The following is a 57,671-nucleotide window of genomic DNA, read 5'->3' on the forward strand; positions in this document are numbered from 1 at the left end:
GCGCGAGCCTGATGAGTCATCACAACCCAGACAACTCATAGAAACCACTCCATGTCCCCAACCGTGAGCAAGATCATCAATCGTGGGGCGACCCGTAACCTGCTGTCATACTCACATATGACCGTTCACCGGCCTGAACACCACGGGGGAATGAAAGACCGTGTCCAACGGCAGCATCTCGGTCACACCCGAGGAATTGAGAGCGGCAGCGGGGGCCGCCGATGCCATCAGCCAGGATCTGCAGAAGCCTGTAGCGATGGCGAAGCGCGATATCGAGGCGGCCGGTACCGCGCTGAAGACCTGGCCCATCGGCCCGGATATGGAGCGAGTCGCTCACGACTGGGGTATGGCGCTAGATGAGCTGAGCAAGCGAATAGGCGGCGGTGCTCCCAAAAGCGCGGCGTCCCGCCTACGGCGCACCGCCGACGGCCACGAGTACAACGAGGACTTCACTGCCCAGACGTTCCGGGTGCGGTGACCGATGCCCGAAAATTTCAACGAACTCCTCAAGCAGGATTTCTCCGATCTGGAAGCCGCCGTTGACTCCTGGCGAAAGTTGGCGAAGGCGCTGGAGGAAGCCCAGGCTCGGCACCGACACAAGGTGACCGGACCCCTGCATGCGAGCAACTGGCACGGAACGGACGCCAGTTACGCCTTCCTCCAGATGGAGGCGAACGAGACCCAACTTGGCACCGCGCAGTCCGACGTCACCTCCATCGCCACCGTCCTGGCCACCGTTCACACGAAGATGCGGGAGGCTCAGGAGGACTTGCGCCGCTGTGTGCGCACCGCGGAACTCGACGGGTACGCCGTCGACGACCACGGCAATGTGACAGACCGCAGTACCTCCTGCCCCACCGGCAACGCGGACACCGAGGCGCAGGAAGAACATCAGCTGCGCATCGCCAAACTGGAGGGCTACCAGAACGACATCCAGTACTGCCTCGACGCAGCCGGTACCGCTTCCTGGGAGGGCATGCAACTCCTTCAGCAAATCGACGCGTTCAACCTCGACAAGGACTACGGCGCGTCGAAGGCCGAAGAAGGCGCCCGGAAGGCCGCGGAATTCGCCCACCTCGATGAGGACGCCATCCCCTCGAAGAAGGACCCGAAGGAGAACGCCAAGTGGTGGTCGGGGCTATCCGAGCAGGAGCGGCAGGAGTACCTCGACGCCTACCCCGAGAAGATCGGTTGGCTCGACGGCATCCCCAGCACCGACCGTGACGAGGCGAACCGCAAGGTGGTGGACCTCCAGCTCGCGGAGTACGAGATGAAGAAGCAGAACGGCGAACTGGGCATCCGCGACCAACGGCAGTACGAGGGATTGCAGAAACTGAAGGACTCGCTCGGCAAATCCGACGGCAGTAATGACGAGAACAAAAGGCTGTATGTGCTGGGGATCGACACGAAGGCCCGCGACGGGCGGGCTGTGGTGTCCCAAGGAAATCCGGACACCGCGCGCAACGTTGCCGTACAAGTTCCCGGCACCGACAATGACTTGACCAACGTCGACGATCAAATCGATCGCGTGGACCGGCTCCAGCAGGCAGCTCAGGACAAGGGCGGCGGCGAGAGCACCGCGGTGGTCTCGTGGCTTGGGTACGACGCCCCTGAGGTCGACGGCAGCATGGCTACGACCGGCCGCGCCGATGCCGCCGCCGGCGACCTAAGGAGCTTCACCCACGGTTTGCGTGAATCGCACACCGGCGAGCGCGCCCACATGACCGTGCTCGGGCACAGCTACGGCTCAACCGTGGTAGGCGACGCGGCGGCCCACAGCAACGGCATCGACGCCGACGACGTCGTCGTGGTCGGCAGCCCGGGTATGACGGTGGATCATGCCAAGGACCTGCAGATGGACCCGAACCACGTCTGGGCCGGCTGGGCGCCGGACGACATCGTCTCCACCGTCGCATCGAACAAAACGCTGGGAGAAAATCCCGCAGAGCAGGACTTCGGGGGCAAGATTTTCAACGTGGACACCGAAGGCCACGGCGGCTATTGGGACAAGGGCAGCGAAAGCCTGGCCAACCAGGGACGCATTATCGCCGGAATGCCTCCCCGCCCAGGGGAGTACCGCGTGCCTCCGCAGTACAACCCGCCCGGAGAGAGTGGGCCCAAGTGGTGACCGGCCAAAGCCGGCGTGCCGGCCGTTTCAGCATTCTCACACTCGTCGCCCTGCTCGCATCTGGAGGATGCATGACCGGCTCTGGGAAGAACGATCCGCTGCCCGTCAAGAGCGAGGACGGAGCCGAACGCTCGGCCCGTGAACTGATCGACTCACTGGCCGGCCAGTACCGGTTGCAGGTCGACGACGATACCGTGCACAAGGAGTTCCGCGACTGCTTCGGCAAGAACCACGAACGTGCCAATGATGGGCGTTTCGACCTAACCTACTCCGTGCGTGTTCAGCTTCCTGGGGCGGAGCATGGAAAGGCTCTTCAACCCATGCGCAAGAAGCTCGAAGCGGAGGGGTACAAGATCCTCGGCTACCGCGCGGAGCCCTCGCAAGCGCTCATGGACGCACGGGGCGGAAGCGACAACTTCTTTATCTCCGTGGACTCTTACGGACGACGCGACGCACTCGTCTTCTCGGTGAACACCCCCTGCTTCCTTCCCCCCGGCGTCAAGCAGGAACAGGTGTCGGCCCCTGCGCCCGATGCCGGCCCCGTCACACCGAAAGACCCACGCCTTGCACTGATGACGCCCACCGGGCCCGATTCCCCTGACAACCCCTTCGGCTGACCGCATCCAGGCAGCCTGCCCCAACGGGGGCGGCGCGGTGGGGGATTCGAGGCGGGCGATGCCCCGAGCTCACACTTTGCCCCTCTGGCCAACGCGTCCGGTCAGAGGGGTACGTGACGCAAACGACGCCGGGTTGCCGTCAGCCGCCCCGGTGCAGGTTACTGAACCGCACTCGACCGCACCCACAGCCGTGACGTACTCCGCCCAGACGGCCTTACCTGGGCCGCCCCGCAGGGTCACGCCCAACTGGCCCCGAGGTACGCCACGATCAGTAGCCCGTGCTCACACTCCGCAAGCGGTCGGCGCGGCGTGGAGGTGAAGCGCATCGCGAACTCGCCCACCCCGGCGTGGGTTTCGCGGATTCGGGAAGATACCCCGGAAGAGCGGACTGTGCTGTTCATGGGCCCAACCCTCCCGTCACGGACATACCTTTGACGAGGAGTGATGCGCTGACCACGGTGCGTTGTACGTACCGGGAGGCGCGGGTACGCGGCGGCAGTCAGCCCCGGGAAGGCAACGGACATGGACAACGGCGGCCGGCAGACGGACGACGAAGAACAGGCGGAGCACGAGCCCGAGTCGGGCATCCTGCGGGTATTCGGACGCCAGCTCAAGCGCCTGCGGGAATGGGCGGGCATGGAACGCACCGAATTCGGCGCGCGGATGGGTTACTCCCCCTCCACCATCGCCTCTTACGAGCAGGGACGGCGCATCCCGCCACCCGAGTTCATCGACGAGGCGGAAGAGGTACTGGACGCCCGCGGCGTCCTCGTGGAAATGAAGGAGGAGGTGGCACGGGCCCGCTATCCGGCGTTCTTCCGGGATGCGGCGCGGTTGGAGAGCCAAGCGGTCGAGTTGCATGTGTACGCGACGCAGGCCGTGCCCGGGCTTTTGCAGACGGAGTAGTACGCACGGGCGGTATTCGGGATGATGCGGCCGCCCCTGGACGCGGGCATCCTCGAACAGCGTGTGGCGGGACGCCTGGCCCGGCAGGAGATCTTCGTCTGTCGCCCGGCGCCTCTGTTCAGCTTCGTGATCGACGAGTCTGTGCTGCTGCGCCCCATCGGTGGACGGGAGGTGCTCCGCGGCCAGTTGGAGCAGATCCTGCTCGTCGGCCAGAAGAGCACTGTCGAGATCCAAGTCATGCCGCTAAGCCGAGAAGAGAACTCGGGGTTGGCCGGCCCGTTCACTTTGATCGAGACCAAGGAGGGGCACAGGATCGCGTACGTGGAGGTGCAGAACGTGAGCCGCCTCCGCACAGACCGACGTTCGGTCCGGGCTCTTGAGAACAAGTACGGGATCCTTCGCGCTCAGGCCCTCACGCCCAGCGAATCACTGACCTACATCGAGAAGGTGCTGAAAGCGACATGAACGTCGACACCACCGTGCAAGACTCATACGAGTTGTCATGGTTCAAGAGCAGCTACAGCAGCGAAGAAGGCGGTGAATGCATCGAGGTCGCTACGGACACCACCACCGTACGCATTCGCGACTCGAAGGACGTGACGCGGTCGGCGCTGGCCGTACGCCCCGCCGCCTGGGCTGCGTTCGTCAACTTCGCCATAGCGGAAACGACTTGAGCAAAGCTGCGGCGCTTTACTGAACGCGCCGCTCTCGCATACGCATTGGGGTCCGCGGCCCGAAGGCCGCGGACCCCAATCCATTTCCGCTACTCCTCGCTTGCGCTACCTCTGAGCCTTAGTGGCCGGGCGGCTGCGTGGGCGGGCCCTGCGGGTAGGAGCCAGGCGCACCAGGCTGCTGCTGGTACGGCATCTGCTGGTTCGGCATGTAGCCGCTGGACCCACCGGGACCGCCGAAGCCACCCGGGCCACCGGGAGGCGGACCGTTACGACGGTTCTTCTTGGCCACCAGCACCACGACGAGGACGATGGCCAGGATGACCAGCACGACGACGGCGATGAGAATCAGGAAGGGCGCACTCAGGCCCTTGTGGCTCGCGATCTTCACGCCGCCGCCGGTGTCGCCGGCCGCGCTGCTGGGGTCGGAAGACGGGCCAGAGGAGCCGCCGCTCAACGCGGGGAACGGGCCGTCCTTGGAGCCGGCGGGAACGTCCTTGGTCAGGGCGCTGAGCGGGTTGATCGAGCCGTAGCCGTAGTGCTGGTCCGGCAGCGAGATGCCCTGCTGGTCGGCCGGGAGGCTGGCCGTCTTGATGAGGCGGTTCGCGATCTGACCAGCAGTCAGATCAGGGAACTTGGCTCGGAGAAGGGCGGCGGCGCCGGAGACGTAGGCGGTGGAGTCAGACGTACCGTCGGCCAGGCGGTATTTGCCGTGGATGTCCACAATGGAACTCGCGGACCTGATGTTCACACCCGGGGCAGTCAACTTGAGGTGAGATCCGAAGTTTGACTTCTTCCAGATCTCTCCGTTGTTGTCCACTGCCCCCACTGCAAGAACGCCTGGCGCCCCTGCTGGGACTGCGGGAGTACCGATGCCATCGTTACCTGAAGCTGCAACTAGAAGCACGTCATGCTTACGCGCATAGTCAACAGCCTGTTGTTCTTCCGGAGAAATGCTCACTTCACCAGTGCCGAACGACATGTTCACCACTTTGGCGCCTTGATCGACGGCATACCTCAGCGCCTGGGCGAGATGCATGTCTTGCACGGCGCCAGACTGGTCATGGCTTGTGCCAGGAACGGCTACGGGCAAGATTTTTGCGTCGGGTGCAAGCCCCTTGACGCCGTCGGCTCCACCCGCACCGTGTCCATGACCAGCGATGATGGATGCCATCGCCGTGCCGTGGTCCGCACCGTTGCCAGTTCCCTGGTCCGCGGAACCACTGCCGGTGATGAAGTTCTTACCCGGCAGGACATTGCCCGTGAGGTCCGCGTGGCTTCCGTCCACCGGGCTGTCAAGAACAGCGACGGTAACACCCTTGCCCGTTGAAACCTTCCAGATCGACTCAGCGTCGAACTTTTGCAACGGCCACTGTTCGTTTCTAATTTGGTCTGCCGAAGCAATCGGCGCGGTGCCAAAGAGCAGCGCCCCCGCCACTACCGCGCCGCCCACCGCACGCAGCGTCCGCGTGAAGCTCATGCCATTACACCTTCCTCACAGAACTGGGGCCCGCAGCCCGAGAGCTGCGGGCCCCAAGCATGTCTGCCGATTGCTTGCCCGGCCGTTCCTACTCGATGACCCGGGGAGCCACATTACGCTCCGGCGTCCAGGTCTCCTCGTCCTCCACAAGGTAGTCGGGGCGGTTCCCGTTCTGGCCCTCGCCCTTCCCCTTGCCACCGTGGGCACCATGGGCGCCGCCCATCATGCCCGTCGGACGACGTCCGCCACTGCCGGAGTTGGTCCCGGCCGCAGCGCCACCGCGGCTACGGTGCAGGCCCGAACCTCCCTGAGCTCCGCCACCGCTGGCCTTGCCGCCGGTCGAGCCGACGATCCCGCCCTTCAGCCGTGCCTGAGCGCCGCCGGCGCCGCCAGCCGCACCTCCGCCACGGCCACCCGCGCCCTTTCCACCTCCGGCGTGCGCACCGCCCATGCCTCCCGGCATGCCCGGACGACCGGCGCGGGCTCCGGTGGCTCCCGGTGTCCCGGTGCCGCCGGGGCCGCCCTTCACGCCGCCGGGACCGCCCTTCGCACCACCCGGACCCCCAGGGCCACTGGGACCACCCTTCACGCCACCCGTGCCGCCGGGCCCGCTCTTCACGCCACCCATGCCGCGGGGAATGGCGCCACCGGGCAGACCGCCGCCGGGAATGCCCGGCATACCGCCGGGGCCACCGCCACTGGGCATGTGGATGTTTCCACCGCCAGGGCCACCGCCCATGCCAGGGCCGGGGCCACCTGCGTTGGGGATCTTGACGCCGGTGCCGCCGAGGCCGTCCAGACCGGTCTTCACATCGGGCGTGTGGGGCTTCATCGAACCCAGCCCACCACTAATGCCCTGCTGGTCCGGCATCTTGGGCGTCTCGGGCATCTTGGGAGCGGACTTCATACCCCGAGTGGGGATCTTGAGGCCACCGCCTCCTCCGCCACCACCGCCACCTAGCCCGCCACCTGTGGGCATGGGCATGGGCATACCGCCCAGGTCCTTCTGGTCGGAGTGTTCGTTGTGCCTGTCGTCGTACCCACCCTGCCCTGGTACGGCCCCCGGCTTCTGCAACCCCGTAGCCCGCGCCCGATAAGACGTGCCCAGGGTCTCCATCGCCACCGCGGCCTCAAGGCGCTTCTTCTGGTGGCCCGACAGGTTGTCCTTGTTCGCGTCGAGGATGCCGCCGGTGCTGGCGCCGGACTTCAGCGCGTTGTTCAGATCGTCGTCGTCGATCTGGTCCGACCAGGGCATCTCGCCCCAGACGTCATCGCCCCAGTTCCAACCGTCGTCGACCGGAACGACCTTGTCGATGGCCTTCTGGAGGTCGTCGGCCGTCGCGCCCATGATCTTCGCCGTGTGAACGGCGAACGGCGCGCCGTTCTGGAAGTTTTCGACGATGTCCTGGGCCTTCTTCTGGAAGCGGTTGGCCGCTTCGCCGTGCCAGGACTGCATCACCTTGTTCACCGCGTCGGTGAACCGCTTCTGGATTCCGCCCTGGCCGTCCTCGCCGACCAGGTCGTCGTGCAGGCCCTGCCAGTTGTTCGCCACGTCCCGGACCGTCTGGACGCTGGCACCGTCCAGCATCTTCTTCAGTCCATTGAGATCGTTCAGATTGAACTTGGTGTAGAACCTGGTGTCCACGTACCGATCCGTGGGCACGCCGCCCGTGTCTCCGCTCACCCCTCGGCCCCCTTCTCCTTCACCTAACCGTCAACGCCGTCACCGCAGTTATCAATGGTGAATCTTGTTGCGCTGCTCGGCGTCGTCGTAGGCTTCCTTCGTCTTCTTGGACTTCTGACCGAACTCGTCGATCAGATCCGTGATCTTCTTGACGATCTGTTCCTGGATGTACTGCTGCATTTCGGTGTGCGCCTTGTGCAGGTCGTTCTGCTCACCGAACGAGTTCCCCAGGGCCTTGGGCGGCAGATACGTCTGGTTCTTGGCCCTGTTGTTCGGACCGCCCATGTCCTTCAGGATCTGGTTGAGCTCCTTGACCAGTTGATCGAGGGCGTCCAGATCAACGCCGTATTCCTCTTTAGCCATGCTCGGCCTCCCCGTGTGATGTCAGTCCGGTCTTGCGGCGCCAGTCGCGTAGGGCGACCGAGGAGCCCACGACCGCGGCGACGGCAAGAAGTCCGCCGCCGACGATGAAGATGGCGATGCGGGCGCGCCGCTGCTCGGTGGTTTCTCCGAGGGTGGCGACGGCCGGCAGGATATTGGAACCGTCGGCCACACCCTTGAACTTGTCGGGGGTGGGCGCGCCGGTGGGCCGGGTGTCGTCGTTCAGGGCGGCCATCGGATTGATCACGCCCCAGCCGATGTTGTTGTCCCGGCCCCTGCGGACCCGGTCGGCGGTCTGCTCCAGGTGCCAGATGATCTGCTGCGGCCCCCACTTCTCGTTGTCGCTCTTGTGCTTGGCCATCAGGAGCACGGCGGCGCCGGTGGCATACGGAGCGGAGAAGCTGGTGCCTTGGTCGACGCAGTTGCCGCCGAGCGGGACGGTGGAGACCATGTCGACGCCGGGAGCGGCGATGCCGACGAAGGAACCGGGCTGGGAGAAGGGCGCGCGCTCGTTGTTGCGGTCGGAGGCCGCAACGGCCATGACGTTGTCGAACTCCTCGCTGAACGCGGCGGGGTAGATGTTCTTCTCCGCACCGCTGGCGCCGCTGTTGCCGGCCGAGGCGACGATCAGGATGCCGGCGTCCTGGGCCTTCTTGACCGCGGCCTTGAGCTTGGGCAGCAGGGACTCGCTGGCCGCCGTTCCCTGCGAGATGTTGATGATGTCGACCTTGGCCGCCACCGCGTCGTCGATGGCCGTGGCGAGGGTGTCGGCGGTGCCCGCCTGCTCGTCGCTGGTCTGCTGGAACGGGAGGACCTTGGCCTCGGGGGCCAGGCCGTAGAAGCCGGAGCCCACGCGGGGGCGGGCGGCGATGATGCCGGCGACCTTGGTGCCGTGCCCGACCTTGTCCTGGGTCGCCTTGCCGTCCTTGACGTAGGTCTTGCCGGGACCCTCGATGGCGTCCTGGAGCTGCTTGTTGCCCGCGTCGATGCCGGTGTCGATGACGGCGACCCGGATGCCCCCGCCCTTGTTGCCGCCCGCCCACATCTGACTGTTGATCAGGCGCTGCAGGGACCAGGGGGTCTCTTTGATGTCGCTGGTGCCGAACTTGCACTCGCCGCTCTGCAGCGGGACGTTCCCGTCGTCCGCGACTGCCGGCGGGGCGGCGACGCACGAGAGGCCGGCGACGCAGGCCGCGGTGACCAGTGCGCCCGTCGCGCGGCGGCGGTGCCCGGCTCGTAGACCAATGGCGCGAGATCCCACGGGTTGTCTGCTCTCCCTAGGTGGGTGGGGATGGGACGGGGCGAGGGGTGGTGGGAACGAACAGGGGTGCGGGGACGGGTAGTTGGGGGTAGGGACGGCCGAAGGGCGAGCGCACTGGTGCAGCGCGCTCGCCCTCTTTGACCACTGTGCGAGCCGTTGGGGGCTGCTCAGCCATGTGCCGTCCGTGCTGTGCGTCCTCGCGCGGGGCGAGGGTCAGCCGCCCCAGATGCTGGCGTTCTTGCTCTCGGTGCTCTGGTAGTTCTGCGCGGCGGTGTCGAGAGCCTTGGCGATGGCCTCCAGCGTCTGCTGGAGGTGCGCGGCGCGCTGGTCCCACTCGCGCTGGCGGGCCTGGTAGCCCTCCTGCGCGGCACCTTCCCAGCTCGACGCGATCCGCTTGACGCCCGACTCAAGGTCGTCGAGCTGCTGGCGGATGTTGTTCGCGGTGTTGCGCACGTCGGAACTTGCCTGGCTGATCGTCTGGAAATTGACGAGGATCTGGCCGGACATGGGGTCTCCTCAGGAGTTGTTGCTGACTAGTCGATTCACTTCAGCCGTGGCGAGGCCGCACACCGGCACTGACCGGTGGGCCTGGACCACGGCGGGCGGGCGAGTGCGCCGGGGTCAGCGGCGCGGCCCCATCATCCGAACGGGGAAGCCTGGGCGGTGACGTGCGAAATCGACTGAGCCTGCTCTTCTTCGGAGGAGCTGTAGTTGCCCGTGGTCTGGTCGATCGCTTCCTTGATCTCGGCCAGAAGCTGGTTGATGCGGTTGGCGTCCTCGTTCACCTGCGACTGAAGCTGGTGGTAGGAGGAGGCCGCCTGGCCCTTCCAGCCCGAGGTGATGGTGTCGACGACCTGCTGCAGACGCTGGATCTCGCCCTTGATCGCCTGGTTCACCGAGTCGATTTTGCCGCTGAACGCGACCATCTCCTCGTGAGTGGTTGTGAACTGACCAGCCATGGTCAACGTCCCCCATGAGACTCGTACGTCGGCCGCGCGGCGCCGGCGAGGGCAGTGCGCGGGTGGCATCTCCTGCTGACGCCCCCTGCCACATTACCTACTCCACACGCCTGTTCCCAACAGGGGTACGGCCGTTGTGACGGGATCACAACAATGTCAACTGGGCGTCGAGAAAACGCCGTTCAGGGGAAACGGACAGATGGGGTTGTTTCCGGCAAGCGGTAGTGAAGGTTCCGGGGAGAGGTGGAGGCGAGATGGAGCGGTTCCGGAGGAGACGCGGAATCGCCGACTCCCCTGTGAGGCAAGGGATTTGAGTACGTCACCGCGAGGATCGGGAGCCCCGTGACGGGTGAGGCCGCGCCCGGCTCCGCGAACGGGAACCGGGCGCGGCCTCAGAGCGCGCCGGAGTGGCCGAGGATGGCCGCTCGGTGAGGTCGTGGGGTCAGGACGCCTGCGGCTGCTTGGCGCTGTTGACGTCCAGGGACGGGCCGGCGGAGAGCAGCTTGGACCACGCCTCCGGGAGGAGCGGCGGGTGCGCGTCCTTGTAGCCGAGGTGGATCTGCGCCTGGTCCTGCTCCTGCTTGTCGCTACCGGCCTTGTTGGCGGAGTCGTTGTTGCGCGGGACCGAGTAGCGCAGGCCGGTGTCGGTGACCAGGAAGAGGCTGCCGGAGGTCGCCTTGGGGGTGGCCACCTGCTGGTAGAGCAGGCCGCTGCCGGGGGTGACGTACGCGGAGGCACCGGGGGCGATCTTGGCCGGGTAGTCCTTGCCGACCCAAGTGCTCATGTCCGGGATGCCGTTGGGGAAGCCCAGCTTGTCGACGCCCGGGTACTTGCTGTTGGTCCCCTTGTAGACGCTGCACGAGACGCCGTCCTGGGTGGGGGCGGTCATCCCGCCGGTCTGGGAGCCGTGCGCGAAGTCGTTGGCCGCGGTGACCGTCTCCTTGGGCCACGGGTTGTCCAGGTCCGTACCCAGGATCTTGCCGTAGAAGGTGACCGCGTGGCCGGTGGAGTCCGTCTTGGGGCTCACGCTGCCGGTGGCGGCGACCACCGGCTGGAGCGCCTTGCCCGCGGAGCCGGTCACCTTCTCGCCGTTGGGGCCCTGCTCCAGGAGGTTGGCCACGAAGTTGGTGACCTGCTGGACGCCGTCCTTGAGGACCACGTACTTCACGCCGTCGCCGACCTGGACGATCGAGCCGACCTTCCGCGCCTCCGCGGGGATCGCCGAGTTGGAGACCGGCTCACCGGCGCCGTCCACCTTCGGCATGCTGATCGGGTACGGGCTCTTGATGAGCGTGTTCATGAACTCCGCCGAGACCTTCTGCGGTTCGGCCTGGGAACCGAAGATGATCCGGCGCAGCCCGCGGTCGGCCTCGGTGTCGACGTGCTTGACGTTCGCCTTGGCCTCCATGATGGCCTGCGTCTCGTCGGCGATCATCTGGAACGCGAAGCCGTTCTGGTCGACCAGCCACTTCACGCCGTCCGGGTCCTCGACGTACAGCGCCTGGTGGAGGTCCAGCTTGCCCTTCTTGGGGTTGCCGATCTTGTCCAGGTCCTTGCCGGCGAGGACGAACACCGCCTGCTGCGACTTGTTGTTGGTGCCGCTGCCGGGGCGGTCGCACACCGCCCATGTCTTGGGCTTGTCCACGTCGTCCGCGGTGGGCAGTCGGTCCGGGGCGTAGGGAATGCCGATCGCCGCGCCGCGCGGCACCTTTCCGCTGTCCAGTTCCTCTTCCTTGACCTTGACGACCTGAAACTTGCTCGGGTCGACAAGGAGCCTGGCGGAGGCCAGATTCAGAACGGGATGCAGCAGATTCTGCTTTTTGTTGCCGTCCTCGCTCGGCAGCACGACATAGCGCGTGGTGGATTTATCCCCGACGAGGACATTTCCGCCCACCTGATCCCAACCCTGGGGTGCGACGGGGCTGATAATCCCCCACGCGCCGAACCCCACGAGCATCACGACCCCCATCACCACGCTGGGCAACACAGCCTTCAGGGGCTTGGGCGCGCTCTCGATCGAGCCGTTCGGCAGCGGCTTCAGGAATGCCGCATTCGTGCGCTTTCGCGCGAACGAATATGCATTCAGCTCGTCCCGACGTGATGCCATTGTCGCTTTCTCTCCCCGCCTGTTGGATCCACATCGACCGCCCCCGGCACTCACGCCGTAGCGCCCTCTACTATGCCGTGTATCGATCGAGCCGTACCGTACGGGTGTCACCTTCCGACGCACCAGTCCGAGCGGCGGCCGATACGCATTAGGCACCACCACCAGTAGAGGAGCAGGCCGGGGGATGTCCAGCGCCACCAGGGCTCGACGCCGCAACGGGCGGCAACAGCAGCAACAGCCTTCCGCTGCACCGCAGTACGCGGAAAACGAGGGCCAAAACGGTACAGCTCCGGGCAGCGGGGAGGGCGACGGTCGGGGCGCGTCCGGACCGGTGTCGCCCCGACTGCGCCAGCAGGCCGGAACCATCGGCGGCGTCCGCGTCCAACAGTTGGCCATCATCGAACTCGCCGCCGCACTGGTGCTGGTGGGCCTCGCGGCGCACAATCCGGTCGTCCTGAGCGTGGCCGCGGTGGTGGCGGTCATCCTGGTCATCTTCGCGCTCGGCCGGCGCCGCCGGATCCCGCTCCCCGAGTGGATCATCACCGTGCGCGCGATGAACCGCCGCGGCAAGCAGACGGGCCAGAACCTCACCGCCACCCAGGGCGTGGACCCCGCCTTCGCCCCGGTGGTGGAGTGCGATCCGGCGCTGCGCACCTACGAATACACCGACAACGAGCAGCGCGCGGTGGGCTTCGTCGGCGACGGAACGTTCCTGACCGCGCTCGTCCAGGTCGACGCCCGCGACGAACCGCTGCGCCCGCAACGCGGCAGCCACATGGTGCCGTTGGAGCTGCTGCACACCGCGCTGGACGTCGAGGACATCCACCTGGAGTCGGTGCAGTTCGTCCAGTACACCCAGCCCGCCCCGGCGCCGCACCTGCCCGAACAGGCCGTCGCCGCGCGCTCCTACGCGCCGCTCCAGGCCCAGTCCCAGACCCCCGCCGTCCAACTCACCTGGATCGCCCTGAAGTTGGACCCGGAGCTGTGCGCGGAGGCGATCGAGGCCCGCGGCGGCGGCATGGGCGGCGCCCAGCGCTCCCTGCTCCGCGCCGCCGACCAGCTCGTCAGCCGGCTCACCGCGCGCGGCGTGCGCGCCAAGGTGCTCGACGAGCGCGAGGTGGTGGCCGCGGTCGGCACCGCGGTGTGCGTCAGCCCGCGGGCCGCGAACGGCGCGATGGGCCGGGACGGCCGGGCCGCCCGCCGCACCCAGGAGACCACCCGCGCGCTGCGCTGCGACGACCGCTGGCACTCCACCTACTGGATCGGCCGGTGGCCCCAACTGGGCCGCGGCGGCGCCCCGTTGGTCGCCATCACCCAGTTGCTGACCAGCACCCGCGCGATGGCGAGCACCTTCGCGCTGACCGCCACGCACGGCGGCGGCCGGATGCCGGCGATCTCCGGCTACGTCCGGCTGTCGACCCGCAGCGACAACGAACTCTTCGCCGCGCAGGACGAGTTGGAGCGCCGCTCCGGCTCGGTCAAGGTCGGACTGGTCCGGCTCGACCGCGAGCAACTGCCCGGCCTGCTGGCCACGCTTCCCCTCGGAGGTACCCGCTGATGGGCACTCCCACGTACCAGCCCCGCGTCAACGTCACCAGCGACGGCTGGCGCAACCCGACGAACCAGGGCGTCTCCGGCGGCCGGCTCTCGCACCAGCCGCGCCCGGACGAGGAGCAGTCCGGCCCCAACAGGCCGACCCCGCGGCCCGGTTACGGGCTGCGCGGCCCGCGGCGCAACCCGCACGTGCTGACGGCCGAGTCGCTGGCCGCGCTGACCCTGCCGGTCGGCGACGACGGCGTCATCATCGGCATCGACCCGCAGAACCAGCCCGCCGTGCTGAGCCTGCTGCGCCCGGCGCCGATGGAGGTCGTCCTGGTCGGCAGCATGTGGATGGCACAGGTGCTGGCGCTGCGCACGGTCGCCACCGGCGCCCGGGTCGCGGTGGAGACCGCCCGCCCGCCGGCCTGGGGGCAGATGGCGCAGGCCGCCGGCGGCGGCCAGCAGTGCGTCTCGGTCTTCGACGTGCGCCAGATCGCCCCACAGGGGCCGTCGGTTTCCAGCCCCGTGCTGGTCGTCCGCGACATGGGCGCGCGCCCCCCGCGCAACCAACTCGCGCCGAGCCCCTGGCAGACCGTGCTGACGGTGCTGCCGTTCCTCGGGCCGCGCTCGCCGCAGATGCTCAGCCGGGTGGACCTGGTCGGCCTCCAGCGGCTGTCGCCCGAGGAGGCGGAAGTTGTGACGCGGATCATGCGGCTTCCGGAGAACGTCGGCGCGGTGCTGCCGACGCTCAGCGACAACGCCATGCTGTGGTGCCGGCGGGACGGTGGCCACCAGTTCGTCATGACCCAGCCGACGGAGGCGGAGACCAACCTGCTGGGCGGCCCGCGCCGCATGGACTGACCCCGCACGCCGGCCGATTGTCCGCGGGCGCCCCGTGCGCCGGCCGCGGGGCCGGCCGCCGGGCAGGAGCGACGGGCGCATCCAGCGGGGTGCGCCCGTCGCTCGTGCCGACCGGGCTTGAAGACGACATGGCATCGACTGCCGTTATGGGCCGACTGTTGATTAGGCTGTGGGGTGAGCCGCACGAGCACATCACCTCGGCAGTGCACGACGGCAGTCGATACGGGGATGGAGAGTTGAGCAGTGGTGGCGCAACCCCGGGTGGCGTGCTCCGACTTCCGTGATATCCGATCGATCCGCCTGTATCCGGTCCTGCCGTTCAGGTGCGTTGCAGTAGACCAGGAGGCACAGTGAAGGACCAGGAGGCTTTCCGCCCGGACGGGAACGATCCTGACGACGACCAGTCCGAGTTCGACCTGACCGGCGAGTTCAAGATCGATTTCGCGGCTCCGGCCTGGTACGGCAGCAACGACACCAGCGGCGGCGCGGGCGGTGCGGCCCCCTCCGGGGCGCCGGCCGCCGGCGCCCCGACCGCGGGCCCGCCGCCGACCGGCCAACCGTTGTCCGGCCCCGCGCAGGGCGGCCCCGGCGTCCCGCAGCAGGGCGCACCCGGCCCGGCCGCGGCCCCCGGTTTCCCGACGCTGCGCCCGCAGGACGGGACCAACGCCGGCGCCCCGGCTGACGGGTCGACGCCCCCCAGTGCCTCCGGGACCGTCCCGACCACGGACTCCGACGAGAGCGGCAACATCCGTTCCGGCAACGGCCCGGACCCCTCCGCCGACCTCTGGGGCGACGACGATGACGCGGAGCCGGCGCCCGAGCCGCAGTCCGCCGCGGCGCCGCAGCCGGAGGCCGCGCCCGCCATCCCCGCGGACGGCTCCACAGGCCCCGCTGGACAGCCCGCGCCGGCTCCGGGGCCGGAGACCTCCGCCCCGTCCGCCGCGGCACCCACACCGCCCGCACAGCCCGTCCAGGGCCAGCCGCCGCAGGCCCAACAGCCCGCCCCGCAGGCGCCGCAGGCCCCGCAGCAGCCCAACCCCCAGGCACCGCAGCCCCAGCAGCCGCAGCAGGGCACGCCCCCGCAGGGCACCCCCGCCCAGGGTGTGCCGCAACAGGGCGTCGCCCCCCAGGGGATGCCTCCGCAGCAGGGGGCGCCGCAGGGCATGCCGCCGCAGGGCGCGCCCTGGGCCGGCGCCGAGGGCCAGCAGCCGGGCGTGCCCGCCCAGGGCGCCCCCGCGCAGGGTGGACTGCCGCCGCTGCCGCCGGAGTTCCAGCCCGCCGACCCGAGGATGGCGCAGCAGCAGGCCGGTCAGCAGCCGCCGGCCGCCCCGCAGCAGCAGACCCACCCGCAGGCCCAGCCGCAGCAGGGCTACCCCCAGCAGCATCCGCAGCACCCCCAGCAGCACGGCTACCCGCAGCAGCCCCAACAGCCCCAGCAACAGAGCGGATACGGCTACCCGCAGCCCGCCTACGGCTATCCCCAACAGGCCCAACAGCAGCCCCAGCAGGCCCCGCAGCAGCCCAACCCCCAGGCGCCGCAGCCCGCTTACGGCTACCCGCAGCAGGGCTACCCCCAACAGCAGCCCCAGCCGGGGCAGCACCCCCAGCAGCAGGGCTACCCCCAACAGGCCCAGCAGGCCCAGCAGGCCCAGCCGGGGCAGCAACAGCAGCTTCCGGGCCAGCAGTTCGGCGACCCTAACGCCGCGGCCAACTACGCCCAGTACTCCCAGCCGGGCCAGCAGCAGCCGCAGCGAGCCACCCCCGGCGCCCCGCTCGGCTACAGCGCCGCCGTCGAGCTGACCTCCGACCGCCTGCTGCGCAACCAGCCCAAGAAGCGCAAGCCGGGCGCCAACGCCCAGCCGTCCAAGTTCAAGCTGGGCGCGAAGAAGGAGATGGAGGAGCGGCAGCGCAAGCTGGAGCTGATCCGCACGCCGGTGCTCTCCTGCTACCGGATCGCGGTCATCAGCCTCAAGGGCGGCGTCGGCAAGACCACGACCACCACCGCGCTCGGCGCCACCCTCGCCTCCGAACGCCAGGACAAGATCCTGGCGATCGACGCCAACCCGGACGCCGGCACCCTCGGCCGCCGGGTCCGCCGCGAGACCGGCGCCACCATCCGTGACCTCGTGCAGGCCATCCCGCACCTGCACAGCTACATGGACATCCGCCGGTTCACCTCGCAGGCCCCCTCGGGCCTGGAGATCCTCGCCAACGACGTCGACCCGGCCGTCTCGACGACCTTCAACGACGAGGACTACCGCCGCGCGATCGACATCCTCGGCAAGCAGTACCCGGTCATCCTCACCGACTCGGGCACCGGCCTCCTCTACAGCGCGATGCGCGGAGTCCTGGACCTCGCCGACCAGTTGATCATCATCTCCACCCCGTCCGTGGACGGTGCGAGCAGCGCCAGCACCACCCTGGACTGGCTCTCCGCGCACGGCTACGCCGACTTGGTGCAGCGCGGCATCACGGTCATCTCCGGGGTCCGCGAGACCGGCAAGATGATCAAGATCGAGGACATCGTGTCGCACTTCGAGACCCGCTGCCGCGGCGTCGTCGTGGTGCCCTTCGACGAGCACCTCGCCGCCGGCGCCGAGGTCGACCTCGACATGATGCGGCCCAAGACCCGCGAGGCGTACTTCAACCTCTCCGCCCTGGTCGCCGAGGACTTCGCGCGCCAGCAGCAGGCCCAGGGGATGTACGCGCAGGCGCAGATGGGCCAGCAGCAGCCGATGGCCGGCGACCCGTACGCGCAGCAGCAGGACCCGTACGCCCAGCAGCAGTACGCCCAGCAGGCCCAGCAGCAGCCCCCGCAGCAGGGTCAGCCGCCGGTCGGCTACCCGCCGCAGCAGGGCGGTTGGCAACAGCCGCCGCAGGCCCAGCCGCCCGCCGGCTGGCAGCAGCAACAGCCCGCCCCGGACGCGCCGTTGCCGGAGCAGGGCGGCTGGACGCAGCAGCCGCCCCCACAGTAGGCGGGTGCGAACGAAGGGGCGGGGCCCGGCAGTTGATGCCGGGCCCCGCCCCTTCGTTCGCGTCGGTCGCCCGCAGCGGGCGGGAGGCGCTACGCCAGCCCCGACTCCGCGATCAGCCCGCGGGCCTGCTTCACGTCCACCGCCATCCGCTCCAGCAGTGCGTCCAGCGTGTCGAACTTCTCCTGGCCGCGGATGTAGGCGAGGAAGTCCACCGCGACGTGCAGCCCGTACAGATCGAGCCCGACCCGGTCGATGGCGTACGCCTCGACCGTGCGCACCTTGCCGTCGAACTGCGGGTTGGTGCCGACCGAGACGGCCGCCGGCATCGCCTCGCCCTCGACGTGCAGCAGCCCCGCGTAGACGCCGTCGGCCGGGATCGCGGTGTGCGGCAGGGTCTCCACGTTGGCCGTGGGGAAGCCCAGTTCGCGGCCGCGCTGCGCCCCGCGGACGACCACGCCCTCGACCCGGTGCGGACGCCCCAGGACCTCCCGCGCGCCCGCCACGTCGCCCTCGGCGACCAGCCGGCGCACCAGCGTGGACGAGAACGGCACGCCGCCGCCCGCGCTGCCGCGCTCGACGAGGTCGATGACCTCCACCGTGTAGTCGTAGGTCCGGCCCAACTCGGCGAGGATCTCGACGGTGCCCTTCGCCTTGTGCCCGAAGCGGAAGTTCGGGCCCTCCACGACGAGTTGCGCGTGCAACTTGTCGACCAGCACCTTCACCACGAAGTCGGCGGGCGCCAGTTGGGAGAACTCCTTGGTGAACGGCAGCACCAGTACCGCGTCCACGCCCAGCCCGGCCATCAGCTCGGCCCGCCGGTGGTGCGGCGCCAGCAGCGGCGGATGGGTGCCGGGGCGGACCACCTCACTCGGGTGCGGGTCGAAGGTGACGACCACGGCCGGAATGCCCAGCTCTCGGGCGCGGGCCACCGCCCGCCCGATGATCAGTTGGTGGCCGCGGTGCACTCCGTCGTACGAGCCGATGGTGACGACGCTGCGTCCCCAACCCTCGGGGATGTCCTCCAAGCCACGCCAGCGCTGCACTCTGCCCGCTCCTCGCCCGAACTGTTGTCCGTCCACTGCGCCACTTCGGCATGGCGCAGGTCTAAGACTGCCATGCCGTGCGCGCGGCTTCGCGCGAAGGGTGGCCTGGCCGCTGTTGCATCGGCCACCCCGCGGCGCGGTCCGGACCCCCTCCGCCGCGCGCGGCGCTCCCCACCGGCTCGGGCAGCGGCGGTCGGCCCCACCACGAAGGGCCGCCGCCCCGCCGCGCCTCGACCCGCCGCACCGCCGCCGGCTCGTCCTCGGCGAGCGCGTCCAGCAGCTCCGCGGCACGGGGGTGCGCGGTGCCGGCCAGCGTCTCGACGAGGGCGTCCAGGGCCCGGGTGCGGTGGGTGTGCAGCAGCGCCTGCGCGGCGTCCGCGACGGTGATCACGCGCGGCGCCCCGGGGGCCGCCCGCAGCGGCCGGATGTCGTCGAACCAACCGCACAGCAGCGGTTGGATCCGCTCGGGGTCGGCCTTGAGCAGTTCGGCCGCGAGGTCCAGGAAGCGGGCGGGGGGAAGCTCCGGACCCCCGGGGCGGAACGCTTCTGCGCCCGCCGGACACGAGGCCCCGCCCGGCCCGAGGGGCCACTCCCGCACGTCCACCCACTCGTCGACGGCCCCGGCGTCGGCGGCGTGCACCCGGACCCGCGGCGGCCGGGCGAAGGACCGCGACGCCCCGGCCGACCGGGCCGCGCGCGGCCCGTCCGCCGGCAGCAGCCGGCGCAGCAGCGCCATCCGGTCCCCCGCCGCCAGCGCCAGGCACCGCCAGAACACCGGCCCGAAGGCCGCCAGCCCGGTGGCCGCGAAGCCCCCCGCCGCGGTCGACCGCTCGGTGATCCGGTCGGCGAGCAGCCGCAGCACGCCCAGATACGGGGTGGCGTCCGGCACCCCCAGCAGCACGCCGCTCAACCGACCGGCGGCCCCGCCCCCGGAGCCCGCCCCGGGAGCCGTCGCCGCCCACACCAACTCCCGCCACTCCGCGCCGAGTTGGTCGTCCCCACCGGTCTCGCCCGCCACCCCGCACGCCGGGCCGTCAACGTCCAGCACCACCATCGAGATCCTCCCCACCGGTCACTGTCCGTGCTCAACGGCGACGACGGTAGACAGACAGTGATCGCCGCGACAGGGTGATCGGCAAACGCGCCCCCGTCCACGCCGGTGATTCACTCCGAGCGCCTGCTCGGTGGGGTGAATCACCGGTGTGTGTTGGACAGAGAGTCGAGGAGGGGGATGGTGGAGCGCGGGCCGAGGGTTCACATCCCGTCCACGCGGCCCGCGTTCCACCACCTCAGCCGGGCGTCCCTAGGCGAAGACCGCCAGGCTCTTGGCCCGCCCGCCCTGGTTCTCCACCAGCGCCAGGAACGTCCCGTCCGGCCCGAAGGCCGCCACGGGACCGTCGCCCTCGAAGGAGGGCATCGGAATCCGCGCCCCGTTGAGCAGTTGCCGGCTCTGCGCCTCGGCGACGTCCCAGCGGGTGAACGCCGCGGCCGCGGCCTCCCCCAGCGGCATGATCGGCACCCCGCCGCCCTCCGGGTCGTCCACGGCCGCCTGGAGCTCCTCCAGCGTCCGCGCCCGGTCCAGCTTGTACGGGCCGACCCGGGTCCGGCGCAGCGCCGTCAGATGGCCGCCGACGCCGAGCCCGGCGCCCAGGTCGCGGGCGAGGGCCCGGATGTAGGTGCCCGAGGAGCAGACGACGGAGACCAGCAGATCGGTCACCGGCGTGCCGTCCTCGGCCTCGGTCTCGTGCACCGAGTGCACCAGGAACGAGGAGACGGTGACCGGCCGGGCCGGGATCTCCACGTCCTCGCCGTCCAGCACGCGCTTGTAGGAGCGCTTGCCGTCGATCTTGATGGCGCTGACCTTGGACGGCACCTGCATGATCGCGCCGCTGAGCTTGGCGACCTCCGCGTCGATGTCCTCGCGGGCCAGGCCGTGCGCCGCCTTGGAGCCGGTGAGCTCGCCCTCGGCGTCGTCGGTGACCGTGGTCTGGCCCAGCCGGACCGTGCCGACGTACTCCTTCTCCGTCAGCGCGAGGTGCCCCAGCAGCTTGGTCGCCCGCTCCAGGCCGAGGACCAGCACCCCGGTCGCCATCGGGTCCAACGTGCCGGCGTGCCCGACCCGGCGAGTGCGGGCCATCCCGCGCATCTTCGCCACGACGTCGTGCGAAGTGAAGCCGGACGGCTTGTCGACGATGACAAGACCGCCCGGCTTGTTGCTCTGCCGCTTCATTCTGCCGCTGCGCCCTCGTCGTCCTCGTCCTCGCCCGGCTTGCGGTACGGGTCCGCCTCACCGGCGTACGCGGCGCCCGAGGACGCCTCGCGCACCTTGGCGTCCGAGGCCCGCGCCCGGTCGAGCAGGTCCTCGATCGTCTTGGCGTTCTCCGGCAGCGCGTCCGCGACGAAGGTCAGCGTCGGCGTGAACTTGGTGCCGGCCGCGGCACCCACCGCGGAACGGAGCACGCCCTTGGCGCTCTCCAACCCGGCGGCGGCGCTGGCCCGGTCCTCGTCGTCGCCGTAGACCGTGTAGAAGACCGTCGCCTCCCGCAGGTCGCCGGTGACCCGGGTGTCGGTGATGGTCACGTGCGTGCCGAGCCGCGGGTCCTTGATACCGCGCTGCAGCTTCTGGGCGACCACCTCCCGGATGAGGTCCGCCAGCTTCTTCGCCCGCGCATTGTCGGCCACTGGTCCGTCTCCTTCTTCTTCCACAATTGTGCTTCCACCGACGATGACCTGCCCGATCGCGCGGGTTCAGTCATCGTCGCCGTGCAGCCGCCGGCGTACGGACAGCAGCTCCACTTCGGGCCGTGCGGCGACCAGGCGCTCGCAGCGGTCCATGACGTCGGTCAGGTGTCCGGCGTCCCCGGACACCACCGCCAGGCCGATGGTGGCCCTGCGGTACAGGTCCTGGTCCCCCACCTCGGCGACGCTCACCGCGAATTTGCGGTGCAGCTCGGCGACGATCGGGCGGACGACGGAGCGCTTCTCCTTCAGCGACCGTACGTCGCCGAGAAGCAGGTCGAAGGACAGTGTCCCCACGTACATGCAAGACGGGTAAAGCCACCCGCGGGGCCTTGGAGGGCACGGCTCCGGCGCACGCCGGAGCCGTACGTGTCATGCGAAACCGTACACGGAACGGCCGGGGCCGATCGACGGAGATTCCCGCCGACCGGCCCCGGTCCGCCCGCCGCACGACCACCGGGAACGGTGGCCGGGCGACGGACGGAAAGTCACCCGCGCGTCAGGCGCGCGGCTTCTCCCGCATCTCGTAGGTCGCGATGACGTCGTCGACCTTGATGTCGTTGAAGTTGCCGAGGTTGATACCGCCCTCGAACCCTTCGCGGATCTCGGTGACGTCGTCCTTGAAGCGACGCAGGCCGTCGATGTTGAGGTTCTCCGCGATGACCTTGCCGTCGCGGACCAGGCGGGCCTTGGTGTTCCGCCGGACCTCGCCGGAGCGGATGAGAACACCCGCGATGTTGCCCAGCTTGGACGACTTGAAGACCTCGCGGATCTCCGCCGTACCGAGCTCGACCTCCTCGTACTCCGGCTTGAGCATGCCCTTGAGGGCCGCCTCGATCTCCTCGATCGCCTGGTAGATGACCGAGTAGTACCGGACGTCGACGCCCTCGCGCTCGGCCATCTGCGTCGCGCGGCCCTCGGCCCGGACGTTGAAGCCGATGACGATCGCGTCGGAGCCGGACGCCAGGTTGATGTCGGACTCCGTGACCGCACCGACGCCGCGGTGCAGCACCCGGATGTCGACCTCTTCGCCGACGTCGAGCTGGAGCAGCGACGACTCCAGGGCCTCGACCGAACCGGACGCGTCGCCCTTGATGATGAGGTTGAGCTGCTGGACCTCGCCGGCCTTGAGCACCTTGTCCAGGTCCTCCAGGGACACCCGACGCGTGCGCTTGGCGAAGGCCGCGTTGCGCTCGCGCGCCGCGCGCTTCTCGGCGATCTGACGGGCCGTGCGGTCCTCGTCGACGACCAGGAAGTTGTCGCCGGCGCCCGGGACGTTGGTCAGACCCAGGACCAGGACGGGGGTCGACGGACCCGCTTCCTCGACGTGGTTGCCCTTGTCGTCGAGCATCGCGCGGACCCGGCCGTAGGCGTCGCCGACGACCATCGTCTCGCCGACGCGGAGGGTACCGCGCTGGACGAGGACGGTGGCCACGGCACCGCGGCCGCGGTCGAGGTGGGCCTCGATCGCGATGCCCTGGGCGTCCTGGTCGGGGTTGGCCCGCAGGTCGAGGGCGGCGTCCGCGGTGAGGACGACGGCCTCGAGGAGCTGCTCGATGTTGGTGCCCTGGCGCGCGGAGATATCGACGAACATGGTGTCGCCGCCGTACTCCTCGGCCACCAGGCCGTACTCGGTGAGCTGACCGCGCACCTTGGTCGGGTCGGCACCCTCGACGTCGATCTTGTTGACCGCGACCACGATCGGCACGTCGGCCGCCTTGGCGTGGTTCAGCGCCTCGATCGTCTGCGGCATCACGCCGTCGTTGGCCGCCACCACGAGGATCGCGATGTCGGTCGACTTGGCACCACGGGCACGCATGGCGGTGAACGCCTCGTGACCCGGGGTGTCGATGAAGGTGATGCGACGCTCTTCGTCGTTGACCTCGGTCGCGACCTGGTAGGCACCGATGTGCTGGGTGATGCCACCGGCCTCGCCCGCGACCACGTTGGTCTTGCGGATCGCGTCCAGCAGGCGGGTCTTACCGTGGTCGACGTGACCCATGACGGTCACCACCGGCGGACGGGCCGCCAGCATCTCCTCGCCGCCCTCGTTCTCACCGAACTCGATGTCGAAGGACTCCAGGAGCTCGCGGTCCTCCTCCTCCGGGCTGACGATCTCGACGATGTAGTTCATCTCGTCGGCGAGGAGCTGGAGCGTCTCGTCGGAGACGGACTGGGTCGCGGTGACCATCTCGCCCAGGTTCAGCATGACCTGGACCAGCGACGCCGGGTTGGCGTTGATCTTCTCCGCGAAGTCGGTCAGCGAGGCACCGCGCGAGAGGCGAACGGTCTGGCCGTTGCCGCGCGGCAGCATGATGCCGCCCACCGACGGGGCCTGCATGGCCTCGTACTCCTGGCGACGCTGCCGCTTCGACTTACGACCGCGACGCGCCGGACCACCGGGACGACCGAACGCACCCTGCGTGCCACCACGGCCACCGGGACCACCCGGACGACCGCCGAAGCCCGGACGGCCGCCGAAGCCGCCGCCACCACCACCGGGGCCGCCGCCACCGGGACGACCGGCGAAACCGCCGCCACCGCCCGGACGACCGCCGCCGCCACCACCGGGACGGCCGGCGAAGCCGCCGCCACCACCGGGACGACCGCCACCGCCACCGGGACGACCGGCGCCACCGGGACGACCGCCGCCGCCGGGGCCCGGACGCGGGCCGGCAGCCGGACGCTGCGGCATCATGCCCGGGTTCGGACGGTTACCGCCGCCGGGACGCGGGCCGGCGCCACCGGCCGCGCCACCCTGCGGGCGCGGCATGGAGCCGGGGGTCGGACGCGGGCCACCCTGGCCCTGCGGACGGGGACCACCCTGGCCGCCGCCCTGCGGACGCGGGCCGGGCTGGCCGGGACGCGGGGCGCCACCGGGCCGCGGGGCCTGCGGACGGGCCATGCCCGTCGAACCACCGGACGTGAAGGGGTTGTTGCCCGGACGCGGACCGGACGGACGGGGTCCGCCGGGACGCTGCCCCTGACCACCGGGACGCGGGGCGCGCTCGCCACGCTGCTGACCCTGGCCGGGGCCGCCCTGACGGCCGCCGGGACGCGGACCCGGGGTGGCACCCGGGCGGGGGCCCGACTGCGCGGCGGGCGCCGGCGACGGCGGGGCCTGGAACTCCGGCTGCGCGGGCGCGGCCGGGCCGGGCTTGGGCGCCGCGGGGCGGGCCGGGGCCGGCCGCGGGCCCGGGGTGGGGCCGGCGGCGGGCTGCTTGGGGGCCGCGGGGGCAGCCGGTGCCGCGGGGGCGGCAGGTGCCTCCGGGGCGGCCGGGGCCGCAGGGCCCGGCTTGGGGGCGCCCGGCTTCGGGGCAGCCGGACGGGCCGCCTGCGCCGGAGAGGGCGCCGACGGCTTCGCGGGGGCCGACTTGCGCGGCGCCGCGGGCTTGCCGGCGGAACGGCCGCCGCCGCTGCCCGCCTGGAAAGCGTCGGTCAGCTTGCGAACAACCGGCGCCTCGATCGTCGAGGACGCCGAACGGACGAATTCACCAAGTTCTTGGAGCTTGGCCATGACGACCTTGCTCTCAACGCCGAACTCCTTGGCGAGTTCGTAAACCCGGACCTTAGCCACTTCGCTCCTTCTAGGTCCGGGGTGTCCACCGGACCGTCGCTACTTCATGGGCGTACTCATCGCGTACTCATCGAGTGCTCATCGCAATCTCGACCTACTTCCGACTCGCGAGGTACCTGACCGCACGGTTTTCCGTGCGCTGTGCATTTCCTGCTGTGCCTTATTGCCATCGCGGCTGCTCAACGCGCGCCCCCTTCGATGAACCGGCGCAACTCCGCCGTCTCGAACGGGCCACGGCCCCGGTAGGCCCGGGGGAACGCCCGGCGGCGAACCGCCAGGTCGAGGCAGACCAGTGTCCGGTGCACATAAGCACCCCGGCCGGGCAGCGTACCGCGAGGATCGGGGACGCACTCGCCCTCGATCACCACGATGCGCAGCAAATCGCCCTTGGCCGCTCGCTCCCGGCACCCCAGACAAGTGCGCTCAGGGCATGCGCGGGCATGCGTCCGGCCAGACACTGCTTAAGTCTACCTCCCCACGGCGACTCCACCCCGATGGGGTAAAGCCCGATCCCTGCTCAAGAATTCCCCGCGGGGCGGTGCGGCACCACTCTTTTTCGTCCGCCTCCGCCCCGAGCGCTGCCCGGTGGGCTCAGTCCTGCTGCGCCGCCGTGTGCTCGGTGTCCGGACGGATGTCGATCCGCCAGCCGGTGAGCCGGGCCGCGAGCCGGGCGTTCTGTCCTTCCTTGCCGATGGCCAGCGACAGCTGGTAGTCGGGGACCGTCACCCGCGCCGAGCGCGCGTTCAGGTCCACCACCTCGACCTTGCTGACCCGGGCCGGCGACAGCGCGTTCGCCACCAGCTCGGCCGGGTCGTCGGACCAGTCCACGATGTCGATCTTCTCGCCGTTGAGCTCGGCCATCACGGCCCGCACCCGGCCGCCCATCGGGCCGATGCAGGCGCCCTTGGCGTTCAGCCCCGAACGCGTCGACCGCACCGCGATCTTCGTCCGGTGCCCGGCCTCCCGCGCGATGGCGGCGATCTCCACGGACCCGTCCGCGATCTCCGGCACCTCCATGGCGAACAGCTTCTTCACCAGGTTGGGGTGCGTGCGCGACAGGGTGACCGAGGGGCCGCGGACGCCCTTGACGACGCGGACCACGTACGACCGCAGCCGCGTGCCGTGCGTGTACTCCTCGCCCGGGACCTGCTCCTGCACCGGCAGGATGGCCTCCAGCCGACCGATGTCGACCAGGACGTTCTTGGGGTCCTTGCCCTGCTGGACGACGCCGGTGACGACATCGCCCTCACGCCCGGCGTACTCGCCGAACGTGACCTCCTCCTCGGCGTCCCGCAGCCGCTGCAGGATGACCTGCTTGGCGGTGGTCGCCGCGATCCGCCCGAAGCCGGACGGGGTGTCGTCGAACTCGCGCGGCTCGGCACCCTCCTCCAGGTCCTCCGGGTCCTCCTTCGCCCACACCGTCACGTGCCCGGTGTTGCGGTTCAGCTCCACCCGCGCCCGGCGGCGGCTGCCCTCGGTGCGGTGGTACGCGATGAGGAGGGCCGACTCGATCGCCTCGACCAGCAGGTCGAACGAGATCTCCTTCTCCCGCACCAGACCCCGCAGGGCACTCATGTCGATGTCCACGGCTACGCCTCCTCCTTGTTCTCGTCGATCTTCTCGTCCTGCTGCGTGTTCTTCTCGTCCTGCGAGGCTTCACGCTTCGCAGGACGCGCGGACTTGGGGTTGAACTCCAGCTCGATCCGCGCCTTGGCGATCTCCTCGAACGCGACCCGGCGCTCGGTCGGCTTCCGCCCCTTGACGCCCGGCACCTCAAGATCCAGGCCGGTGTCGTCCATGGCGATGATCCGCGCCACCAGGTCACCGCCCTCGTGGAGGCGGACCTTGATCAGTCGGCCGACGGCGCGGCGGTAGTGCCGCGGCTCGGTCAGCGGCCGGTCGGCGCCCGGCGAGGACACCTCAAGGGTGTACGGGGCGCCGCCCATGGCATCGGTGTCGTCCAGGACCTGCGACGCCTCGCGGCTCAGCTCGGCGCACTCGTCCAACTGGACGCCCTCATCGGAATCGACCACGATCCTCAGCACCCGGCTCTTGCCGGCCGGTGTCACCTCGATCTCTTCCAGATCCAGGTCTCGCGCGGCGACGAGCGGTTCAAGCAGTCCGCGCAGCCTCTCGCTCTGGGTGGTGCTCATCCGGGTGACTCCTCGGCCGCGTGTGCTGTTGTGGGTAGGTCGCGTGTCGGGTCAAAGCCTATCGGTTCCGGCGGGGTACTGACGATTCGGTGGGCGGTCACGGATACCCTCGCCTGCGGTGATCACTACGGAAGACCCCGGGAAGTGCAACGTGCCGAAAGTGGCGCTCACACGCAGAACGACCCTGCTGGCCGGCGCCGCCCTGGGAGGTGCGGCGCTACTCTCCGGGTGCGCCGCCGACGCCGGTCCCGACCCCCGCGCCGCCGAACGCTCCGCGGCCGCCGAACGCCTCCGCAAACGGGCCGCACACGACAGCGCAACGCTCCTCGCCCGCTACGACGCGACACTCTCGGCGTACCCCGCCCTGGCCCCCCGCCTGCGCCCCCTGCGTGCCGAAGTCGCCCGCCACACCGAGGCGTTCACGCCCAAGACCCCCTCCCCCGCGCCGGGCGGCACCCCCCGCGTGCCCACCGACGAACGCGCGGCCCGCACCTCCCTGGCCGACGCGGAACGCACCCTCGCCGACACCCGCACCACGGCCCTGCTCTCCGCGCCCCCCGAACTGGCCCGCCTCCTGGCCTCGGTGGCCGCCGCCGGCGCGGCCCACGCCTACCTCCTGACACAGGAAGGCCAACCCGGTTCGCGTTGACCCGACGACAACAGCCGCACCCGGCACCGCACAGCGGGGAACCCGTTCGCGTAACCGTCCGGCGCCGAGCTGACGGTCGGCCGCGAACGGCGCCGGGTCGGAGGGGATGTCCCGGGCGCACCCGCAGGATCGGGGGCAGACACCCGGGTATTCCTCAACTGACCGGCCAGAGGCGGCCGCACCGAGGACGTGCCCAGGAACCGCCCCTCCGCCCCCACCCACCGCCCGTAGGCGAAGCGACGCCAGCCACCCACCACTGAGGGAGAACCACGATGGCGACGACCACGAGCAACGACGCGCCACGCGAGGAACTGGGCGCGACCCAGGCCGCGTTGGCGGCCGAACACGCCGCCGTGTACGGCTACGGCGTGGTCGGCGGCCGGATCGGAACCGACCGCCGTCCCGAGGCGCAGAGCGCGTACGACGCGCACCGCGCCCGCCGCGACGCCCTGAGCCGCACCGTACGGGACCTCGGCGGAGCCCCCCAGGCGGCGGCCGCCGCCTACGAGTTGCCGTTCCCGGTGCCGGACGCGGCCTCCGCAGCGCGGCTGGCGGCGGAGTTGGAGGACCGGGTGGCGGCCGTCTACGCGGACCTGGTGCGGGCCGCCGACGGCGCGCACCGCAAGGACGCCGCGGCCGCGCTCCGCGAGGCGGCAGTGCGCGCGGTGCGGTGGCGGGGCAGCGGCGTAGCCTTCCCTGGGCTCGTGGAACGGGCCGCGGCCCCCGCCCCGTCGGGCGCCGCGAGCGCCCCCGCCGACGCGCTGTAGGCGCACCGACGCGCCGCGACCGCGACGCCCGACGAACGACCGGCCGCCCCGCGGCCACCTCCCCACGCAAAGGACAGCTCAGGCATGGCAACGGCACCCATCGAACCCCCGCAGAGGCTGCGCAGTGCGCTCGGCGGCGATCAGGAGGGTCCCGTAGCGGCCTGGCTGGCGGCGCTCCCGGCGCTGGTTCAGGAGCGGCTGGAGGCATGGCGGCTGACCTTGGAGCGGGTGCACGCACCGGGCGGCCGCAGCAGCCTGGTGGCGTTGGTGCGGCAGGAGGACGGGACCCCGGCGGCGTTGAAGTTCCCGGTGCCGGGCCGGGCCGCCGCGCAGGAGGCGGCGGCGTTGCGGGTGTGGGACGGCTGGGGCGCGGTGCGACTGCTGCGGGCCGACGAGGCGAGCGGTGCGCTGCTGCTGGAGCGGTTGCAGGGGTCGGTGTCACTGCGGTCGCTGCCGGAGGCCAAGGCGCTGCTGGAGGCGGCCGGCACGGTGCGCCGGCTGTGGGTGGCGCCGCCGCCGGGGCATCCGTTCGCGACGGTGGCGGAGCGGGCCGCGCAGGACGCCGAGCGACTGCCGGCGGCCGCGGCGGCGACCGACGCCGGCCCGTTGGTGGACGAGGCGCTGGAGTTGGGCCGGTCGCTGCCGGCCGGGGGCGCGGAGGAGTACGTCCTCCACGGCGCGTTCCGGCAGGGGAAGGTGCTGGCCGGGGAGCGGGCGCCGTGGCTGACGGTGGGCCCGGCGCCGCTGGTCGGCGAGCGGGCGTACGACCTGGCGCGGCTGGTGCTGGACCGCTTCGAGGACCTGCTGGCCGGTTCGGGGGCGGCCGCGGTGGCACGGCGGCGGGTGGCGAAGCTGGCCGACTCGCTGGAGGTGGACCGGGAGCGGCTGCGCGGCTGGACGCTGTACCGGGCGGTGCGCGCGGGCGTACGGGAGTCGGTGACGGGCGACCGCCGCCGCGGCGAGTCGCTGCTGGAGTTCGCGGCGTACCTGTAACCGGGACGGGAACGGGCCGGCGGGGCGGATGCCCGGCCGGCCCGTTCGCCGCGTGCGGTCAGGCGCTGAGGCGGGCGACGGCCTCGGCGACCGTCAGCTCCTCGCGCTCGCCGGTGCGACGGTCCTTGACCTCGACGATGCCCTCGCCGGCGCGGCGGCCGGCGACGACGATGGTCGGCACGCCGATCAGCTCGGCGTCGGTGAACTTCACGCCGGGCGAGACGCCGGGCCGGTCGTCGACCAGCACCCGCAGCCCGGCGGCGCCGAGCTGCTCGCCGATCTCCAGGGCGAGTTCGGTCTGCTTGGCCTTGCCGGCGGCGACGACGTGGACGTCGGCGGGGGCCACCTCGCGCGGCCAGCACAGGCCCTGCTCGTCGGCGTGCTGCTCGGCGAGCGCGGCGACGGCGCGGGAGACGCCGATGCCGTACGAGCCCATGGTCACCCGGACCGGCTTGCCGTTCTGGCCGAGCACGTCGAGCTGGAAGGCGTCGGCGTACTTGCGGCCGAGCTGGAAGATGTGGCCGATCTCGATGGCACGGTCCAGCTTGAGGCCGGTGCCGCACTTCGGGCAGGGGTCGCCCTCCTGCACCACGACGACGTCGACGTACTCGTCGACCTCGAAGTCACGGCCGGCGACGACGTTCTTGGCGTGCACGCCCTCCTTGTTGGCGCCGGTGATCCAGGAGGTGCCGGGGGCCACCCGCGGGTCGGCGAGGTACTTCACCTTCTCCAGCCCCTGCGGGCCGACGTAGCCGCGGACCAGGTCCGCGCGGCCGACGAAGTCCTCGGCGGTCACCAACTCGACGGCGGCAGGCGCGAAGTGCGCCTCGACCTTGTCCATGTCGACCTCGCGGTCGCCGGGGACGCCCACCGCCACGATCTCGCCGTCGACCTTCACCAGGAGGTTCTTCAGGGTGGCGGAGGCCGGCACGCCGAGGTGCGCGGCGAGCGTCTCGATGGTGGGGGTGTCCGGGGTCGGGACCTCCTCCAGCGCGGGCGCGTCGGCCGCGTCCACCGACTTCAGGACGTAGTTGATCGCCTCGGTGTTGGCGGCGTAGTCGCACTTCGGGCAGTCGGCGAAGGTGTCCTCACCGGCCGCGGCGGGGGCCAGGAACTCCTCGGACTTGGAGCCGCCCATGGCGCCGGCGATGGCGGCGCAGATGCGGTAGTCCAGACCGAGGCGCTCGAAGATCCGCTGGTAGGCGGCGCGGTGCAGGGCGTACGCCTCGTCCAGGCCCTCGTCGGCGGCGTCGAAGGAGTAGGAGTCCTTCATCTGGAACTCGCGGCCGCGCAGGATGCCGGCGCGCGGGCGGGCCTCGTCGCGGTACTTGGTCTGGATCTGGTAGAGGATCACCGGCAGGTCCTTGTAGGACGTGCACTGGTCCTTCACCAGCTGCGTGAAGATCTCCTCGTGGGTGGGGCCGAGGAGGTAGTCACCGCCCCTGCGGTCCTTCAGGCGGAACAGCTCGGCGCCGTACTCCTCCCAGCGGCCGGTGGCCTCGTAGGGCTCCTTGGGCAGCAGGGCGGGCAGCAGGACCTCCTGGCCGCCGATGGCGTCCATCTCCTCGCGCACGATCCGCTCGACGTTGGCGAGGACCTTCTTGCCGAGCGGCAGCCAGGACCAGACACCGGCGGCGGTGCGGCGCACATAGCCGGCGCGCACCAGGAGCTTGTGGCTGAGCACCTCGGCGTCGGCCGGGTCGTCGCGCAGTGTCTTGATCATCAAGCGGGACATGCGCTGGACCTGTGCGGCGTTGGCCATGGGAGTTTCTCCTGCGTAAGAAAGGTGACTCCCTGGAGGTTAGCTGGCGGGGTGTGCCCCACGGAAATGGGTGGCTTCCCACGTTGTTGGCTCTCCCGCCGTGGGGGTTGCCGTGTGCGCCTGCGGCACGGAGCCGCTGCGCGGGCCGTCGGGGTGCGGTGACGGGCTTCCTGGGCCGGTGTCCCGGACTGCTTCGCTTTACGTCCGACACACCACCCCCTCCGGCCCGGCCCCTCCCGTTGGGGTGGGAATTGGGTTGGTGGGGGCTCGCGTTCGTGGGGTGGTGCGCGGGTTACGGGCGTTTCAGGGGGAGAGGTGCGCCCATGACCGCGTAGGGGGTGGGGGCGCTGGGGAAGAGGACGCGGCGGGCGATGTCCTGGTAGCCGAGGGAGCGGTAGAGACCGCGGGCGGGGCTTTCGGCGTCGATCGCGGAGAGGATGCTGCGGGGTTCGGCGGCGCCGTCGGTGATGCGGGTGATCAGGGAGCGGCCGATGCCGTGGCTCTGGTAGGCGGGGTGGACGTGCAGCTCGGTGATGACGAAGGAGTCGTCGAGCCAGTGGTCCAGGCCCTGGCAGCGCAGATAGGGCTCGACGACGGTGGACCACCAGTGGGTGCGGTCGTTGGGCATGCCGTAGACGAAGCCGACGAGGCGGCCGGCGGGGGTGGTGGCGCCGAGGGCGCGGGCGCCGCGGCAGCCGAGGTGGCGCAGCACGATGTGGCGGCGGACGGCGATCTCGTCGTCGGTGAGGCCGAAGGCGAGGGCTTGCACGGCGAGCGCGTCATCCACGCGGGCAGCGAGATCGAGGGGGCCGACCGCGACGTCATCCATGCTCGGAGCGTACAAGGCGAGGGCTCAGAACAGTACGCTCATGAATGCGCCGACCTCCTCGAAGCCGACCCGTCGATAGGCGGCGCGGGCGGCGGCGTTGTAGTCGTTGACGTAGAGGCTGACCACGGGGGCGACGTCGCTGAGGGCGTAGCGGAGCACGGCGGCCATACCGGTCTCGGACAGGCCCCGGCCGCGGTGCGCGGGATCGACCCAGACGCCCTGGATCTGGCAGGCGTGCGGGGTGGCGGCGCCGATCTCGGCCTTGAAGACGACCTTGTCGTCCTCGATACGGGCGAACGAGCGGCCGGCGCCGACGAGTTCGGCGACCCGGGCCTGGTAAAGCAGTCCGCCGTCGCCGGCGAGCGGCGAGATGCCGACCTCCTCGGTGAACATCGCCACGCAGGCCGGCATGATCAGGTCGAGCTCGTCCTTGCGGATCCGTCGGACGCGGGGGTCGGGGGCTACCTCGGCGGACGGGGCGCGGGTGACCATCAGCGGCTGGTGGGCGCGGATCTCGCGGGCCGGGCCCCAGTGGGGTTCCAACAGCGACCAGAGTTCGGCGGTGGGGCCGACGGGGCCGACGATGGAGGAGCAACGGCGGCCCTGGCGGCGGGCGCGTTCGGCGAAGCCGCGGACGGCCTCGGGGGTGGCGCAGACCGGGACGAGGTTGGCGCCGGCGTAGCAGAGGGACTCCAGTCGGCCGCCGACATACCAGCCCCACATCTCCCCGCCGAGCCGCCAGGGGTCGAGGCCGGCGACCTGGACCCGGGCGGCGACGAAGGCGTTGGCGACCGGTTCACGGTCCAGGACCGTGAGGGCCTCGTCGAGCTCTCCCGGTTCGAGGACCTTGATGGTGGTGGTCGTCAGCACGTGTCGGATAAGCCTCACCGTGGGGGCCTGGGAGGCCAGGCGGAGCGGGTCCTGGCACTGTACCTCCACCGGGCCGGACGCACTCGGGCTCCCCGGGACGGACCTGCGAAGACCCCGCGGCGTGGAGTGAGCGGCGGGTGGGGCGGGGGCGCGGGGCGGGGGGATCTGCGCGTGGCTCATGCAGATCGGCACGCGGCTCGTACCGGTGGGCGTGCGGCTCGTACCGGTCGGCACGGGGCTGGCAACCGGGGCAGCGCGGAGCTCGTGGGATCGGCGGCCAGCTCGGGGCTCGTACCGGTCGGCACGGGACTCGGGGGAATCGGCGACCGGCTCGACGGGGGCGACGACCGGCTCGTGCGCGTTGGTGCACGGCTCGCGCGGATCAGTGCGATCAGTGCGCGACCCGTACCGAGCGGTGCGCGGGTGTGTGAGCCGGCGGTCGGTGTACGGGGCCGGCGATCGGTGCTTCGATCCGCTGGGCCGCGGTTCGGTGCGCGGGCCCGTGGGTCAGTGCGCCGGCCGGAGCGGGAATACCGCTCCGGCCGCGCCACGTTGTGGCCCCGCAGGGGGCGTCGGCGTCCCCTACGGGATCTGTTCCCCCGTGCCCTAAGGGTCAGCCCGCGGCGGTGACGACCGGCTCCCCGGAGGCGATGCCGTCGGCCTCCATCTGCGCGGCGATCTTCATGGCCTCTTCGATGAGGGTCTCGACGATCTTCGACTCGGGGACGGTCTTGATGACCTCGCCCTTGACGAAGATCTGGCCCTTGCCGTTGCCGGAGGCGACGCCGAGGTCGGCCTCGCGGGCCTCACCGGGGCCGTTGACGACGCAGCCCATGACGGCGACGCGGAGCGGCACCTCCATGCCCTCCAGACCCGCGGTGACCTCGTCGGCGAGCTTGTAGACGTCGACCTGGGCGCGGCCGCAGGACGGGCAGGAGACGATCTCCAGGCGGCGGGGGCGGAGGTTGAGCGACTCCAGGATCTGGATGCCGACCTTGACCTCCTCCACCGGCGGGGCGGAGAGCGAGACCCGGATGGTGTCGCCGATGCCCTCGCTGAGCAGCGCGCCGAAGGCGACCGCGGACTTGATGGTGCCCTGGAAGGCCGGGCCCGCCTCGGTGACGCCGAGGTGGAGCGGGTAGTCGCTCTGGGCGGCGAGCTGGCGGTAGGCGTTGACCATCACGACCGGGTCGTTGTGCTTGACCGAGATCTTGATGTCGCGGAAGCCGTGCTCCTCGAAGAGGGACGCCTCCCACAGGGCGGACTCGACGAGCGCCTCGGGGGTGGCCTTGCCGTACTTCTGGAGCAGGCGCCGGTCGAGGGAGCCGGCGTTGACGCCGATCCGGATCGGGGTGCCGGCGTCGGAGGCCGCCTTGGCGATCTCCTTGACCTTGTCGTCGAACTGCTTGATGTTGCCCGGGTTGACTCGGACCGCGGCGCAGCCGGCGTCGATGGCGGCGAAGACGTACTTCGGCTGGAAGTGGATGTCGGCGATGACCGGGATCTGCGACTTCTTGGCGATCACGGACAGCGCGTCGGCGTCGTCCTGGGTGGGGCAGGCGACCCGGACGATCTGGCAGCCGGAGGCGGTCAGTTCGGCGATCTGCTGGAGCGTGGCGCCGATGTCGGAGGTCCGGGTCGTCGTCATCGACTGCACCGAGACCGGTGCGTCTCCGCCCACGGCGACCGAACCGACCTGGATCTTGCGGCTGACGCGGCGGTCGGCCAGCTTGGTCGGTACGTCCGGCATTCCCAGTGCGATGGCAGTCATCTGGCGAGCAACCCCAAGGTGATGGATCAAGGCCCGGATTCGGCGGGCTTCCGGTCATCGAGCCTACGGCACCCATATCGTCGGAGGCACATCGAACCCGTATGCCCCTCGAAAGGGGGCGGCCGGGCACGCCCATACGGTGGCGGCGTGCCCGGCCCGGGGGTTTGCGGCCCCTATGTGCCCGCTCTGCGGCCTATGTGAGCTTCACCGGGTTCACCACGTCGGCGACCAGCACCAGCAGGGTGAAGCAGACGAAGATGCCGGCGACGACGTAGGCGACCGGCATCAGCTTGGCGACGTCGAAGGGGCCGGGGTCGGGGCGCCGGACGACCTTGGCGAAGGCGCGGCGGAGCGACTCCCACAGGGCGCCGGCGATGTGACCGCCGTCCAGCGGCAGCAGCGGCAGCATGTTGAAGAGGAACAGCGAGAGGTTGAAGCCGGCGACCAGCAGGAGCATGGTCGCCACCCGCTGCTCCGGCGGGATGTGCAGCGAGAAGACCTCGCCGCCGACCCGGGCCGCGCCGACCACGCCCATCGGGGAGTCCTGCTTGCGCTCGGCGCCGTTGAAGGCGGCGTTCCACAGGTCGGGAACCTTGCCGGGGAGGCGGACCAGGGATTCCACGCCCTGGCCGACCATGCTGCCCATGCGGTCGACGGACTGCGAGAAGGTCTGCGGGACGATGCCGCTGGCCGGGGTGAAGCCGAGGAAGCCGGCGGTGACGAACTCGCCGGGGACGTAGCCGCCGTGGCCGTCGGTCTTGGCGACCCTGTTCTCGATGAGGTCGGCGCGCAGCGTCACCTTGGTGCCGTGCCGCTCGACGACCAGGGTCGCCGGGCCGGTGGTCCGGCGGATCTGGTCCTGGAGGGTGTCCCAGTCGGGGATGGCGTGGCCGTTGAACGTGAGGATCTTGTCGCCGGCGCGGAGGCCGGCCGCCTTGGCCGGGGAGTCCTTGGCGCCGGACGGGCACTTGTCGGTCTGCGCGGAGGCCGCGATGACGCAGTCGGAGACCGAGCCGACCTGGGTGGTCTGGGTGTTGATGCCGAAGCCCATCAGCACGCTCATGAAGATCACCACGGCCAGGACCAGGTTCATGAACGGCCCGGCGAACATCACGATGACGCGCTTCCAGGGCTTGCGGGTGTAGAACAGCCGGTGCTCGTCGCCGGGTTGGAGCTCCTCGAAGGCCGCCTCGCGGGCGTCCTCGATCATGCCGCGGAACGGGGAGGTGGACCGGGCCTGCAGCTTCCCGTCGTCGCCGGGCGGGAACATCCCGATCATGCGGATGTAGCCGCCCAGCGGGACCGCCTTGATGCCGTACTCGGTGTCGCCCTTCTTCCGGGAGAAGATCGTCGGCCCGAAGCCCACCATGTACTGCGGCACGCGGATGCCGAACATCTTGGCCGTGCTGAGGTGGCCGAGCTCGTGCCAGGCGATGGAGAACAGCAGGCCGACGACGAAGACGACTATGCCGAGGATGGTCATCCAGGTCGTCATGCGCGAGCCTCCGATGGGGTGCGTGCCGCCGCGGCGGCCAGTTCGCGGGCGCGGGCGCGCGCCCATTTCTCGGCCTGCAGGACGTCCGCAACGGTCAGGGAGGTTCCGCCGCCGTCCTGGGTCTGCTTCGTCACCACTCCGGATGCCAGCCCTTCGTCGACCACTGCCGCGACGGTATCCACAATCCCTGTGAACGGCAGCCCGCCGGTGAGGAACGCCTTGACGCACTCCTCGTTGGCGGCGTTGAAGACGGCGGGGGCGGTGCCGCCCAGTTCGCCGACCCGGCAGGCCAGCGGGACGGACGGGAAGGCTTCCGCGTCGAGCGGGAAGAACTCCCAGTTCTGCGCGGTCGTCCAGTCGATGCCGGGGGCGGCGTCGGCGACCCGCTCGGGCCAGCCGATGCCGAGCGCGATCGGCATCCGCATGTCGGGCGGGCTGGCCTGGGCGAGGGTGGAGCCGTCGGTGAACTCCACCATCGAGTGGACGTAGGACTGCGGGTGGACGACGACCTCGATGCGGTCGAAGGGGACGTCGAAGAGCAGGTGCGCCTCGATGACCTCCAAGCCCTTGTTGACCAGGGTCGCGGAGTTGATGGTGACGACCGGGCCCATGGACCAGGTGGGGTGGGCCAGGGCCTGCTCGGGGGTGACGCCGGCCAGTTCGCGGCGGGTGCGGCCGCGGAACGGGCCGCCGGAGGCGGTGACCACCAGTTTGCGGACCTCGGCGCGGGTGCCGCCGGTCAGGGACTGGAAGAGCGCGGAGTGCTCGGAGTCGACGGGGATGATCTGGCCGGGCTTGGCGACGGCCTTGACCAGGGGGCCGCCGACGATCAGCGATTCCTTGTTGGCGAGGGCCAGCACCCGGCCGGCCTTCAGGGCGGCGAGGGTGGGGGCGAGGCCGATGGAGCCGGTGATGCCGTTGAGGACGGTGTGGCAGTCGGAGGCGGCGAGTTCGGTGGCGGCGTCGGGGCCGGCCAGGATCTCCGGCAGCGGCTCGCCGGCGCCGTAGCGGGCGGCCAGGGCCTCGCGCAGGGCCGGCACCGTCTCCTCGCGCGAGACCGCGACGGTGCCGACCCGCAGCCGGTGCGCCTGCTCGGCGAGCAGCTCGACCCGGCCGCCGGCCGCGGCGAGCGCGGTGACCTCGAACCGGCCGGGGTTGCGCAACACGATGTCGATGGCCTGGGTGCCGATCGAACCGGTCGAGCCGAGGATCACGATCTCCCGCGGGCCTCCGGAGTCGCCGGCGGCCGGCTCGAAGCGCAGGTGCGGGTGGGCGAGGGTGTCCGTCATGTGGTCCATTGTGGCCGGTCGGCGCGGCACCCCGGCCACCGAGGGCGTCCACACCCCGTACGGGCGACGCGCGGGCCGCCCGTACGAGGCCGGTGCGCTCTACCGGAACGGGCGACGGGCGTTGTCCTTGGTGCTGCGGCCGGGGGTGGCGTCGGCGATCCAGGCGCCGTCGCCGCTGGGGTCGATGACGCCCTCTTCCAGCCAGGTGTAGCTGCCGTCGAGGACGCCGGAGACGACCTTGCGGTCCAGCTCGTCGGTGTTGGTCCACAGGCGGTGGAACAGTTCCTCGACGCGGATCCGGGCCTGGCGGCAGAAGGCGTCGGCGAGTTGGTGGGCCTCGCGGCCGTGGTCGCCGGTGATCCGCAGGTGCTCGGCCCGTACGCAGGCGGCGCTCATCGCGAAGAGTTCGGCGCCGATGTCGACGACCCGGCCGAGGAAGCCCTGCTTGGTCTCCATCTTCCCCTGCCAGCGGGACATCGCGTAGAAGGTGGACCGGGCCAGCTTGCGGGAGGTCCGCTCGACGTACCGCAGATGGCCGGCGAGTTCACCGAACTCCTGGTAGGTGCGCGGGAGTTGACCGGGTCCGGCGACCAGTTTGGGCAGCCAGCGGGCGTAGAAGCCGCCGGCCCTGGCGGCCGCCCTGCCCTTGTCGCCCAGGGACTTGTCGGGGTCGATGAGGTCGCCGGCGACGGAGAGGTGGGCGTCGACGGCCTCGCGGGCGATCAGCAGGTGCATGATCTCGGTGGAGCCCTCGAAGATCCGGTTGATGCGCATGTCGCGCAGCATCTGCTCGGCGGGGACGGCGCGTTCGCCGCGGGCGGCGAGCGACTCGGCGGTCTCGAAGCCGCGGCCGCCGCGGATCTGGACGAGTTCGTCGGCCATCCGCCAGCCCATCTCGGAGCCGTAGAGCTTGGCGAGGGCGGCCTCGATGCGGATGTCGTTGCGGTTCTCGTCGGCCATCTGGGAGGCGAGGTCGACGACCGCCTCCAGGGCGAAGGTGGTGGCCGCGATGAAGGAGATCTTGGCGCCGACCGCCTCGTGCTTGGCGATCGGGCGGCCCCACTGCTCGCGGGCGCCGGACCACTCGCGGGCGATCTTCAGGCACCACTTGCCGGTGCCGGCGCACATCGCGGGTAGCGAGAGCCGGCCGGTGTTGAGCGTGGTCAGGGCGATCTTCAGGCCGGCGCCCTCGGGGCCGATGCGGTTGCCGGCCGGGACCCGTACCTGGTGGAAGCGAGTGACGCCGTTCTCCAGGCCGCGCAGGCCCATGAAGGCGTTGCGGTTCTCGACGGTGACGCCGGTCGAGTCGGCCTCGACGACGAAGGCGGTGATGCCGCCCTTGTGGCCCTCGGAGGCGGGGACTCTGGCCATCACCACCAGCAGGTCGGCGACCACGCCGTTGGTGGTCCACAGCTTCACGCCGTCGAGGACGTACTCCTCGCCGTCGGGCACCGCGGTGGTGGCCAGGCGGGCCGGGTCGGAGCCCACGTCGGGCTCGGTGAGCAGGAAGGCCGAGATGTCCGTGCGGGCCAGCCGCGGCAGGAACGTCTCCTTCTGCTCCTGGGTGCCGAAGAGCTTCAGCGGCTGCGGTACGCCGATCGACTGATGCGCGGAGAGCAGCGCGCCGATCGCCGGGCTGGCCGAGCCGACCAGGGCGAGGGCGCGGTTGTAGTAGACCTGGGTGAGGCCGAGGCCGCCGTACTTCGGGTCGATCTTCATGCCCAGGGCGCCCAGTTCCTTCAGGCCGCGGACGGTCTCGTCCGGGATGCGGCCCTCGCGTTCGATCCGGGCGCCGTCGATCTGGGTCTCGCAGAACTCCCGCAGCGTGGCGAGGAACTTCTCGCCGCGTCGGACGTCGTCCACCGCGGGGGTGGGGTGCGGATGGATGAGGTCGAGCCGGAAGCGCCCCAGGAACAGTTCCTTGGCGAAGCTGGGCTTGCGCCAGTCCTGCTCGCGGGCCGCCTCGGCGACCCGGCGGGCTTCGCGCTCGGAAACGTTGCGGATGGACGGAGCGGTCATCAGGAGCTCACCTCGCCGCGGATCGGGAGTCTGCCGGCGGGCCGGTCGGCCGCCGGGCAGTGCTACTTGTGACAAGTACCCGATCCGCGCGGGTTGCACCAGCGGAGCGGAGCCCGGGAGCGGGGCGCCGCTGTGGCCGGAAACGACCGGTCGCGGGGTGTCGTTCCGGCCCTCGGGAGGGTGTCGCGTACCGCGCTGGTTGTACGCGCGCGGCGGCGCCACCCCCGACGGCAGGGCCCCGCATCCGCCTCGGTCAGGAGGGACCGGGGCGGAGCGGGGCCGTAGCGTCGGGAAGGTCCGGCCCGGCGAGGGGGAAGCGCCGCGTGGGAGGGGCCGGCGCTGGGGGGAGTGCGCCGGCCTCGACCTGGCGGGCGGTACGGCCCCAGGTACGGCCGTCGCTGTCCACCGGGCCAGGCCGGTCCGAGCGGCGGCGGGCCGGTGCGCCCGGCCCACCCGCTCCCGGGGTCGCCCCGGGACCTACAGGTCCAGTCCGGTGAGGACCAGGACCCGCTCGTAGGTGTAGTCGTCCATGGCGTAGCGGACGCCCTCGCGGCCGACGCCGGACTGCTTGACGCCGCCGTAGGGCATCTGGTCGGCGCGGTAGGACGGCACGTCGCCGACGATCACGCCGCCGACCTCCAGGGCCCGGTGGGCGCGGAAGGCGGTCTGCGCGTCGTGGGTGAACACGCCTGCCTGGAGGCCGAACTTGGAGTCGTTGACGGCTGCGAACGCCGCGTCGACGCCGTCGACCTTCTGGAGGGTGAGGACCGGGCCGAAGACCTCCTCGGTGGCGAGGGTCGCGCCGGCCGGCACGTCCTCCAGCACGGTCGGCGCGTAGGCGGCGCCGTCGCGCTTGCCGCCGGCGAGCAGCTTGGCGCCGCGCTCGACGGCGTCGTCGACCCAGGACTCCACGCGCTTGGCGGCGTCCTCACTGACCAGCGGGCCGACCTCGGTGGCGTCGTCGGACGGGTCGCCGGTGACCTGGGCCTCGACGGCCGCGACGATCTTGGGGACCAGCCGGTCGTAGACCGAGGCGTCGGCGATGACCCGCTGGACGGAGATGCAGGACTGGCCGCCCTGGTAGTTGGCGAAGGTGGCGATGCGCTGGGCCGCCCAGTCCAGGTCCTGCTCGGATGACCAGTCGGGCAGGACGACGGCCGCGCCGTTGCCGCCGAGCTCCAGGGTGCAGTGCTTGCGGGGCACCGAGTCGAGGATGGCGTAGCCGACCTTGTCGGAACCGGTGAAGGAGATGACCGGCAGCCGCTCGTCCTGGACGAGGGACTCCATGCGGTCGTTGGGGACCGGGAGGATCGACCAGGAGCCGGCGGGAAGGTCGGTGCCGGCCAGCAGCTCGCCGAGGATCAGGCCGGACAGCGGGGTGGCCGGGGCCGGCTTGAGGAGGATCGGGACGCCGGCGGCGATGGCCGGGGCGATCTTGTGGGCGCAGAGGTTCAGCGGGAAGTTGAACGGCGCGATGCCCAGGACGGTGCCGCGGGGGAAGCGGCGGGTGAGCGCGAGCCGGCCGGCGCCGCCGGCGTCGGTGTCCAGGCGCTGGGCCTCGCCGCCGTTGAAGCGGCGGGCCTCCTCGGCCGCGAAGCGGAACACCGAGATGGCCCGGCCGACCTCGCCGCGAGCCCACTTCATGGGCTTGCCGTTCTCCGCGGAGATCAGCCGGGCGATCTCCTCGGTGCGCTCCACCAGCCCGCGCACCACGTGGTCGAGGGCGGCGGCCCGCACGTGGGCGGGGGTCGCGGCGAGCTCGTCCTGGACCGCGACGGAGGCGGCGACGGCCTCCTCGACCTGGGCCTCGGTGGGGACGCTCACCGTGCCGACGAGACGGCCGTCCCAGGGAGAGGTGACGTCGAAGGTGGCCTCGCCGGTGGCCTGGCGGCCGGCGAGCCAGAAGGCGGTGGGGGCTGCAGCAGTGGTCGGCACAGTGGATCCCGGCCCTTCGTGGTGGTGGGTGGTGCGCGCGCAGCTCGGGGAGCGGCTTGGCGTAGGACTCTGCTGCCCACCGTAGGGGTGCGGGGGCCCGCTGACGCTTGTCCGAAGCGGCGTAATCCGTCGGGGCGCCTCTCCGCGGTGGAGTCCGGGGGGTGTTGACGGCGCGCCGGATCGGTGCCGGCCGCCTCGGGACGGGCGTGTCCCGGTACGCGGAGGGGCTCGCGTCCCTCCGCTACTCCCCCGGCTGTGCCGAGGTCGCCTTCAGGGCCAGCCACAGCTCCATACGGACGTCCGGGTCGTCCAGCGAGCGGCCCAGGATCTCCTCCACCCGCCGCATCCGGTAGCGCAGGGTGTGGCGGTGGACGCCCAGGTCGGCGGCGGCCGCGTCCCACTGGCCGTGCCGGGCCAACCAGGCGCGCAGGGACGCCACCAGGTCGCCGCGCCCGGTCGCGTCGTGCTCGCGCAGCGCCCGCAACAGCCCGTCGGCGAAGGCCCGTACGGCGTCGTCGGCGAGCAGTGGGAGCACCGAGCCGGCCGCCACGTCCTCGTGCTCGACCAGGGCGCGGCCGCGGCGGCGGGCGACGGAGAGGGCCTGTTCGGCCTGCCGGTAGGCGTGGGCGGCGGCCATCGGGCCGGTGGGCGCGGAGAGGCCGACGGCCAGTGACGCGGCCTGTGGTTCGCGGCCGGTGCCGGGGCGGGCGGACCGGCCGCGCGGGCGCGGCTGCGCGCCGAGCCGGGCCTCGGTCGCCGCGGCGAACGCGGTGCAGGCGTCCGCGGCCGCGCCGCCGTCGGCGACCAGCACGATCAGCCGGCCGCCGTCCGGCACGGCGAGCAGCGCCTCGCCGGTGCGGGCGGCGGCGGACTCCATGGCGTCGGCGAGCGCCTCCAGGACGGGCGTGGCGGCGGCGCCCGGGGGGCCGCCGCCAGGTGTGAACGGGGTGGCGGGCTTGGGGGCGGTCGGCTGGTCGTCGGCGGGCACCGGCTCGGCCACCAGCACCCGGAACGGGGCGTCCAGCAGCCCTCCGTAGAGCCGGCCGGAGACCGTCCGGGCGTGGTCCGGCTCACCGGCCAGCAGCATCTTCAACACCGCGGCGCCGAGCCGCTGTTCGGCGTCCTGGAGCGCCCGGGACCGCTCGGTGGTCAGGGTCAGCAGCGCGACGGCCGAGTGCACCGCGTACCGCTCGGCGGTGCCGAGCGGGGCGCCGGTCCCCACCGCGAGCACACCGCGCGAGCGCCGCCCGGTGCCCAGCGACTGCAGCTCCACCCGGTCGTCGCCCTCGGCGTCGCTGACCACGGCGCTGGCCGGCGCGGGCCGCTCCCGGAGGCGCGCCACGTCCTCGGCGAGCCGGGCCGCGCGCCGGGCGGCCCACTCGGGGGCGGCCGCCACCACCGCGCCGGACGCGTCGTAGAGCGCCGCCCAGCCGTGGAGGTGCGCGGCGAGCCGGCCCAGCAGCTCGGCCGGGCCCTCGGCGCCGAGGGCGGCCCGGGTCAGTTCGCGCTGGGCCTCGAAGCCGGCGGTCACCGCGCGGTACTGGTCGGCCGCGACGGCCGCCGAGACCGCCTTGCTGATCGCGATGAACGGCGTCCGGCGAGGCACCCCGAGCAGCGGCAGGTGGTGCCGGCGCGCCGCCTCGACCAACGCCTCCGGAGCCGCCTCGTAGTTGACTCCCACCGCGAACCCCAGTCCGACGACGCCGGCCCCGGCGACCCGCCGCACGTAGCGGTCGGCGGTCTCCGGATCCTCCGCGTCCAGCTTCAGCGCGGTGATCAACAGCAGCTCGCCGCCCTCCATGTAAGGCACCGGGTCGATCAGCTCACTGGCGTGCGCCCAGCGCACGGGGACGTCCAGCCGGTCCTCGCCCGCGAGCACGTCCAGCTTAAGCGCGGTGTGGTTGACCAGGGAGGCGAGGGTGTGCGGCATGGGACCTTCGAGGGCTCCGGCGGACGGCACGACCCCGACCGGCGGCCGGGTCCTCCGGCCGGCCTCCTGCCGACCTCCGCCGATCGTCCGCGCCGCCCGTATGAACGGCGGGCGTGTGCACCGCCCTGTATGAACGGCTGGTCTCGATTCTGCCTCAACGGAGGGTTTGCGGAACACTCCCCGATCGGGGGGCGCGCGCCCGCCGCTACGCCCGGAGGTCGACCAGGACGGGTGGGGCGTGCTCGCCGTCGACCGTGGTCACCGACAGCACCGCGTGGCCGGCCGGGAGCGCGTTCGCGAGGTCGGAGGCGGACCAGCGTTCGCGTTCGACGGTGCGGACGGTGATCGCCTTGGAGGTGGCGGCCTTGCCGGTGACCAACTGGCGGACGAGGTGGAACGCCTTCATCCCGGCGCCGTGCGCGATGATTTGACGGTCCGTCACATCACGGGTCTCCACCCACTCCTTGCCCCACACCTCGGCGAACGGCGCCCCGTCCCAGGGCGTGACGCCCGCGAACGCCATCCGGCAGCCGACCGAACCGAGCAGCGCGCTGCGCAGCCCCTCGGGGACGTCGTCCAGGGAGCGCAGGGTCAGCAGGGCCCCGGCGTTGGCCGAGCGCAGCCGCTGGAGGCCGCGCAGCGCCTCCGCGGTGACGGTGTGCGCGGCCTCGTCGAGCACCAGGCAGGCGAACAGCGAGCGGTCGGTGCGGGCCACCGCGCACTCGGTGAACTGGGCCAGGACCAGCCGGGCGAGGATCCGGGACGCCTCGGCGTGGCCGCGTTCGGGGAGCTCGATGCGGACCCGGAGGGGGTGGTCCAGGGAGCGCAGCGAGACCTGGCGGGTGGCTCCCGTGGGATCGAAGAAGGCGGCGAAGGCGGGGCGGTCGAGCAGCGCGATGCGGTCCGCGAGGAGCAGCGCGACGTCGCCGGGGCGCTCCGACTGGCGGGCGCGGGCGTCGAGTTCGCGCAGCAGGGTGACGTCGCCGGTCGCCTCCAGGGCGGTGCGCAGCGCGGCGACCGCCCGCGGCGTGCCGTCCAGCAACTCACGGAGCTCGGGCACGGTCGGGAAGCGGCCGTGGGCGGCGCGGAACGGGCCGAGCAGTTGGGCCAGGGCGGTCGCCGCGCGGCGGCTGTCGCCGCCGGGGAGCTGCTCGGCGAGGTCGCCGACGAGCGCCTCGGCGAGGATGCCGGCCGCCGCGTCGGGGTCGGTGGTGCCGCCGTAGAGGTCGAGGTCGCACGCCGGGTCGGGGCGGCCGATGCGGACCACCACGTCGAAGGCGTCGTCGGGGCCGAGCGCGGAGCCGGCCGGGCCGACGGCGACGACGGCGCACTGCCCGGCCAGCGCCTGGAGGCACATCGCCTCCACCACCGGGCGCACCAGCCGGGTGGTCTTGCCGCTGCCCGCCGGGCCGACGGCCAGCAGCGAGGTGCCCAACACCCGGGGCTCCAACGCGCAGCCGCTGCCGCGGTGTTGGTACGGATTGCGCGGGTGGTCGGCGGCGGTGCCGATCCGGACCTGGTGGGCGAGCAGGTCGTGCTGCGCGGTGCGGCGGGCCAGGTCGCGCTGGCCGGAGGGGTGGGCGCAGGCCGCGGCGCCGTGCCGTAGGACGGTGTCGACGAAGGAGGCCGGGGAGTTCCGCCCGGAGCGTACCGAGCGCCAGGCGCGCCCGATCCGGGCCACGTCCACGTCGTTCATCACGCCGGCGCGGGCCTCGGCGGCGAGCCGGTCGGCGGCGTCCGGGGCACCCTGCGCGCGGAGTTCGGGCCACTGCGCGGGGTCGGTGGCGGGCTCGGCCTTGGGGGCGGGGGTGTGGGCGCGGAGGCGGCGGACCAAGGGGCCGCCCACCCGACGGATCAACTCGGGCCAGCGACCGAGGCGACCGAAGACGAACGCGATCCCGAGGATCCACAGTCCGTAGTAGGCGTTGCTGACCACCAGGAACGCCGTGTGGTCCCCGGTCGTCTTCGCCGCGGCCCACGAGTCCGGCCGCAGGAGCTGGAGAGGCCAGTACCAGTACGGGCCGAGATAGCCGTTCCACAGCAACGACCACAACAGCCATCCGCACAGGAACGAGACGATCGCCCCGCTGATCAGTTGCCGAGCCGGCACCTGGTCGGGTTCCTTCTGCGGGCGCGGCCGATGCCCGTACGTCCACACGCCGGGCGGGGCCGACGGCCGGGCCGCGCGCAGCCAGTTCAGCAGCGGCTGCGGGCCGGCGCTCGGGGGCGGAAGGGTGGGCCGTGGCGGCGTCCGCGGCACGGCCGGTCGTGGTACCGCCGGGTCGGGGCGTCGTTCCCCGGACGGCGGGGGTGCGGCGGTGTGCTGTGCGTCCTGCGTGCCCTCGGTGTCCATCCGGTGCCCCTTGTCCCCCTTGAGACGTGGCCTGCCGCGGCGGTGTGCCGGCCTGCCGGTGTCGTGCCCGCGCGGGCGCGCCGTTCCCCGGCGTGCCGCCGCTCAATTTACTGGCCGCGGGCCGCGGCTATGTCCGGTGCGGACAACGCAACACGCGCACTTCTCCCGAACGGAACATGCCAGACCCGCGCCACCGCCCCTAACCTGCGAGAACAACACCCCATGAACGTCCGCGTTCCACCCCCAGGAGACTGCCATGACCGAACTGTCCGGAGGCCCCGCCCTCCCCCAGGAGCGTCGCGTCGTCACCGCGATCCCCGGCCCCAAGTCCCAGGAGCTGTGGGCCCGTAAGCAGAACACCGTGGCCGCCGGGGTCGGCGCCGTGCTGCCCGTCTTCGTCAAGCGCGCGGGCGGCGGGGTCCTGGAGGACGTGGACGGCAACTCCCTGATCGACTTCGGTTCCGGCATCGCGGTGACCTCGGTCGGCAACAGCGCGGAGGCCGTGGTCCGTCGGGCCACCGCGCAGCTCGCGGACTTCACCCACACCTGTGCGATGGTGACGCCGTACGAGCCGTACATCGAGGTCTGTGAGCTGCTGGCCGAGCTGACGCCGGGCGACCACGCGAAGAAGTCGGCGCTGTTCAACTCCGGTGCGGAGGCGGTCGAGAACGCCGTCAAGATCGCCCGCGCGTACACCAAGCGCCAGGCGGTCGTCGTCTTCGACCACGGCTACCACGGCCGCACGAACCTGACGATGGCGCTGACCGCGAAGAACATGCCGTACAAGCACGGCTTCGGCCCCTTCGCGCCCGAGGTCTACCGGGTGCCGCTGGCCTACCCCTACCGCTGGCTGACCGGCCCGGAGAACTGCGCGCAGGAGGCCGCCGACCAGGCCATCACGCAGATCACCAAGCAGATCGGCGCGGAGAACGTCGCGGCGATCATCATCGAGCCGGTGCTCGGCGAGGGCGGTTTCATCGAGCCGGCCAAGGGCTTCCTGCCCGCCATCGCGAACTTCGCGAAGGAGAACGGCATCGTCTTCGTGGCGGACGAGATCCAGTCCGGTTTCTGCCGTACGGGCCAGTGGTTCGCGTGCGAGGACGAGGGCGTGGTGCCCGACCTGATCACGACGGCGAAGGGCATCGCGGGCGGTCTGCCGCTGGCGGCGGTGACCGGCCGCGCCGAGATCATGGACGCCGCGCACTCCGGCGGCTTGGGCGGCACCTACGGCGGCAACCCGGTGGCCTGTGCCGCCGCGATCGGCTCCATCGAGACCATGCGCGAGCTCGACCTGAACGCCAGGGCCAAGCGCATCGAGGAGGTCATGAAGGGCCGCCTGACCGCGATCCAGGAGAAGTTCGACATCATCGGCGAGGTCCGCGGCCGCGGCGCGATGATCGCCATCGAGCTGGTCAAGTCCGGCTCGAAGGACCCGAACCCAGAGGCCACCTCGGCGCTCGCCAAGGCGTGCCACCAGGAGGGCCTGCTGGTGCTGACGACCGGCACGTTCGGCAACGTGCTGCGCTTCCTGCCGCCGCTGGTCATCGGCGAGGACCTGCTCAACGAGGGGCTGGACATCCTGGAGGGGGCGTTCGGCTCGCTCTGATCGGGGACTGACGTCCGGGTGCGGCCCGGGGCGCGGCGCGGCCGTGTCCCGGGCCGCACCCCGTGCGCCGAGGGGCCGTTCGCGGTGGTCCCGTCCATGCCCGCAACGGGGCGCATCCACGCCACCGCGGGGGCGCGTTCAGGGCGCACGGGGGCGCGTGAAGAAGATGTGCGAGGGCAATGGCGGGCGCGTGATGCGGCTTACGGGGCGCGCTTCCGGTGTCGTACGGTCTCTCCAGATGAGAGAAACATCCGCCCGCAAGGGACTGCGGGCGATGCCCGGTCGGCGCTCCCCGGCTTCGACCTGGCCGTGCCTCGCGCACACCACCGGGACCCCTGGCACGAAGGGCTCCGGGAATCCTCACCGATCGGATGTCCGCCCGCCCCAGACCCCCCGGGGCGCGCGGAACACCGGTCCATGCGGCCGCTCCTGAACTCCCCCCTGTTCCGGAGCGGCCGCACTTCTTTGGTTGGATTGGTCGGGTTGGGCGGGTCTATCGGGCAGGTGGGTGGCACCCGCGCGTGACACATGTGCGTGGTGCACGGGGTGTTGGGGGTGGTGGGTGTGTCGGGTGTGAAGCGGCGGTCCTGGGGGCGGGCGCTCGACCGGGTCTTCGGGCGGCGGTACGCGCTGGTCGCGCTGTGCAGCGCGCTGGTCTTCGGGTGGGCGGGCTGGCAGGTGGCGGCCCACGGGGCGGTGCGGGGGTTCGACGAGCGGTGGGGCCGCGACGTGGCGGCGAGCGCCGTTCCCGGGCCGCTCGCCCAGTTCTTCGCCGATCTCGGCAACACGGTCGTGGCGCTGCCGGTGTTGCTGGCGGCGGCGGGATGGGCCTGGTGGCGGACGCGGCGCGGGGCGGGCGCGGAGCCGGGCGGCGCGGGCCGCGGCGGCCGGGCGTGGGTGCCGCCGGTCGCCGCGCTGGGGGCGCTCGCCGCGGTGCCGGCGCTGGTCGTCCCCTTCAAGGTGTGGCTGGACCGGCCGGGGCAGCCGCGGATGGCCGCGGTGCACGAGGGCTTCTTCCCCTCGGGGCACGGGGCGACGGCGGCCGTCGCCTACGGGCTGGTGGCGCTGCTGCTGCTCCGGGCGTACGCGGTGCGGTGCGGGCGGCCGGGCAAGGCCGCGGCCCCCGTCGCGCGGGTGGTCGCGGCGGGGGCCGGGCTGCTCAATGCGGGCGTCGGGCTGGGGCTCGTGCGGCAGGGGTACCACTGGCCGCTGGATGTGCTCGGCGGCTGGTGCCTGGCGGGGGTGCTGTTGCCCCTGTGGTGCGCGGTGTGCGACCGGTGGGGCGGGCGGGACGTGTAGGCCGTCTCCCCCGCGGCCCCAAGTCCTGCCCGTGCCCCACGAGTTGCTAGCCGCCGTACCCGCCGCTCACGGCACGTTGATCGGGTTGACGAACGTGCCCGGGTGGGTGGCCCCGGACTGGTCCAGGATGGCGCCGCCGAAGGGCCACTGGAGCTGGAAGTGCTTCTTCTCGTTCGGCGGGGTGATCAGCACCTGACCCGGCTCGACCTTCTTGTCGTCGGCGCGGGTGGTGGGCAGCAGGCTGATGTTGAACGAGGTGTGCGCGTTCGGCTTCAGCACCTTGGGCTGCGGCGTCTTGCTCGAACGCGGCAGGTCCCAGGTGGTGCCGTCGGTGCCCTTGATCTGCACACCGGGGAAGCCGGAGATCCGGCAGGGGGCACCGCTGGTGTTCTTCAGCCACACCGCGGCGATCTGCTGCTGGTCGCTCTTCATGTCGGGCCTGCCGCCGCCGTCCGAGCCCCAGCCGGCCTCCATCCCGTCGGTGGTGCAGCGGGCGATCTTCGTGCCGGACCCGCCCTGCTGGCCGCCGTTGACGGCCGCCGCGCCGCCGGAGCCGTGCGAGGCGGCAGGGGCGGCGCCGTCGGCACCGCCGCTCGAACCGCCGGAGCCCTGCGAGCCGTTGTTCCCCTGCGAGCCGGAGTCCGCGGCGGAGACGGAGGCGGCCGGGGCGGCGGCCGCGCCACCGGTTCCGTTGCAGGCCGTGAGGCCGAACGCGGCGGCGGTGAGTAGGCCGGCGACGGCGGCGGTGCGGCCGTGGCGGAGCGTGGTGCGGTGCGACATGGTGTCCCCCTCGAAGGTCGGCTGCGCGGTGCGGTGGTGCGTTCGCGGTCACCACTCTGCACGCGGGCCCTGTTGATCGACTAACAACTCACTAACACTCGTACGGGCCCGGACCAGTTGGCCCGGGCCCGTGCGCTCACTCCCCCCGGTCGCGGGCCGCCACCGCCGCGTGCAGCGCCAGTTCCAGCGCGACGGGATCGGTGAGCGTGCCGGTGCCGTCCGGCGGGACCAGCCAGCGCACCCCGCCGGTGGCCCGCCCGGGATAGGGCACCACGATCCAGGTGCCGCGGCCGGCGCCGCGGATCCCGGTGCCCAGCCAGTGGGCGGCCGTCCCCGCCGGGACGAAGAAGCCCGTGCGGGCGTCCCGGAAGTCGGAGAGCACCGGGCCGGGGCGGCCCCGGCCCCGGGCCAGCACGTCCACCGCCGGGCGGCCCAGCCGGCCCTCGACGATCAGGACGTCCCAGCACCGGCCGGCCTCCAACAGCGCCACCCCGAGCGGGTTGCGCTCCCATCCGCGGCGGCAGGCGTCGGGGTCCGGTGCGGCCGACACCAGCCAGTCCACTGCGTCGTTCGCCCCCGTTGCGGTCATCTTCCCCTCCCCTTTCCCGGCCCGGACGGGCCGTGTCACCCAGGGGAGAAGGGGGCGCCCGGTGATCCTTACGCGGGTCCGCGGGGAAATTTCCGCGGACGCGGGGCGGACGCGGTCCGCACGGACACCGGGCGGGCGCGGCCGCAACGGCCGCGGGGCGGACGGCCGTTGCGGGCCGCCCGCCCCGACGGGCGCTGCGCTGGCTCAGCTGTCGAAGCCCAGCCCCACCGCGTCCATGGCCTTCAGCCACAGGTTGCGCCGGCCGCCGTTCTCGTCGGCGCGGGTCATCGACCACTGGGTGACGCCGATGCCCAACGAGCGCACCGGCTCGGGCGGGAACGGCAGCGGCTTGGTCCGCACCATCTCCAGCTCGGTCCGCTCGGTGCGCTCCCCCGCCAGCAGGTCGAGCATCACCTCCGCGCCGAAGCGGGTGGCGCCGACGCCGAGGCCGGTGAAGCCGAGCGCATAGGCGGCCCGGCCGCCGTGGGCGGTGCCGAAGAACGCGGAGAAGCGGGAGCAGGTGTCGATGGCGCCGCCCCAGGTGTGGGTGAAGCGGAGCCCCTCCAACTGCGGGAAGCAGGTGAAGAAGTGCTGCGCCAACTTGCGGAAGGTGGCCGGGTGTTGGTCGTACTCGGCCCGTACGCCGCCGCCGTAGCGGTAGACGATGTCGTAGCCGCCCCACAGGATGCGGTTGTCGGCGGTGATGCGGAAGTAGTGGAAGTGGTTGGCGCTGTCGCTGAGGCCGGGGCGGTTCCGCCAGCCGATGGCGGCGAGCTGCTGCTCGCTGAGCGGCTCGGTCATCAGGGCGTAGTCGTAGACCGGCACGACGTACGGGCGGATCCGCTTGACCGGCGACGGGAAGGCGTTGGTGGCCAGCGCCACCTGGCGGGCGAAGACCCGGCCGTAGGGGGTGCGCAGGGCGATCCCCGGGCCGCGCGAGGACAGTTGGGTGCCGGGGGTGTGCTCGTACACGCGCACGCCGGCGGCGAGGCAGGCCCGCTTCAGGCCCCAGGCCAGCTTGGCCGGGTGCACCATGGCGACGCCGGTGCGGTCCCACAGGCCGGCGAGGAAGGTGGGCGAGTCGACCTCGGCGCGCACCGCGTCGCGGTCGAGGAACTCCTGTCCGGTCAGGCCCAGTTGCTCGGCCTGCTCGGCCATCTCGCGGAGCTCGTCGACCTGGTACGGGGCGGTGGCGACGTCGATCTCGCCGGTGCGCTCGAAGTCGCAGTCGATCCCGTGGCGGGCGACCGCGTCCTCGATGGCGTCGAGGTTACGGGCGCCGAGCTCCTCCAGTTCGGCCAGTTCGCCGGGCCAACGGGCCAGCCCGTTGCCGAGGCCGTGGGTGAGGGAGGCGGCGCAGAAGCCGCCGTTGCGGCCGGAGGCGGCCCAGCCGACCTCCTGGCCCTCGACGAGGACGACGTCGCGCTGTGGATCGCGCTCCTTGGCGATCAGCGCGGTCCACAGTCCGGAGTACCCCCCGCCGACGACCAGCAGGTCGCACCTCTCGTCGCCGACGAGGGCGGGCTCGGCGGCCGGCCGGGCCGGGTCCGCCAGCCAGAACGGCGTGGGGGCGGCGTCGGCCAGGGCATGGACGGGGGAGATCCCCGATGACTTCGACATGGCAGCTCGTGCCATGGTTCTCAGCTCCTCTGGCTGCGTCTAGCTGCGTTTGCTGTGCTTGCTGCGCCGGCGATGGGTTCCGACCAACTGGCCGACGAGCACGCACACGACGGCGACCAGGAACATCGCCGTACCGATGACATTGATTTGAACGGGTGTGCCCCGCTGTGCGGATCCCCAGACGAACATGGGAAAGGTCACGGTGGAGCCGGCGTTGAAGTTGGTGATGATGAAGTCGTCGAAGGAGAGCGCGAAGGAGAGCAGGGCGCCGGCGGCGATGCCGGGCGCGGCGATCGGCAGCGTGACCCGCAGGAAGGTCTGCACCGGAGTGGCGTAGAGGTCCTGGGCGGCCTGTTCCAGCCGCGGGTCCATGCTCATCACGCGCGCCTTGACGGCGGTGACGACGAAGCTCAGGCAGAACATGATGTGCGCGATGAGGATCGTCCAGAAGCCAAACTGGATGCCCATGTTGAGGAAGAGGGTGGCCAACGAGGCGGCCATCACGACCTCGGGCATCGCCATCGGCAGGAAGATCAGGGTGTTGACGCCGGCCCGGGCGCGGAAGCGGTAGCGGGCCAGCGCGAACGCGATCATGGTGCCGAGGACCGTCGCGCCGACCGTGGCCCAGACGGCTATCTGCAGGCTCAGCGCGAGCGAACCGCACATGTCGGCGACGCCGCACGGGTCGGTCCAGGCGTCGGTGGAGAACCGCGTCCACTGGTAGTTGAAGCGGCCGTTGGGCTTGTTGAAGGAGAAGACCATCACCACGACGTTGGGCAGGACCAGGTAGGCCAGCGTGGCCAGTCCCGCCAGGGTGACGAGGTGGCGGCGCAGCCAGCGCAGGCCCGGGACGGAGCCGCGCCGGGGCGCTCGCAGGGCGGGCGGGGCGGTGGCCGCGCCCTGTGGGGTGGTGTCGGTGGCCGCCATCAGACCAGGTCCTCCGTCCCGGACTTGCGGATGTAGAGCGTGACCATGGCGAGGATGGCCGCCATGAGGATGAAGGAGAGCGCGGCGGCGGTCGGGTAGTCCAGGACCCGCAGGAACTGCGACTGGATGACGTTGCCGATCATCTTCTGGTCGGTGGAGCCCAGCAGTTCGGCGTTGATGTAGTCGCCGGCGGCCGGGATGAAGGTCAGCAGGGTGCCGGCGACCACGCCGGGCATGGACAGCGGGAAGGTGACCCGGCGGAAGGTGGTGGCCGGGCGGGCGTAGAGGTCGCCGGCGGCCTCGTGCAGCCGCGGGTCGATGCGCTCCAGCGAGGTGTACAGGGGTAGCACCATGAACGGCAGGAAGTTGTAGGTCAGTCCGCAGACCACGGCCAGGGGGGTGGCCAGCACCCGGTGTCCGTCGGTGAGGCCCAGGGCGTTGGTGACGTCCAGGATGTGCAGCGCGTTGAGGGCGCCGACCACCGGGCCGCCGTCGGCCAGGATCGTCTTCCAGGCCAGCGTCCGGATCAGGAAGCTGGTGAAGAACGGGGCGATGACCAGGATCATCACCACGTTCCGCCAGCGACCGGCCTTGAAGGCGATCAGATACGCCAGCGGATAGCCCAGCAGCAGGCAGAGTACGGTGGCGACCGCCGCGTAGCCGACCGAGCGCAGGAACTGCGGCCAGTACTCGGCCAGCGCGTCCCAGTAGGTGACGAAGTGCCAGGTGAGCTTGAAGCCCTCTTCGAGGGAGCCGGTCTGGAGCGAGGTGGACGCCTGGTATACCAACGGTGCGGCGAAGAAGACGACCAGCCAGAGGATGCCGGGCAGCAGCAGCCAGTAGGGGATCAGCCGCTTGCGGGTCGAGGGCTTCCGGAGCGGCGGCGCCCCGTCCTCGGCCCGCTCCTCCGGTGGGGCGGCGGTGGCGGTCATGCGGCCTCCTCGTCGAGGTCCGCGCCGGCGGCAATATCCTGATCCGCGTCGAGCCCGAAGGTGTGGTCCGGGTTCCAGTGCAGGACGACGTCGGCGCCGGGGACCAGGCGGCCGTCCCGCCCGATGTTCTGCTCGTAGACGGCGAGTTCGCCAATTCCGGGGACGTCGACGACGTACTGGGTGGAGACGCCGATGAAGCTGGCGTCCCGGACCCGGCCGGTGAGCCGGTTGTGGCCGTCGGGGACCGCGTCGGCGTCGTCGGCGTGCGCCAGCGCGACCTTCTCGGGGCGGATGCCGGCCAGCACCCGCTCGCCGGTGCGGGCCGTGGTGCTACATCGGCCGGCGGGCAGCCGGAGGGTGGCGGCGCCGGCCGTGAGGCGGAGCTCCGCGCCGCCCGCCTCGGCGACCTCGGCCGCGATGAGGTTGGAGGTGCCCAGGAAGTTGGCGACGAAGGTGGTGCCGGGGTTCTCGTACAACTCGGCGGGGGCGCCGAGCTGTTCGACCCGGCCGCCGTTCATCACGGCCACGGTGTCGGCCATCGTCATGGCCTCCTCCTGGTCGTGGGTGACGTGGACGAAGGTGATGCCGACCTCGGTCTGGATGCGCTTGAGTTCGAGCTGCATCTGGCGGCGGAGCTTGAGGTCGAGGGCACCCAACGGCTCGTCCAGCAGCAGCACTTGGGGGTGGTTTATCAGGGCGCGGGCGACCGCGACCCGCTGCTGCTGGCCGCCGGAGAGCTGCTGCGGCCTGCGGCGCGCCATCGGCCCGAGCTGGACCAGGTCGAGCATCTCCTCGACCTGCTTCTTCACCGACTTGATGCCGCGCCGGCGCAGCCCGAAGGCGACGTTCTCGTAGATGTCCAGGTGTGGGAAGAGCGCGTAGTTCTGGAAGACGGTGTTGACCTGGCGCTTGTAGGGCGGCAGTGCGGTGACGTCCGCGCCGGAGAGCTCGACGGTCCCGGTGGTGGGCTCCTCCAGGCCCGCGATCATGCGCAGGGTGGTGGTCTTGCCGCAGCCGGAGGCGCCCAGCAGCGCGAAGAACGACCCGGCGGGGATGGTGAGATCGAGCGGGTGGACGGCGGTGAAGGAGCCGTAGGTCCTGCTGATCCGGTGCAGGCGGACGTCGCCGCCGCTGCTCTGGGGGGTCGCGGTACTGGTCATGTGGTCGTCCCGTGGGTCGGAAAGGGGGAGAACGGGGCGGGCGGCCCGGTGCGTGGGCCGGGCGCCGGAGGACCGGCTCAGGCGCCGGTGAGATCGGAGAACTTCTGGTTGAACACCCGGTTCTCCTGGGGGTTCAGGGCCCGGAAGGAGTGGGACCTGGCGGTCATCTCGGCGTCCGGCAGGATCAGCGGGTTGGCCGCCGCCTGCGGGTCGATCCTGGCGAGTTCCGCGCGCACCCCGTCGACGGGGCAGGCGTAGTTGATGTACGCGGCGAGCCGGGCCGCCACCTTCGGCTCGTAGAAGTAGTCGATGAGCCGTTCGGCGTTGCCCTTGTGGCGGGCCTTGCTGGGCACCATCAGGTTGTCGGTCGACGTCATGTAGCCGGCCCGGGGGACGGTGTACCGGATGCGAGGGTTGTCGCTCTGGAGCTGGACGACGTCGCCGGCCCAGGCGACGCACGCGGCGAGGTCGCCCTTGTCCAGGTCGGTGGTGTAGTCGTTGCCGGTGAAGCGGCGGATCTGCCCGGTGTCGACGCCCTTCTGGAGCCGGGCGAGGGCGGCGTCGAAGTCGTCGGCGGTGACGTCCTCGGGGCGCTTGCCCATGTCGAGCAGGGTGAGCCCGACGGTGTCGCGCATCTCGGAGAGGAAGCCGACCCGCCCCTTGAGCCGCGGGTCGTCCAGGAGTTGGCCGATCGAGGTGACGGTGCGGCCGCCGGTGGCCTCGATGTTGTAGGCGATGATCGCGGGGATGCCCTGCCAGACGTAGGAGTGCCGGCGGCCCGGGTCCCAGGTGGGGTTGCGGAACTGCGCGGCCAGGTTGGCGCTGGCGTGCGGCAGTTGGTCCCGGTCGAGCGGCTGGATCCAGCCCAGGGAGATCATCCGGGCGCACATCCAGTCGGTGAGCACGATCAGATCGCGGCCGGTGTCCTGCCCGTTGGCCAACTGCGCCTGGATCTTGCCGAAGAACTCGTCGTTGTCGTTGATGTCCTCGGTGTACGTCACGGCGATGCCGGTGCGCCGCTGGAAGGCGTCCAGCGTGGGGTGGCGCCGGCCGTCGTCGCTGACGTCCATGTACTGCGTCCAGTTGGAGAAGTGCAGGCGCCGCTCCGCCGCGGAGTGGTCCACGGTCAGCGCGGCGTCGGTGCGGCCGGCGGGGGCGATCCCGCAGGCCGACAGGGCGGCGGTGCCGCCGACCGCGGCCGCCAGGGCGCCGCCGGCGCGCAGCAGCGAGCGGCGGGTCATGGCGAGCCGGCCGGTCGTCAGGCTGCGGCGCAGGGCGGCGAGTTCGGCCGTGGACCCGGGCGCCGGGGGCGCGGGCTGCTCGTGGTGCTCCATGCGCTGGCCTTTCAGGGTGTGCCCGGCGTGCGGCCGGTGGTGGCGGTGGTGCGGCCCCGGCCGCGGGCGGTGGGGCGCCCCGTGTGTGAGGCGCCCCGGTGTGGCGGGGTCAGGCGCGGTCCCCGAAGATCGTCCGGTGCCAGTCCTTCCTGGCCACCCCGGTGTTGTCGTACATCACGTGCTTGACCTGGGTGTACTCCTCGAAGGAGTACGCCGACATGTCCTTGCCGAAGCCGGATGCCTTGGCCCCGCCGTGCGGCATCTCGCTGATGATCGGGATGTGGTCGTTGACCCAGACGCAACCGGCGTTGATCTCGCGGGTGGCCCGGCCGGTGCGGTAGACGTCCCGGCTCCAGGCGGAGGCGGCCAGCCCGTAGGGGGTGTCGTTGGCCAGCGCGATGCCCTCGTCGTCACCGTCGAAGGGCAGCACGACCAGCACCGGGCCGAAGATCTCGGACTGCACGACCTCGCTGTCCTGGGCGGCGCCGGCGATCAGCGTGGGCCGGTAGTACGCGCCCTTGGCCAACTCCCCCTGGGGCGCCTCGCCGCCGGTGACGACGGTGGCGTAGCCGCGGGCCCGCTCGACGAACCCGGCCACCCGGTCCCGCTGGGCGTGCGAGATCAGCGGCCCGAGGTCGGTGGACGGGTCGAACGGGTCGCCCAGCCGCACGGTCGCCATCAGGTCGGCCACCCCGCTCACGAACGCGTCGTAGAGCGGCCGTTGGACGTAGGCGCGGGTGGCGGCGGTGCAGTCCTGCCCGCTGTTGATCAGAGCGCCGGCGACCGCGCCGTGCACGGCAGCCTCCAGGTCGGCGTCGTCGAAGACCACGAACGGGGCCTTGCCACCGAGTTCGAGGTGGATCCGCTTGACGGTCCCGGTGGCGAGCTCGGCGACCCGCTTGCCGACGGCGGTGGAGCCGGTGAAGGAGGTCATCGCGACGTCGGGGTGGCCGACCAGCCGCTCACCGGCGTCCCGGCCGGCGCCGGAGACGATGTTGAGCACGCCGTCGGGCAGCCCGGCGCGCTGCGCGGCCCGCGCGAACAGCAGCGAGGTCAGCGGGGTGATCTCGGCGGGCTTGAGGACGATCGCGTTGCCCGCGGCGATGGCCGGCAGCACCTTCCAGGCGGCCATCTGGAGCGGATAGTTCCAGGGGGCGATGGAGCCGACCACGCCGATCGGTTCCCGGCGGATCACGGAGGTGTGGTCGCCGCTGTATTCCCCGGCCGCCTTCCCCTCCAAGTGGCGGGCGGCGCCGGCGAAGAACGCGGCGTTGTCGACGCTGCCGGGAACGTCGAACTCCCGGCTGAGCTTGATGGGCTTTCCGCAGTTCAGGGATTCCGCGGCGGCGAGCTCCTCGGCGTCCTCGGCGAGCGCCGCCGCGAAGCGGTGCAGGACCTCGGAACGCTCACCGGGTGTGGCCCCGGCCCAGCCCGGGAAGGCCCGCGCGGCGGCCGCCACCGCGGCGTCCACGTCGGCGGTGGCGGCGAGTTGGTACCGCAGGACGGTCTCCCCGGTGGCCGGGTCCACCACGTCCTGAGTACGGCCGGAGGTTCCGCTGCGCAGACTCCCGGCGATGAATTGCGCCCCCTCGGCGAATCGCTCGGCCGCTTCGAATCGCTGGTCCATGGTGCTCTCCTCCGCCGGGCCCGCAAGGCCGCTCAGCCGCACTGCCAGGCGTAG

At 71.5% G+C, this 57,671-nt stretch carries 46 protein-coding genes and 1 pseudogene; 13 read left to right on the forward strand and 34 right to left on the reverse strand.

Annotated elements, in window-relative coordinates:
- The first annotated feature begins 160 nt into the window (after window positions 1-160).
- From ACIQU6_RS10460 to ACIQU6_RS10480, 5 genes and pseudogenes are all read left to right on the forward strand, one after another.
- Window positions 161-478, forward strand: a complete 318-nt coding sequence (locus ACIQU6_RS10460; protein ID WP_403481237.1) for a hypothetical protein — start codon at window positions 161-163, stop codon at window positions 476-478.
- Window positions 479-481: 3 nt separating this feature from the next.
- A complete protein-coding gene (locus tag ACIQU6_RS10465; RefSeq protein WP_403481238.1) occupies window positions 482-2,128 on the forward strand; it encodes an alpha/beta hydrolase in 1,647 nt (548 codons plus the stop codon).
- A gap of 71 nt (window positions 2,129-2,199) precedes the next feature.
- The gene (locus ACIQU6_RS10470) at window positions 2,200-2,745 is read left to right on the forward strand and encodes a hypothetical protein (protein WP_403481239.1); all 546 of its coding nucleotides are present in this window, start codon (window positions 2,200-2,202) and stop codon (window positions 2,743-2,745) included.
- A 522-nt stretch (window positions 2,746-3,267) separates the two neighbouring features.
- Window positions 3,268-4,116, forward strand: a pseudogene (locus ACIQU6_RS10475) (helix-turn-helix domain-containing protein).
- Window positions 4,113-4,325 carry a DUF397 domain-containing protein gene (locus tag ACIQU6_RS10480; protein ID WP_403481240.1) on the forward strand — a complete coding sequence of 71 codons (213 nt, stop codon included), beginning with the start codon at window positions 4,113-4,115 and terminating at the stop codon, window positions 4,323-4,325. Before ACIQU6_RS10475 ends, ACIQU6_RS10480 begins: the two are co-directional and overlap by 4 nt.
- Before the next feature lie 118 nt (window positions 4,326-4,443).
- Here ACIQU6_RS10480 and ACIQU6_RS10485 read toward each other — a convergent pair whose 3' ends face one another.
- From ACIQU6_RS10485 to ACIQU6_RS10515, 7 genes are all read right to left on the reverse strand, one after another.
- The gene (locus ACIQU6_RS10485) at window positions 4,444-5,802 is read right to left on the reverse strand and encodes a S8 family peptidase (protein WP_403481241.1); all 1,359 of its coding nucleotides are present in this window, start codon (window positions 5,800-5,802) and stop codon (window positions 4,444-4,446) included.
- 88 nt (window positions 5,803-5,890) lie between these two features.
- Window positions 5,891-7,447 (reverse strand): hypothetical protein, encoded by a 1,557-nt coding sequence (locus tag ACIQU6_RS10490; RefSeq protein ID WP_403481242.1) that lies wholly within the window; start codon window positions 7,445-7,447, stop codon window positions 5,891-5,893.
- Between the two features lie 90 nt (window positions 7,448-7,537).
- A complete protein-coding gene (locus ACIQU6_RS10495; protein WP_274912922.1) occupies window positions 7,538-7,849 on the reverse strand; it encodes a hypothetical protein in 312 nt (103 codons plus the stop codon).
- Window positions 7,842-9,128: a S8 family serine peptidase gene (locus ACIQU6_RS10500; protein WP_403481243.1), complete on the reverse strand. Its 1,287-nt coding sequence runs from the start codon at window positions 9,126-9,128 to the stop codon at window positions 7,842-7,844. The genes ACIQU6_RS10495 and ACIQU6_RS10500 overlap by 8 nt, the downstream gene beginning before the upstream one ends.
- A gap of 213 nt (window positions 9,129-9,341) precedes the next feature.
- On the reverse strand, window positions 9,342-9,635 hold the full coding sequence (locus tag ACIQU6_RS10505) for a WXG100 family type VII secretion target (protein WP_403481244.1): 294 nt from the start codon (window positions 9,633-9,635) through the stop codon (window positions 9,342-9,344).
- Between the two features lie 131 nt (window positions 9,636-9,766).
- The gene (locus ACIQU6_RS10510; RefSeq protein WP_403481245.1) at window positions 9,767-10,087 is read right to left on the reverse strand and encodes a WXG100 family type VII secretion target; all 321 of its coding nucleotides are present in this window, start codon (window positions 10,085-10,087) and stop codon (window positions 9,767-9,769) included.
- Window positions 10,088-10,529: 442 nt separating this feature from the next.
- Window positions 10,530-12,194 carry a type VII secretion protein EccB gene (locus ACIQU6_RS10515; protein ID WP_403481246.1) on the reverse strand — a complete coding sequence of 555 codons (1,665 nt, stop codon included), beginning with the start codon at window positions 12,192-12,194 and terminating at the stop codon, window positions 10,530-10,532.
- A gap of 331 nt (window positions 12,195-12,525) precedes the next feature.
- On the opposite strand from ACIQU6_RS10515, the gene eccE reads away from it, so the two are divergent.
- From eccE to ACIQU6_RS10530, 3 genes are all read left to right on the forward strand, one after another.
- Window positions 12,526-13,752 (forward strand): type VII secretion protein EccE, encoded by a 1,227-nt coding sequence (gene eccE, locus ACIQU6_RS10520; RefSeq protein WP_403481348.1) that lies wholly within the window; start codon window positions 12,526-12,528, stop codon window positions 13,750-13,752.
- Window positions 13,752-14,594, forward strand: coding sequence for a hypothetical protein (locus ACIQU6_RS10525; RefSeq protein WP_403481247.1), 843 nt, complete (start codon window positions 13,752-13,754; stop codon window positions 14,592-14,594). Before eccE ends, ACIQU6_RS10525 begins: the two co-directional genes overlap by 1 nt.
- A gap of 350 nt (window positions 14,595-14,944) precedes the next feature.
- Window positions 14,945-17,569: an SCO5717 family growth-regulating ATPase gene (locus ACIQU6_RS10530; RefSeq protein WP_403481248.1), complete on the forward strand. Its 2,625-nt coding sequence runs from the start codon at window positions 14,945-14,947 to the stop codon at window positions 17,567-17,569.
- A gap of 89 nt (window positions 17,570-17,658) precedes the next feature.
- Here ACIQU6_RS10530 and ACIQU6_RS10535 read toward each other — a convergent pair whose 3' ends face one another.
- From ACIQU6_RS10535 to rimP, 9 genes are all read right to left on the reverse strand, one after another.
- Window positions 17,659-18,612 (reverse strand): bifunctional riboflavin kinase/FAD synthetase, encoded by a 954-nt coding sequence (locus tag ACIQU6_RS10535; RefSeq protein WP_403481249.1) that lies wholly within the window; start codon window positions 18,610-18,612, stop codon window positions 17,659-17,661.
- Window positions 18,613-18,673: 61 nt separating this feature from the next.
- Complete coding sequence (locus ACIQU6_RS10540; RefSeq protein ID WP_403481250.1) at window positions 18,674-19,666, reverse strand: hypothetical protein; 993 nt, start codon at window positions 19,664-19,666, stop codon at window positions 18,674-18,676.
- Window positions 19,667-19,915: 249 nt separating this feature from the next.
- Complete coding sequence (gene truB / locus ACIQU6_RS10545; RefSeq protein WP_403481251.1) at window positions 19,916-20,842, reverse strand: tRNA pseudouridine(55) synthase TruB; 927 nt, start codon at window positions 20,840-20,842, stop codon at window positions 19,916-19,918.
- Window positions 20,839-21,294 carry a 30S ribosome-binding factor RbfA gene (gene rbfA / locus ACIQU6_RS10550; RefSeq protein WP_274912932.1) on the reverse strand — a complete coding sequence of 152 codons (456 nt, stop codon included), beginning with the start codon at window positions 21,292-21,294 and terminating at the stop codon, window positions 20,839-20,841. The genes truB and rbfA overlap by 4 nt, the downstream gene beginning before the upstream one ends.
- Before the next feature lie 66 nt (window positions 21,295-21,360).
- Window positions 21,361-21,654: a DUF503 domain-containing protein gene (locus ACIQU6_RS10555; protein ID WP_030071556.1), complete on the reverse strand. Its 294-nt coding sequence runs from the start codon at window positions 21,652-21,654 to the stop codon at window positions 21,361-21,363.
- Window positions 21,655-21,850: 196 nt separating this feature from the next.
- On the reverse strand, window positions 21,851-24,928 hold the full coding sequence (gene infB, locus ACIQU6_RS10560) for a translation initiation factor IF-2 (protein ID WP_403481252.1): 3,078 nt from the start codon (window positions 24,926-24,928) through the stop codon (window positions 21,851-21,853).
- A 179-nt stretch (window positions 24,929-25,107) separates the two neighbouring features.
- Entirely contained in the window at window positions 25,108-25,386 is a 279-nt protein-coding gene (locus tag ACIQU6_RS10565) for a YlxR family protein (protein WP_383416697.1), read from the reverse strand.
- Window positions 25,387-25,519: 133 nt separating this feature from the next.
- The gene (gene nusA, locus ACIQU6_RS10570) at window positions 25,520-26,515 is read right to left on the reverse strand and encodes a transcription termination factor NusA (RefSeq protein WP_403481253.1); all 996 of its coding nucleotides are present in this window, start codon (window positions 26,513-26,515) and stop codon (window positions 25,520-25,522) included.
- 2 nt (window positions 26,516-26,517) lie between these two features.
- Window positions 26,518-27,081 (reverse strand): ribosome maturation factor RimP, encoded by a 564-nt coding sequence (gene rimP, locus ACIQU6_RS10575; RefSeq protein ID WP_403481254.1) that lies wholly within the window; start codon window positions 27,079-27,081, stop codon window positions 26,518-26,520.
- A 160-nt stretch (window positions 27,082-27,241) separates the two neighbouring features.
- Here rimP and ACIQU6_RS10580 point away from each other — a divergent pair, with 160 nt between their 5' ends.
- The 3 genes from ACIQU6_RS10580 to ACIQU6_RS10590 all read left to right on the forward strand — a co-directional run bounded on the left by ACIQU6_RS10580 (window position 27,242) and on the right by ACIQU6_RS10590 (window position 29,490).
- Window positions 27,242-27,730 carry a hypothetical protein gene (locus tag ACIQU6_RS10580; protein WP_403481255.1) on the forward strand — a complete coding sequence of 163 codons (489 nt, stop codon included), beginning with the start codon at window positions 27,242-27,244 and terminating at the stop codon, window positions 27,728-27,730.
- A 272-nt stretch (window positions 27,731-28,002) separates the two neighbouring features.
- Window positions 28,003-28,497 carry a ferritin-like domain-containing protein gene (locus ACIQU6_RS10585; protein WP_403481256.1) on the forward strand — a complete coding sequence of 165 codons (495 nt, stop codon included), beginning with the start codon at window positions 28,003-28,005 and terminating at the stop codon, window positions 28,495-28,497.
- 84 nt (window positions 28,498-28,581) lie between these two features.
- Window positions 28,582-29,490 carry an aminoglycoside phosphotransferase family protein gene (locus ACIQU6_RS10590; protein WP_403481257.1) on the forward strand — a complete coding sequence of 303 codons (909 nt, stop codon included), beginning with the start codon at window positions 28,582-28,584 and terminating at the stop codon, window positions 29,488-29,490.
- Between the two features lie 58 nt (window positions 29,491-29,548).
- On the opposite strand, the gene ACIQU6_RS10595 is transcribed toward ACIQU6_RS10590, so the two are convergent.
- The 10 genes from ACIQU6_RS10595 to ACIQU6_RS10640 all read right to left on the reverse strand — a co-directional run bounded on the left by ACIQU6_RS10595 (window position 29,549) and on the right by ACIQU6_RS10640 (window position 45,743).
- Complete coding sequence (locus ACIQU6_RS10595; RefSeq protein ID WP_403481258.1) at window positions 29,549-31,252, reverse strand: proline--tRNA ligase; 1,704 nt, start codon at window positions 31,250-31,252, stop codon at window positions 29,549-29,551.
- Window positions 31,253-31,544: 292 nt separating this feature from the next.
- The gene (locus ACIQU6_RS10600) at window positions 31,545-32,081 is read right to left on the reverse strand and encodes a GNAT family N-acetyltransferase (protein ID WP_403481259.1); all 537 of its coding nucleotides are present in this window, start codon (window positions 32,079-32,081) and stop codon (window positions 31,545-31,547) included.
- 24 nt (window positions 32,082-32,105) lie between these two features.
- The gene (locus ACIQU6_RS10605; RefSeq protein WP_403481260.1) at window positions 32,106-32,951 is read right to left on the reverse strand and encodes a GNAT family N-acetyltransferase; all 846 of its coding nucleotides are present in this window, start codon (window positions 32,949-32,951) and stop codon (window positions 32,106-32,108) included.
- A gap of 613 nt (window positions 32,952-33,564) precedes the next feature.
- Window positions 33,565-34,722 carry a flavodoxin-dependent (E)-4-hydroxy-3-methylbut-2-enyl-diphosphate synthase gene (ispG, locus tag ACIQU6_RS10610; protein ID WP_403481261.1) on the reverse strand — a complete coding sequence of 386 codons (1,158 nt, stop codon included), beginning with the start codon at window positions 34,720-34,722 and terminating at the stop codon, window positions 33,565-33,567.
- A gap of 193 nt (window positions 34,723-34,915) precedes the next feature.
- Window positions 34,916-36,217: a M50 family metallopeptidase gene (locus ACIQU6_RS10615; RefSeq protein WP_403481262.1), complete on the reverse strand. Its 1,302-nt coding sequence runs from the start codon at window positions 36,215-36,217 to the stop codon at window positions 34,916-34,918.
- On the reverse strand, window positions 36,214-37,506 hold the full coding sequence (gene dxr, locus ACIQU6_RS10620; protein ID WP_403481263.1) for a 1-deoxy-D-xylulose-5-phosphate reductoisomerase: 1,293 nt from the start codon (window positions 37,504-37,506) through the stop codon (window positions 36,214-36,216). The genes ACIQU6_RS10615 and dxr overlap by 4 nt, the downstream gene beginning before the upstream one ends.
- 99 nt (window positions 37,507-37,605) lie before the next feature.
- Entirely contained in the window at window positions 37,606-39,525 is a 1,920-nt protein-coding gene (locus ACIQU6_RS10625; protein ID WP_403481264.1) for an acyl-CoA dehydrogenase family protein, read from the reverse strand.
- A gap of 477 nt (window positions 39,526-40,002) precedes the next feature.
- Window positions 40,003-41,460 (reverse strand): aldehyde dehydrogenase family protein, encoded by a 1,458-nt coding sequence (locus ACIQU6_RS10630; protein WP_403481265.1) that lies wholly within the window; start codon window positions 41,458-41,460, stop codon window positions 40,003-40,005.
- Window positions 41,461-41,701: 241 nt separating this feature from the next.
- Window positions 41,702-43,390 carry a PucR family transcriptional regulator gene (locus tag ACIQU6_RS10635; RefSeq protein WP_403481266.1) on the reverse strand — a complete coding sequence of 563 codons (1,689 nt, stop codon included), beginning with the start codon at window positions 43,388-43,390 and terminating at the stop codon, window positions 41,702-41,704.
- A 205-nt stretch (window positions 43,391-43,595) separates the two neighbouring features.
- On the reverse strand, window positions 43,596-45,743 hold the full coding sequence (locus ACIQU6_RS10640; RefSeq protein WP_403481267.1) for an ATP-binding protein: 2,148 nt from the start codon (window positions 45,741-45,743) through the stop codon (window positions 43,596-43,598).
- 256 nt (window positions 45,744-45,999) lie between these two features.
- Between ACIQU6_RS10640 and gabT the strand changes: the two genes are divergently transcribed.
- Both gabT and ACIQU6_RS10650 read left to right on the forward strand, forming a co-directional pair.
- The gene (gene gabT / locus ACIQU6_RS10645) at window positions 46,000-47,349 is read left to right on the forward strand and encodes a 4-aminobutyrate--2-oxoglutarate transaminase (RefSeq protein WP_403481268.1); all 1,350 of its coding nucleotides are present in this window, start codon (window positions 46,000-46,002) and stop codon (window positions 47,347-47,349) included.
- A 564-nt stretch (window positions 47,350-47,913) separates the two neighbouring features.
- Window positions 47,914-48,648, forward strand: coding sequence for a phosphatase PAP2 family protein (locus ACIQU6_RS10650; protein ID WP_403481269.1), 735 nt, complete (start codon window positions 47,914-47,916; stop codon window positions 48,646-48,648).
- Window positions 48,649-48,714: 66 nt separating this feature from the next.
- Here the strand turns inward: ACIQU6_RS10650 and ACIQU6_RS10655 are convergent, their stop codons facing one another.
- From ACIQU6_RS10655 to ACIQU6_RS10690, 8 genes are all read right to left on the reverse strand, one after another.
- Window positions 48,715-49,428 (reverse strand): DUF4232 domain-containing protein, encoded by a 714-nt coding sequence (locus tag ACIQU6_RS10655; RefSeq protein WP_403481270.1) that lies wholly within the window; start codon window positions 49,426-49,428, stop codon window positions 48,715-48,717.
- A gap of 136 nt (window positions 49,429-49,564) precedes the next feature.
- Complete coding sequence (locus ACIQU6_RS10660) at window positions 49,565-50,017, reverse strand: hypothetical protein (protein WP_403481271.1); 453 nt, start codon at window positions 50,015-50,017, stop codon at window positions 49,565-49,567.
- 204 nt (window positions 50,018-50,221) lie between these two features.
- On the reverse strand, window positions 50,222-51,652 hold the full coding sequence (locus ACIQU6_RS10665; RefSeq protein ID WP_403481272.1) for an NAD(P)/FAD-dependent oxidoreductase: 1,431 nt from the start codon (window positions 51,650-51,652) through the stop codon (window positions 50,222-50,224).
- Between the two features lie 24 nt (window positions 51,653-51,676).
- Window positions 51,677-52,564, reverse strand: a complete 888-nt coding sequence (locus tag ACIQU6_RS10670; protein ID WP_403481273.1) for an ABC transporter permease — start codon at window positions 52,562-52,564, stop codon at window positions 51,677-51,679.
- Window positions 52,564-53,496 (reverse strand): ABC transporter permease, encoded by a 933-nt coding sequence (locus tag ACIQU6_RS10675; protein WP_403481274.1) that lies wholly within the window; start codon window positions 53,494-53,496, stop codon window positions 52,564-52,566. Before ACIQU6_RS10675 ends, ACIQU6_RS10670 begins: the two co-directional genes overlap by 1 nt.
- Entirely contained in the window at window positions 53,493-54,656 is a 1,164-nt protein-coding gene (locus tag ACIQU6_RS10680; RefSeq protein WP_403481275.1) for an ABC transporter ATP-binding protein, read from the reverse strand. Before ACIQU6_RS10680 ends, ACIQU6_RS10675 begins: the two co-directional genes overlap by 4 nt.
- Window positions 54,657-54,733: 77 nt before the next feature.
- The gene (locus tag ACIQU6_RS10685) at window positions 54,734-55,990 is read right to left on the reverse strand and encodes a spermidine/putrescine ABC transporter substrate-binding protein (protein WP_403481276.1); all 1,257 of its coding nucleotides are present in this window, start codon (window positions 55,988-55,990) and stop codon (window positions 54,734-54,736) included.
- 109 nt (window positions 55,991-56,099) lie between these two features.
- The gene (locus ACIQU6_RS10690) at window positions 56,100-57,617 is read right to left on the reverse strand and encodes a gamma-aminobutyraldehyde dehydrogenase (protein WP_403481277.1); all 1,518 of its coding nucleotides are present in this window, start codon (window positions 57,615-57,617) and stop codon (window positions 56,100-56,102) included.
- Between the last annotated feature and the right edge of the window lie 54 nt (window positions 57,618-57,671).

The sequence above is a fragment of the Streptomyces sp. NPDC090442 genome, assembly GCF_044769405.1.
Classification (GTDB): Bacteria; Actinomycetota; Actinomycetes; order Streptomycetales; family Streptomycetaceae; genus Streptomyces.

What these genes read in the sequence shown, in the direction of transcription:
- ACIQU6_RS10465 (WP_403481238.1), top strand. Translation starts at nt 482, where the DNA reads ATGCCCGAAAATTTCAACGAACTCCTCAAGCAGGATTTCTCCGATCTG.
- ACIQU6_RS10470 (WP_403481239.1), top strand. Translation starts at nt 2,200, where the DNA reads ATGACCGGCTCTGGGAAGAACGATCCGCTGCCCGTCAAGAGCGAGGAC.
- ACIQU6_RS10480 (WP_403481240.1), top strand. Translation starts at nt 4,113, where the DNA reads ATGAACGTCGACACCACCGTGCAAGACTCATACGAGTTGTCATGGTTC.
- ACIQU6_RS10485 (WP_403481241.1), bottom strand. Translation starts at nt 5,802, where the DNA reads ATGAGCTTCACGCGGACGCTGCGTGCGGTGGGCGGCGCGGTAGTGGCG.
- ACIQU6_RS10495 (WP_274912922.1), bottom strand. Translation starts at nt 7,849, where the DNA reads ATGGCTAAAGAGGAATACGGCGTTGATCTGGACGCCCTCGATCAACTG.
- ACIQU6_RS10505 (WP_403481244.1), bottom strand. Translation starts at nt 9,635, where the DNA reads ATGTCCGGCCAGATCCTCGTCAATTTCCAGACGATCAGCCAGGCAAGT.
- ACIQU6_RS10510 (WP_403481245.1), bottom strand. Translation starts at nt 10,087, where the DNA reads ATGGCTGGTCAGTTCACAACCACTCACGAGGAGATGGTCGCGTTCAGC.
- ACIQU6_RS10515 (WP_403481246.1), bottom strand. Translation starts at nt 12,194, where the DNA reads ATGGCATCACGTCGGGACGAGCTGAATGCATATTCGTTCGCGCGAAAG.
- ACIQU6_RS10525 (WP_403481247.1), top strand. Translation starts at nt 13,752, where the DNA reads ATGGGCACTCCCACGTACCAGCCCCGCGTCAACGTCACCAGCGACGGC.
- ACIQU6_RS10540 (WP_403481250.1), bottom strand. Translation starts at nt 19,666, where the DNA reads ATGGTGGTGCTGGACGTTGACGGCCCGGCGTGCGGGGTGGCGGGCGAG.
- truB (WP_403481251.1), bottom strand. Translation starts at nt 20,842, where the DNA reads ATGAAGCGGCAGAGCAACAAGCCGGGCGGTCTTGTCATCGTCGACAAG.
- ACIQU6_RS10555 (WP_030071556.1), bottom strand. Translation starts at nt 21,654, where the DNA reads ATGTACGTGGGGACACTGTCCTTCGACCTGCTTCTCGGCGACGTACGG.
- rimP (WP_403481254.1), bottom strand. Translation starts at nt 27,081, where the DNA reads ATGAGCACCACCCAGAGCGAGAGGCTGCGCGGACTGCTTGAACCGCTC.
- ACIQU6_RS10585 (WP_403481256.1), top strand. Translation starts at nt 28,003, where the DNA reads ATGGCGACGACCACGAGCAACGACGCGCCACGCGAGGAACTGGGCGCG.
- ACIQU6_RS10590 (WP_403481257.1), top strand. Translation starts at nt 28,582, where the DNA reads ATGGCAACGGCACCCATCGAACCCCCGCAGAGGCTGCGCAGTGCGCTC.
- ACIQU6_RS10595 (WP_403481258.1), bottom strand. Translation starts at nt 31,252, where the DNA reads ATGGCCAACGCCGCACAGGTCCAGCGCATGTCCCGCTTGATGATCAAG.
- ACIQU6_RS10600 (WP_403481259.1), bottom strand. Translation starts at nt 32,081, where the DNA reads ATGGATGACGTCGCGGTCGGCCCCCTCGATCTCGCTGCCCGCGTGGAT.
- ispG (WP_403481261.1), bottom strand. Translation starts at nt 34,722, where the DNA reads ATGACTGCCATCGCACTGGGAATGCCGGACGTACCGACCAAGCTGGCC.
- ACIQU6_RS10615 (WP_403481262.1), bottom strand. Translation starts at nt 36,217, where the DNA reads ATGACGACCTGGATGACCATCCTCGGCATAGTCGTCTTCGTCGTCGGC.
- dxr (WP_403481263.1), bottom strand. Translation starts at nt 37,506, where the DNA reads ATGACGGACACCCTCGCCCACCCGCACCTGCGCTTCGAGCCGGCCGCC.
- ACIQU6_RS10625 (WP_403481264.1), bottom strand. Translation starts at nt 39,525, where the DNA reads ATGACCGCTCCGTCCATCCGCAACGTTTCCGAGCGCGAAGCCCGCCGG.
- ACIQU6_RS10635 (WP_403481266.1), bottom strand. Translation starts at nt 43,390, where the DNA reads ATGCCGCACACCCTCGCCTCCCTGGTCAACCACACCGCGCTTAAGCTG.
- ACIQU6_RS10640 (WP_403481267.1), bottom strand. Translation starts at nt 45,743, where the DNA reads ATGGACACCGAGGGCACGCAGGACGCACAGCACACCGCCGCACCCCCG.
- gabT (WP_403481268.1), top strand. Translation starts at nt 46,000, where the DNA reads ATGACCGAACTGTCCGGAGGCCCCGCCCTCCCCCAGGAGCGTCGCGTC.
- ACIQU6_RS10655 (WP_403481270.1), bottom strand. Translation starts at nt 49,428, where the DNA reads ATGTCGCACCGCACCACGCTCCGCCACGGCCGCACCGCCGCCGTCGCC.
- ACIQU6_RS10660 (WP_403481271.1), bottom strand. Translation starts at nt 50,017, where the DNA reads ATGACCGCAACGGGGGCGAACGACGCAGTGGACTGGCTGGTGTCGGCC.
- ACIQU6_RS10665 (WP_403481272.1), bottom strand. Translation starts at nt 51,652, where the DNA reads ATGGCACGAGCTGCCATGTCGAAGTCATCGGGGATCTCCCCCGTCCAT.
- ACIQU6_RS10670 (WP_403481273.1), bottom strand. Translation starts at nt 52,564, where the DNA reads ATGGCGGCCACCGACACCACCCCACAGGGCGCGGCCACCGCCCCGCCC.
- ACIQU6_RS10675 (WP_403481274.1), bottom strand. Translation starts at nt 53,496, where the DNA reads ATGACCGCCACCGCCGCCCCACCGGAGGAGCGGGCCGAGGACGGGGCG.
- ACIQU6_RS10680 (WP_403481275.1), bottom strand. Translation starts at nt 54,656, where the DNA reads ATGACCAGTACCGCGACCCCCCAGAGCAGCGGCGGCGACGTCCGCCTG.
- ACIQU6_RS10685 (WP_403481276.1), bottom strand. Translation starts at nt 55,990, where the DNA reads ATGGAGCACCACGAGCAGCCCGCGCCCCCGGCGCCCGGGTCCACGGCC.
- ACIQU6_RS10690 (WP_403481277.1), bottom strand. Translation starts at nt 57,617, where the DNA reads ATGGACCAGCGATTCGAAGCGGCCGAGCGATTCGCCGAGGGGGCGCAA.